Annotated in this window: 59 protein-coding genes and 2 tRNA genes (1 of these 61 running past the window's edge); 53 read left to right on the top strand and 8 right to left on the bottom strand. The window is 63.8% G+C overall.

The genetic code is table 11. The features are described from left to right. The 5 genes from nrfD (ACTOXK_RS01265) to ACTOXK_RS01245 all read left to right on the top strand — a co-directional run. On the top strand, positions 1-207 hold the 3' portion of the coding sequence (gene nrfD, locus ACTOXK_RS01265) for an NrfD/PsrC family molybdoenzyme membrane anchor subunit (RefSeq protein ID WP_482277157.1). Its footprint begins 387 nt before the window's first position; only the last 207 of its 594 coding nucleotides appear in the window; its start codon lies off the left edge, out of view; the stop codon is at positions 205-207. Beyond that, the gene (locus ACTOXK_RS01260; protein WP_482277156.1) at positions 204-335 is read left to right on the top strand and encodes a hypothetical protein; all 132 of its coding nucleotides are present in this window, start codon (positions 204-206) and stop codon (positions 333-335) included. The genes nrfD (ACTOXK_RS01265) and ACTOXK_RS01260 overlap by 4 nt, the downstream gene beginning before the upstream one ends. Before the next feature lie 74 nt (positions 336-409). Next, a complete protein-coding gene (locus ACTOXK_RS01255) occupies positions 410-811 on the top strand; it encodes a hypothetical protein (RefSeq protein WP_482277155.1) in 402 nt (133 codons plus the stop codon). After that, a complete protein-coding gene (locus ACTOXK_RS01250; RefSeq protein WP_482277154.1) occupies positions 801-1,262 on the top strand; it encodes a DUF4405 domain-containing protein in 462 nt (153 codons plus the stop codon). Before ACTOXK_RS01255 ends, ACTOXK_RS01250 begins: the two co-directional genes overlap by 11 nt. Before the next feature lie 55 nt (positions 1,263-1,317). Further along, on the top strand, positions 1,318-2,118 hold the full coding sequence (locus ACTOXK_RS01245) for a TorD/DmsD family molecular chaperone (protein WP_482277153.1): 801 nt from the start codon (positions 1,318-1,320) through the stop codon (positions 2,116-2,118). 277 nt (positions 2,119-2,395) lie between these two features. Here ACTOXK_RS01245 and ACTOXK_RS01240 read toward each other — a convergent pair whose 3' ends face one another. Then, complete coding sequence (locus ACTOXK_RS01240) at positions 2,396-3,223, bottom strand: DUF5685 family protein (protein WP_482277152.1); 828 nt, start codon at positions 3,221-3,223, stop codon at positions 2,396-2,398. 249 nt (positions 3,224-3,472) lie between these two features. Between ACTOXK_RS01240 and ACTOXK_RS01235 the strand changes: the two genes are divergently transcribed. Together ACTOXK_RS01235 and ACTOXK_RS01230 are read left to right on the top strand one after the other, a co-directional pair. After that, entirely contained in the window at positions 3,473-4,099 is a 627-nt protein-coding gene (locus ACTOXK_RS01235; protein ID WP_482277151.1) for a hypothetical protein, read from the top strand. A gap of 42 nt (positions 4,100-4,141) precedes the next feature. Further along, positions 4,142-4,594, top strand: coding sequence for a nucleotidyl transferase AbiEii/AbiGii toxin family protein (locus ACTOXK_RS01230; protein WP_482277150.1), 453 nt, complete (start codon positions 4,142-4,144; stop codon positions 4,592-4,594). An 83-nt stretch (positions 4,595-4,677) separates the two neighbouring features. On the opposite strand, the gene ACTOXK_RS01225 is transcribed toward ACTOXK_RS01230, so the two are convergent. Then, positions 4,678-5,421: a class I SAM-dependent methyltransferase gene (locus ACTOXK_RS01225; RefSeq protein WP_482277149.1), complete on the bottom strand. Its 744-nt coding sequence runs from the start codon at positions 5,419-5,421 to the stop codon at positions 4,678-4,680. Positions 5,422-5,570: 149 nt separating this feature from the next. On the opposite strand from ACTOXK_RS01225, the gene ACTOXK_RS01220 reads away from it, so the two are divergent. From ACTOXK_RS01220 to ACTOXK_RS01155, 14 genes are all read left to right on the top strand, one after another. Beyond that, positions 5,571-6,932, top strand: coding sequence for an amidohydrolase family protein (locus ACTOXK_RS01220; protein ID WP_482277148.1), 1,362 nt, complete (start codon positions 5,571-5,573; stop codon positions 6,930-6,932). Positions 6,933-7,060: 128 nt separating this feature from the next. Beyond that, on the top strand, positions 7,061-7,273 hold the full coding sequence (locus ACTOXK_RS01215; RefSeq protein ID WP_482277147.1) for a CASC3 protein CASC3: 213 nt from the start codon (positions 7,061-7,063) through the stop codon (positions 7,271-7,273). A gap of 21 nt (positions 7,274-7,294) precedes the next feature. Further along, positions 7,295-7,948: a twin-arginine translocase TatA/TatE family subunit gene (locus ACTOXK_RS01210; RefSeq protein WP_482277146.1), complete on the top strand. Its 654-nt coding sequence runs from the start codon at positions 7,295-7,297 to the stop codon at positions 7,946-7,948. Between the two features lie 3 nt (positions 7,949-7,951). Beyond that, a complete protein-coding gene (gene tatC, locus ACTOXK_RS01205) occupies positions 7,952-8,737 on the top strand; it encodes a twin-arginine translocase subunit TatC (RefSeq protein ID WP_482277145.1) in 786 nt (261 codons plus the stop codon). 82 nt (positions 8,738-8,819) lie between these two features. Beyond that, the gene (locus tag ACTOXK_RS01200; protein WP_482277144.1) at positions 8,820-9,176 is read left to right on the top strand and encodes a hydrogenase maturation nickel metallochaperone HypA/HybF; all 357 of its coding nucleotides are present in this window, start codon (positions 8,820-8,822) and stop codon (positions 9,174-9,176) included. A 128-nt stretch (positions 9,177-9,304) separates the two neighbouring features. Beyond that, complete coding sequence (gene nadE / locus ACTOXK_RS01195) at positions 9,305-10,147, top strand: NAD(+) synthase (RefSeq protein ID WP_482277143.1); 843 nt, start codon at positions 9,305-9,307, stop codon at positions 10,145-10,147. Positions 10,148-10,211: 64 nt separating this feature from the next. After that, positions 10,212-11,444 carry a sensor histidine kinase gene (locus ACTOXK_RS01190; protein WP_482279213.1) on the top strand — a complete coding sequence of 411 codons (1,233 nt, stop codon included), beginning with the start codon at positions 10,212-10,214 and terminating at the stop codon, positions 11,442-11,444. Next, positions 11,437-12,141 (top strand): response regulator transcription factor, encoded by a 705-nt coding sequence (locus ACTOXK_RS01185; protein WP_482277141.1) that lies wholly within the window; start codon positions 11,437-11,439, stop codon positions 12,139-12,141. Before ACTOXK_RS01190 ends, ACTOXK_RS01185 begins: the two co-directional genes overlap by 8 nt. A 208-nt stretch (positions 12,142-12,349) precedes the next feature. Further along, complete coding sequence (locus tag ACTOXK_RS01180; protein ID WP_016309324.1) at positions 12,350-12,637, top strand: co-chaperone GroES; 288 nt, start codon at positions 12,350-12,352, stop codon at positions 12,635-12,637. Between the two features lie 196 nt (positions 12,638-12,833). Continuing rightward, complete coding sequence (gene groL / locus ACTOXK_RS01175; protein WP_482277140.1) at positions 12,834-14,468, top strand: chaperonin GroEL; 1,635 nt, start codon at positions 12,834-12,836, stop codon at positions 14,466-14,468. Positions 14,469-14,563: 95 nt separating this feature from the next. Continuing rightward, positions 14,564-15,526 (top strand): putative manganese transporter, encoded by a 963-nt coding sequence (locus ACTOXK_RS01170; RefSeq protein WP_482277139.1) that lies wholly within the window; start codon positions 14,564-14,566, stop codon positions 15,524-15,526. A 148-nt stretch (positions 15,527-15,674) separates the two neighbouring features. Beyond that, positions 15,675-16,307: a DUF8052 family protein gene (locus ACTOXK_RS01165; protein ID WP_482279828.1), complete on the top strand. Its 633-nt coding sequence runs from the start codon at positions 15,675-15,677 to the stop codon at positions 16,305-16,307. A gap of 24 nt (positions 16,308-16,331) precedes the next feature. Beyond that, positions 16,332-18,083 carry a carbon starvation CstA family protein gene (locus ACTOXK_RS01160; protein ID WP_482277137.1) on the top strand — a complete coding sequence of 584 codons (1,752 nt, stop codon included), beginning with the start codon at positions 16,332-16,334 and terminating at the stop codon, positions 18,081-18,083. Positions 18,084-18,325: 242 nt separating this feature from the next. Continuing rightward, positions 18,326-18,928: an HD family phosphohydrolase gene (locus ACTOXK_RS01155; protein ID WP_482277136.1), complete on the top strand. Its 603-nt coding sequence runs from the start codon at positions 18,326-18,328 to the stop codon at positions 18,926-18,928. Between the two features lie 112 nt (positions 18,929-19,040). Here the strand turns inward: ACTOXK_RS01155 and ACTOXK_RS01150 are convergent, their stop codons facing one another. Beyond that, positions 19,041-20,780 (bottom strand): FAD-binding protein, encoded by a 1,740-nt coding sequence (locus ACTOXK_RS01150; RefSeq protein ID WP_482277135.1) that lies wholly within the window; start codon positions 20,778-20,780, stop codon positions 19,041-19,043. 261 nt (positions 20,781-21,041) lie between these two features. Between ACTOXK_RS01150 and ACTOXK_RS01145 the strand changes: the two genes are divergently transcribed. From ACTOXK_RS01145 to ACTOXK_RS01135, 3 genes are all read left to right on the top strand, one after another. Beyond that, positions 21,042-22,556: a helix-turn-helix transcriptional regulator gene (locus ACTOXK_RS01145; RefSeq protein ID WP_482277134.1), complete on the top strand. Its 1,515-nt coding sequence runs from the start codon at positions 21,042-21,044 to the stop codon at positions 22,554-22,556. A gap of 186 nt (positions 22,557-22,742) precedes the next feature. Next, on the top strand, positions 22,743-23,174 hold the full coding sequence (locus tag ACTOXK_RS01140) for a universal stress protein (RefSeq protein WP_482277133.1): 432 nt from the start codon (positions 22,743-22,745) through the stop codon (positions 23,172-23,174). Continuing rightward, positions 23,174-24,748, top strand: coding sequence for an MFS transporter (locus tag ACTOXK_RS01135; RefSeq protein ID WP_482277132.1), 1,575 nt, complete (start codon positions 23,174-23,176; stop codon positions 24,746-24,748). Before ACTOXK_RS01140 ends, ACTOXK_RS01135 begins: the two co-directional genes overlap by 1 nt. Before the next feature lie 61 nt (positions 24,749-24,809). On the opposite strand, the gene ACTOXK_RS01130 is transcribed toward ACTOXK_RS01135, so the two are convergent. Next, positions 24,810-24,883 (bottom strand) — tRNA-Gln (locus tag ACTOXK_RS01130). Positions 24,884-24,945: 62 nt separating this feature from the next. Continuing rightward, positions 24,946-25,021: transfer RNA gene (locus ACTOXK_RS01125), tRNA-Lys, on the bottom strand. A gap of 249 nt (positions 25,022-25,270) precedes the next feature. Here ACTOXK_RS01125 and ACTOXK_RS01120 point away from each other — a divergent pair. From ACTOXK_RS01120 to ACTOXK_RS01075, 10 genes are all read left to right on the top strand, one after another. Continuing rightward, a complete protein-coding gene (locus tag ACTOXK_RS01120; RefSeq protein WP_482277131.1) occupies positions 25,271-26,548 on the top strand; it encodes a hypothetical protein in 1,278 nt (425 codons plus the stop codon). Between the two features lie 122 nt (positions 26,549-26,670). Next, entirely contained in the window at positions 26,671-26,970 is a 300-nt protein-coding gene (locus ACTOXK_RS01115) for a nucleotidyltransferase family protein (protein WP_482277130.1), read from the top strand. Beyond that, the gene (locus ACTOXK_RS01110) at positions 26,957-27,349 is read left to right on the top strand and encodes a HepT-like ribonuclease domain-containing protein (protein ID WP_482277129.1); all 393 of its coding nucleotides are present in this window, start codon (positions 26,957-26,959) and stop codon (positions 27,347-27,349) included. The genes ACTOXK_RS01115 and ACTOXK_RS01110 overlap by 14 nt, the downstream gene beginning before the upstream one ends. A 155-nt stretch (positions 27,350-27,504) precedes the next feature. Further along, positions 27,505-30,141, top strand: coding sequence for a LuxR C-terminal-related transcriptional regulator (locus tag ACTOXK_RS01105; protein WP_482277128.1), 2,637 nt, complete (start codon positions 27,505-27,507; stop codon positions 30,139-30,141). A 102-nt stretch (positions 30,142-30,243) separates the two neighbouring features. Further along, a complete protein-coding gene (locus ACTOXK_RS01100; protein ID WP_482277127.1) occupies positions 30,244-30,741 on the top strand; it encodes a DUF2712 domain-containing protein in 498 nt (165 codons plus the stop codon). 1 nt (position 30,742) lies between these two features. Further along, positions 30,743-31,450: a hypothetical protein gene (locus ACTOXK_RS01095; RefSeq protein ID WP_482279309.1), complete on the top strand. Its 708-nt coding sequence runs from the start codon at positions 30,743-30,745 to the stop codon at positions 31,448-31,450. Further along, positions 31,447-32,313, top strand: a complete 867-nt coding sequence (locus ACTOXK_RS01090; RefSeq protein ID WP_482277125.1) for a hypothetical protein — start codon at positions 31,447-31,449, stop codon at positions 32,311-32,313. The genes ACTOXK_RS01095 and ACTOXK_RS01090 overlap by 4 nt, the downstream gene beginning before the upstream one ends. Positions 32,314-32,333: 20 nt before the next feature. Next, positions 32,334-33,170: a hypothetical protein gene (locus tag ACTOXK_RS01085; protein ID WP_482277124.1), complete on the top strand. Its 837-nt coding sequence runs from the start codon at positions 32,334-32,336 to the stop codon at positions 33,168-33,170. Beyond that, positions 33,167-33,826, top strand: coding sequence for an ABC transporter ATP-binding protein (locus ACTOXK_RS01080; protein ID WP_482277123.1), 660 nt, complete (start codon positions 33,167-33,169; stop codon positions 33,824-33,826). Before ACTOXK_RS01085 ends, ACTOXK_RS01080 begins: the two co-directional genes overlap by 4 nt. An 83-nt stretch (positions 33,827-33,909) precedes the next feature. Further along, on the top strand, positions 33,910-34,491 hold the full coding sequence (locus ACTOXK_RS01075) for a DUF5028 domain-containing protein (protein WP_482279310.1): 582 nt from the start codon (positions 33,910-33,912) through the stop codon (positions 34,489-34,491). 66 nt (positions 34,492-34,557) lie between these two features. On the opposite strand, the gene ACTOXK_RS01070 is transcribed toward ACTOXK_RS01075, so the two are convergent. Beyond that, positions 34,558-34,728: a hypothetical protein gene (locus ACTOXK_RS01070; RefSeq protein WP_482279827.1), complete on the bottom strand. Its 171-nt coding sequence runs from the start codon at positions 34,726-34,728 to the stop codon at positions 34,558-34,560. A gap of 65 nt (positions 34,729-34,793) precedes the next feature. Here ACTOXK_RS01070 and infA point away from each other — a divergent pair, with 65 nt between their 5' ends. The 9 genes from infA to ACTOXK_RS01025 all read left to right on the top strand — a co-directional run bounded on the left by infA (position 34,794) and on the right by ACTOXK_RS01025 (position 40,033). Continuing rightward, positions 34,794-35,012 carry a translation initiation factor IF-1 gene (gene infA / locus ACTOXK_RS01065; RefSeq protein WP_016309306.1) on the top strand — a complete coding sequence of 73 codons (219 nt, stop codon included), beginning with the start codon at positions 34,794-34,796 and terminating at the stop codon, positions 35,010-35,012. 135 nt (positions 35,013-35,147) lie between these two features. After that, positions 35,148-35,261, top strand: coding sequence for a 50S ribosomal protein L36 (rpmJ, locus tag ACTOXK_RS01060; RefSeq protein ID WP_016309305.1), 114 nt, complete (start codon positions 35,148-35,150; stop codon positions 35,259-35,261). A gap of 22 nt (positions 35,262-35,283) precedes the next feature. Next, a complete protein-coding gene (gene rpsM / locus ACTOXK_RS01055; RefSeq protein WP_482277121.1) occupies positions 35,284-35,652 on the top strand; it encodes a 30S ribosomal protein S13 in 369 nt (122 codons plus the stop codon). Between the two features lie 15 nt (positions 35,653-35,667). Next, complete coding sequence (gene rpsK, locus ACTOXK_RS01050; protein ID WP_028026883.1) at positions 35,668-36,063, top strand: 30S ribosomal protein S11; 396 nt, start codon at positions 35,668-35,670, stop codon at positions 36,061-36,063. 18 nt (positions 36,064-36,081) lie between these two features. Next, positions 36,082-36,678 (top strand): 30S ribosomal protein S4, encoded by a 597-nt coding sequence (rpsD, locus tag ACTOXK_RS01045; protein ID WP_028026882.1) that lies wholly within the window; start codon positions 36,082-36,084, stop codon positions 36,676-36,678. A gap of 29 nt (positions 36,679-36,707) precedes the next feature. After that, entirely contained in the window at positions 36,708-37,658 is a 951-nt protein-coding gene (locus ACTOXK_RS01040) for a DNA-directed RNA polymerase subunit alpha (RefSeq protein WP_135969802.1), read from the top strand. Between the two features lie 12 nt (positions 37,659-37,670). Beyond that, positions 37,671-38,309 (top strand): 50S ribosomal protein L17, encoded by a 639-nt coding sequence (rplQ, locus tag ACTOXK_RS01035; RefSeq protein WP_482278602.1) that lies wholly within the window; start codon positions 37,671-37,673, stop codon positions 38,307-38,309. A gap of 435 nt (positions 38,310-38,744) precedes the next feature. Next, positions 38,745-38,978, top strand: coding sequence for a hypothetical protein (locus ACTOXK_RS01030; protein WP_482278601.1), 234 nt, complete (start codon positions 38,745-38,747; stop codon positions 38,976-38,978). Between the two features lie 317 nt (positions 38,979-39,295). Then, positions 39,296-40,033, top strand: a complete 738-nt coding sequence (locus ACTOXK_RS01025) for an energy-coupling factor transporter transmembrane component T family protein (RefSeq protein WP_482278600.1) — start codon at positions 39,296-39,298, stop codon at positions 40,031-40,033. Between the two features lie 150 nt (positions 40,034-40,183). On the opposite strand, the gene ACTOXK_RS01020 is transcribed toward ACTOXK_RS01025, so the two are convergent. Next, positions 40,184-41,149: a DMT family transporter gene (locus ACTOXK_RS01020; protein ID WP_482278599.1), complete on the bottom strand. Its 966-nt coding sequence runs from the start codon at positions 41,147-41,149 to the stop codon at positions 40,184-40,186. 148 nt (positions 41,150-41,297) lie between these two features. Here ACTOXK_RS01020 and ACTOXK_RS01015 point away from each other — a divergent pair, with 148 nt between their 5' ends. The 9 genes from ACTOXK_RS01015 to ACTOXK_RS00975 all read left to right on the top strand — a co-directional run bounded on the left by ACTOXK_RS01015 (position 41,298) and on the right by ACTOXK_RS00975 (position 51,796). Next, positions 41,298-43,217, top strand: a complete 1,920-nt coding sequence (locus ACTOXK_RS01015; protein ID WP_482278598.1) for an oleate hydratase — start codon at positions 41,298-41,300, stop codon at positions 43,215-43,217. Between the two features lie 126 nt (positions 43,218-43,343). Then, positions 43,344-44,636 (top strand): phosphopyruvate hydratase, encoded by a 1,293-nt coding sequence (gene eno / locus ACTOXK_RS01010; RefSeq protein WP_482278597.1) that lies wholly within the window; start codon positions 43,344-43,346, stop codon positions 44,634-44,636. Positions 44,637-45,029: 393 nt separating this feature from the next. After that, entirely contained in the window at positions 45,030-47,474 is a 2,445-nt protein-coding gene (locus ACTOXK_RS01005) for a molybdopterin-containing oxidoreductase family protein (RefSeq protein ID WP_482278596.1), read from the top strand. Positions 47,475-47,477: 3 nt separating this feature from the next. Further along, positions 47,478-48,026, top strand: a complete 549-nt coding sequence (locus ACTOXK_RS01000; protein WP_482278595.1) for a 4Fe-4S dicluster domain-containing protein — start codon at positions 47,478-47,480, stop codon at positions 48,024-48,026. Positions 48,027-48,092: 66 nt separating this feature from the next. Next, a complete protein-coding gene (locus ACTOXK_RS00995) occupies positions 48,093-48,713 on the top strand; it encodes a 4Fe-4S dicluster domain-containing protein (protein WP_482278594.1) in 621 nt (206 codons plus the stop codon). A 41-nt stretch (positions 48,714-48,754) separates the two neighbouring features. Continuing rightward, positions 48,755-49,402 carry a TorD/DmsD family molecular chaperone gene (locus tag ACTOXK_RS00990; RefSeq protein ID WP_482278593.1) on the top strand — a complete coding sequence of 216 codons (648 nt, stop codon included), beginning with the start codon at positions 48,755-48,757 and terminating at the stop codon, positions 49,400-49,402. Between the two features lie 25 nt (positions 49,403-49,427). Next, the gene (gene nrfD, locus ACTOXK_RS00985) at positions 49,428-50,327 is read left to right on the top strand and encodes an NrfD/PsrC family molybdoenzyme membrane anchor subunit (RefSeq protein WP_482278592.1); all 900 of its coding nucleotides are present in this window, start codon (positions 49,428-49,430) and stop codon (positions 50,325-50,327) included. Next, entirely contained in the window at positions 50,324-50,806 is a 483-nt protein-coding gene (locus ACTOXK_RS00980) for a GntR family transcriptional regulator (RefSeq protein ID WP_482278591.1), read from the top strand. The genes nrfD (ACTOXK_RS00985) and ACTOXK_RS00980 overlap by 4 nt, the downstream gene beginning before the upstream one ends. A gap of 60 nt (positions 50,807-50,866) precedes the next feature. Further along, on the top strand, positions 50,867-51,796 hold the full coding sequence (locus tag ACTOXK_RS00975) for a slipin family protein (protein ID WP_482278590.1): 930 nt from the start codon (positions 50,867-50,869) through the stop codon (positions 51,794-51,796). A gap of 158 nt (positions 51,797-51,954) precedes the next feature. Here ACTOXK_RS00975 and ACTOXK_RS00970 read toward each other — a convergent pair whose 3' ends face one another. Beyond that, positions 51,955-53,076 (bottom strand): putative NPN-dependent ornithine cyclodeaminase, encoded by a 1,122-nt coding sequence (locus ACTOXK_RS00970; protein ID WP_482278589.1) that lies wholly within the window; start codon positions 53,074-53,076, stop codon positions 51,955-51,957. Between the two features lie 239 nt (positions 53,077-53,315). On the opposite strand from ACTOXK_RS00970, the gene ACTOXK_RS00965 reads away from it, so the two are divergent. Further along, positions 53,316-54,419: an IS3 family transposase gene (locus ACTOXK_RS00965; RefSeq protein WP_482279826.1), complete on the top strand. Its 1,104-nt coding sequence runs from the start codon at positions 53,316-53,318 to the stop codon at positions 54,417-54,419. Positions 54,420-54,464 lie beyond the last annotated feature (45 nt).

Genomic DNA, 54,464 nt, shown 5'->3' with positions numbered 1-54,464 from the left:
TGCGCCGTCATCTGCCTCACTCCGGCCCTTCGCCGCAACGGCCTGCTCGTGGCGGCCTCCCTGCTTGCCATCGCCGGCATCTTCTGCAAGCGCGTGCAGCTCTTGGTGGGCGGCTTCCAGATCTCTAACCTGGACTTGCCCGGCCCGCTGACCGCTATGCAGCACACCCCTGGGACTCCGGCCTGGCGGGCGTCTACGGGAGCATGATCTACTGGTCCACGCCGCTTGAGGCGGGCGTGACGCTCGGCGTGGTGGCCCTCGAGTTCCTCGTCTTCTTCCTTGGCCTGAAGTTCCTGCCGCTGAGGCCGGTGGGTGACGAGTGGTCTTCCCGATAACTGTCTTCCTTTCAGGTAGCCCGTGCCGTTTCTTCCCGGCACGGGCTCTTTCGTTCAGTCGGAGAGGAGGCACTGTGAAGAAACTGATTGCTGCGGCTGTGCTCGCTGTTGCAATAATGCTTGTTGTCGCTGTTGGTTTCGCGCTGGAGCCGCGGTCGGCCGTGCTGTCCATTGCGGCCGACTCGCCCTGCCCCGCGGCGGGCTGTGCGAGCGGGGAGTGCCATGGATTCGGCGCCGTGCCCGAGCCCGATGGCGTTCACGAGATGGTCTGCCCCGAAGCCGGTTGCGCCTATACGGTGGAGTGCCATGCATGGGATTCGCTCGCCGGTCGCTACCGTCAGGCCAGCGACGCCAGCTTGAACCTGTGGATCCTCATGCCCACAGTCCCCGTACTCGGTTTGTGGCTGATGGCGCGGCGCATGGGTCGTAACAGCCGGGCGAACACCGATAGCGGGGAGGTCTGTCATGAAGCGTAGCCACGTGCTGTTCGATGCCGTTGTGCTGGTCGCGTATCTGCTCGCCGCCAATCCGCTTTTCACGGGCATTCCGCTGCACGAGTTCGCAGGCCTCGGCGCCGTCGTTTTCGTGGCGGTTCATGTTGTGCTGAGCGCCGACGGGCTTCTGGTCCGAGGGCGCAAGGGGAGTGCGGTGCGCGCGATGCTGAACGGTGTTCTCCTGCTGGCCTTGGCGGCTTGCGCGGTGTCGGGCGTCATGGTGTCGGGTGAGGTGCTGCCAGCGCTCGGGCTGTACGCCACGGGGTACTTCTTCTGGGACCCGCTGCACGCTCTGTCGGCCAAAGTGCTGCTGGCGGCACTCATCGTGCATATGGTCGTACGCGCTCCCGCCGCATTGGCGGTGCTTCGTCGGCGCACGTTCGCATCGACTGGCTGCGAGGGCTGCGAAGAACGCGAGCCTCTCGAGGCGTGACGCGAACATACACGCTATACTAGCGCCAAGCAAAATCGACGAAGGAGGAACTTCCATGACCCTATCCGCTGATATGTGGCAGGCCCGCGCGGCGATGTGCGAGCTTTTGGCCCTGTCGTTCCGCTATCCGGAGGACGAGGTGCTCGCCGGTGCCATCGCCTCGGGCGAATGGGGCGAGGCCGCCGACGAGATTGCCGCTGCGCTCGGCATTAATTGGACGGCCGCTGCGGCCCCCGGTGCCGCCGAGGCCGCCGCGCTCGCCGATCCCGCCGACATTCAGAGGGAGCTGCGCCCCGAGGCCACGCGCCTGTTCGTGGGCGCCCCCGAGGCCGCTTGCAGCCCCTACGAGGGTGTGTGGCGCGCGAAGGCCGAGGGCGTGCAGCCGCTGCTGTTCGTGAATCCGCATTCCATGGCCGTGGAGCGTTTCTGCAAGAGCTGCGGGCTGGGTCGCCCCGAGGGCACCAACGAGCCGCTGGATGCCGTGTGGACCGAGCTGGAGCTGCTGGAGTACCTGGCCCTGCGCGCCGCGGCCGACGTCATGGACGAGGCGGCCGAGGCCGATGTGGCCGCCGGCGGCGACGGTGCTCCCACCGAAGCCCAGGCCGAGCAGTACAAGGAGATCGGCGAGGAGCTGGACGAGTTTGACGGCGCGGCGGAACTCGACGAGGGCGAGGAGCCCGGCGATGTGGTGGCCTCGGCCGACCTGCCCGGCGGCTCTCCCGAGGCGGCCTGGGACGAGTTCATGGCCGACCATGCGAAGGTGTGGATGCCCACGTTCGCCGAGGCCGTGCAGGACGACGCCCGCGCGCCCTTCTACAAGCAGGCCGCGAACCTGCTGGCGGCGTTCATCAAGTAGGCGCAGCGCCACTTCGCCACGTTGGCAAGGCCCTCGTTCCCTATGGAGCGGGGGCCTTGGTTTTGTTAAGGCTACTTTTTGTGCAACAAACTCCAGCAGAAAGACACATGGGGGCATGCCGTGCGTCCAAGGCGGTTCTTTGCAGGGAAATTTCCTGGGAAAACGTTGCCTGACGAACCAGGTAACTTTGCTTGCGGAATGCCGCATGTCTATTTACCGAAGTTTGTTGCACAAATGAGGGCACTTCCGATTCCCGGCAATCGAAAGCGAGCGCTGGCTATGCAGGAGGAGCTGCGCGGTACTTCCTATTGAACTGCGCCCAAATGCCTGAGTACAAGATGGAGTCCAGAAGGTGCTTGTCCTGCACGAGGGGCAGGCGCTCGTAGGGCCCGGCTGCCTCGGCGGCGGCCAGGGCGAGGGTGGTGCCCATGGCCTCGGGGTCCGATCCCAGGGCGACGAAGGGGTTGTAGCTGCCGGTGCGCGCGTCGTCGGAGGCGTCCACCGCGGCGTCCATGAGGTAGATGAGTCGCCCGAGGCCGTTCCCCAGCGCCTCCATGTCGTCGGCCCAGAAGCCCTGGCCCCGGCCGAACAGGCGCCCGAGCAGCTGCCCGAACGCTCGGGCCGCGCCGTCGGGGTCGGCTGCCGCCCCTTCCCTCTCGATGGCCCGGATAGCGGCCATGGCCTCTTCGATATCGGCGCAGGCATCGGGAGTGCGCTGCCGGGCCTGCTCGTAGGCGCCGGCCAGCAGCCGCCGGACGACCCGGGCGCCGGCTGAGCCGTCGTCGGCCACGTCATCGAGCACCTTGTGGTAGGCGAGTGCCACCGATAGGCCGGCGGCGTAGTCGGTCCAGGTCGAGTGCACCCACGGCCGCGGGGCGGCCGGGGCCGGGTGCATCACGCAGTGGCTCGCGCCGGTCTGTTCGGGCGGCTCGTGCAAGGAGTTGCACAGCAGCACGAAGAAGGTGAGGTCGTAGGTGAGGCACGCCCGCGACAGCTGCCCGTAGCGATCGCGCAGGGCCAGGCACAGCCCACAGTAGACGGCACGGTAGCGGTCCTTCTCCGCCTCGGAAAGCGCCCCGGCGTCGGCCACCACGAATCCGAACATAAGCCTCCTTCCGTTGAGCCCGTGTGCGCTAGGGGCATTCTAGCACCCCCGATCCTTAAGACGCGCTCGGGGGCTGATGACTCCAGGGAAGCCCCCGGTCGGTCGCTGTCTTTTGGGGTCTACGGAAGGCAGATAGTGTCTAGGATATATTTCCGTGCCCGGTCTCTCCTATCGCTTGTCGTGGTTGACAAATATCTACAATTTAGGAAAAAATATGTCAACTGGCGATTAAGGAGGTATGATCGGGCCATGGAGACATTCACTGATATATTGAAGTGTCGCTTCGGCGAAAATACGCCCATTCTCATCGAGGAGATTCTTGATGAGTTCTCTGCTATCAGTCGTCAGGCTGTGTACAAGAAAATAGATGCGGCCATGGCGGAGGGATCCTTGGCCCGCTACGATCGCGGCGTGTACTACTTGCCCACTGAAACGCGCTTCGGAAAATCCAGTCTACTGGGAACGCAGGTGGCGACTAAGCGTTGGCTGAAGTCGGGGAATGAGATTATCGGCTATGTCTCGGGATTCAACCTCGCCAATGAGGCGGGTATCTCCGATCAAGTTCCCAATACCCTGGAGGTCACAACGAACAAAGAATGCACGCGGCTACGAGAGGTGAAGCCTTTCGGCGGTTGGAAGAGAATTATGCTGCGAAAGCCCCGACGTCCTGTAAATGCGAGAAACGTCAATGCTCTGCGCTTCCTCGATTTAATAACCGAACAGCAGATTCAGTTTTATGATGAATACGAGTTTGAGGCATTGAAGAGGCTTGCTCGCAAAGCGGGGAGGACGATGATTTACGATTGCTCGGCAAGTTATCCTGGTCGAACCGCCAAAAAGTTGGCAGAATGCGAGCGCTATCGTGTATTTGCATGAGAAACAAGAAGACTTTAGAGAGTTGTTGCGTCTAACTGCAGATTGGGCGAGTTTGCCGCGGTCTTTCGTCGTCAAAGACTACTTCGCCGTTACTATGCTGAAGGAGGTAACCCGGAGAAACCCGGCCATCGTGTTCAAGGGGGAACGTGCCTCTCAAAGTGCTATGGCGTTATCAGTCGCTTTTCCGAAGATGTGGATCTCGGTATACAGGAAGAACACGCAACGGAAGGCATGCGCCGTCGTGTAAAGCGAGCTGTTGTGGAAAGCACCGCCGATCTAGGTCTCTCCATTGCCAATCTCGATCGCACGCGAAGCCGGCGCGAGTTCAACGTCGATGTGGCGGCCGTGCTGCAAGAGATATTACGTCGGGAAGCCTATCGCGACGATTACGAGTGTGTGACAGCGCCCCTTCTTTATGAGGAGATGAACTACGAACGGGCCGCTTCTGCGGTTGGGGAAATAGCGGAGGCGCTCCGTAAGGCACCAGGGCAATAAAGGGCCTTTGACTGCGGCCCGCTTACTTACGGCGCCGCGGTCTCGGCTCGCTTGCGATGGCTCGGTGCGCGCCTGGGCCGACCCTACTCCGGCTTTCTCGCTACGTGGACGGCGGCGATGCCGCCGGTGTAGTTCTTCCAGGTCACATCGGTGAACCCGGCCTCTTCCATGAGGGCGGCTAAGCCCTCCTGGTCGGGGAAGGCCTTGATGGACTTCGCCAGGTACACGAAGCCCTCCGCCTCACCGGTGATGAGGCCGCCCCAGAAAGGGATGAGGTGGCGCAGATAGAAGTGGTACAGGGCCCGCCAGGCCCCGTTCGGCGGCGTGGAGAACTCCAGGCACACGAGGGAGCCGCCGGGCTTGAGCACGCGGAACATCTCCGCGAGGGCGCGGGGCCGGTCGGGCATGTTGCGGATGCCGTAGGCCATGGTGATGACGTCGTAGGAGGCGTCTCCGTAGGGAATATCCTGGGCGTCCACCACCTCGAAGTCGATGGGCACGCCGGCGCCGTCGCCCTCGTCGATGTGCATGCGGGCCACGTCCAGCATCTCGGGCACCAGGTCGGTGCACTGGATGTGGCGCGGGTGCTTGGTACGTGCCACGGTGAAGGTGACGTCCCCGGTGCCCCCCGCGATGTCCAGCACGTCGTGGTGCTCGGCGATGGGGGCCTGGCGCATCATGCCCGCGAGCCACAGCTTGTAGGCGCCGAAGCTGGAAATGGCGTTGAACCGCTCGTACTTCCGGGCGATGGCGGAGAAGATGTCGCGCACGCGCTCGCTGGACAGCTCGGGCGGCGCCTCAAGGCCGGTGGCGGTATCGATGCTCATGGAAGGGAACTCCTTGCGGTTCGCTCAACGTTCGGCCCTCAGTATACGCCCCCCGCGCCGCAAATCCCCCCTGCGTATCCGTGCGCGGCCGTCGGCCATGCTATCATGGGTCGCTGATCGCGTACCCTCCTCGCAAGAAGGGAGGCACCATGCTCCTCTGTGCCCAGTACATCCTGCCCGTCACCTCCGAGCCCATCGTCGATGGCGCGGTGCTCGTGCGCGACGGCGTTATCCGCGACATCGGCAGCGCCGACATGCTGCGCCTGCGCTACCCCGACGAGGAAGTCGTCGACCAGGGGCTCGCGGCCATCATGCCCGGCCTGGTGGACCTGCACACCCGCCTCGAGCAGTCGGTGCTGCGCGGCGTGGTGAACGACGCCCCCTACGTGGAATGGCTCTCCGAGGTGGCCCGCAAGTCCGCTCGCCTCGAGGCAGTGGACTGGTTCGATTCGGCCATCCTCGGCGGTCTGGACGCCCTGTCCAGCGGCATCACCACCGTGGCCGACATCACCGCCACCGGCGCCTCCTGCACCGCCGTGAACAAGCTCGGCTTGCGCTCGGTCATCTACCGCAGCGTGGCCGCCATGGACCGCGACCGCATCAACGCCGCTATGCAGCTGGCCCAGAAGGACATCCTGCACTGGCGCGAGGAGGTAGATTCCGATCGCGTCACCATCGGTATCGCCCCGGCGCCCCTGTTCACCAACCATCCGGCCATGCTCACGGCCGTCTCCCAGTTCGCCACCAAGGAGAATCTGCCCGTGGCCATGTGGCTCGCCGGCAGCCGCGAGGAATGCGACTTCGTCAAGTACGGTTCCTCGCCCTTCCAGGTGCACGGCGGCGACGTGAAGCGCGGCTATGTGGAGATCCCGCCCTGGCTGCCCACGGGTGTGAGCCCCGTGCGCTACGCTCTGAACTGGAGCGCCTTCGACGCCCCCAACGTCATGATCGTGGGCGCCGTATGCGTCGACGACGCCGACCTGAAGAAACTGCGCAACTACAACGTGGCCGTCTGCGTGTGTCCGCGGGCCTGCGCCCAGCTGGGTATGGGCATCGCGCCCCTCGATGAGTTCATCCGCGCCGACTTGCGCGTGGGCATCGGCACCGATTCGCCGGCCGCCACCGAGTCCACCGACATGCTCTCCGAGATGCGCCTCGGCATGCTGCTCCAGCGCGCTGTGAACCCGGGCCGCTTCCTCGATGCGCGAACCATGCTGGAGGTGGCCACCATCGGCGGCGCCCGGGCCCTCGGCCTGGCCGACAAGGTGGGCTCGCTGGAGATCGGCAAGTGCGCCGACATGATCGCGGTGGATCTGTCCAGCTCGCACCAGTCCTTCACCACCGACCCCGTGGCCGCTGTCGTGAACACCTGCACCACGGCCGACGTGCTCATGACCATGGTGGACGGCGCCGTGCTCTACGAGAAGAACCGCTGGCACGTGAAAGTGGAGGTGGCGAAGAACATCGCCCGGGTCATCGAGATTCGCAGCAAGCTGCGCCCCGAGGCCTAAGTTCTTCCCGACGGACCATGGAAATCATGCAGCGCCGCCCGGTGCCGGAGGTTTTCTCTGGCGCTCGGCGGCGCAATCTGCGATAATGGCGAATTTGCCAAGAGAGATGGAATCGAGGAGCGCAAGCGATGTCCCAGAGGAAGAACAAGACCGGGTCGAAGAACATCACCCGCAAGCAGCAGGCCGAGCGCATCCGCGCGGCCGAAGAGCGGGAGCGCCGCGCCAAGGAGGCCGCCGAGGCCAAGGCGCGCACGAAGAAGATCTTCACCATCGTGGTCTGCGTCATCCTCGTGCTCGCCCTCGGTATTCCCACTATGGCTCTGACCGTGCTCTCGCTGTAGGGCTGTAGAAAGGATCGCGACGTGTTTGGAATCGGCGGATTCGAGCTTTTTCTCATCCTGCTGTTCGGGTTCCTCATTTTCGGGCCCGATAAGCTGCCTGCCATGGCGAAGACCATCGGCAAGGCCATCGCGAAATTCAGGAACGCCCAGGAGGAGATGAGCGGCGTGCTGAAGGGCGAGATGGTGTTCGACAAGGACGCCGAGGATCCCTTCAAGAACCCGCTCGACGCCCTGGACGATGTGGCCGCCAAGGCCAGCAAGGGGGCTACGGCCGCCAAGAAGGCCGCCAGCACCGCCACGAAGAAGGTGGGGGAGGCCGCGAAGAAGAGCGGTACCACCACCGCTGCCGCCGGCGCCGCTGCCGCGGCTGCCGCCAAGGCCGAGCAGGGCGAGGGCGCCCCGGCCAAGCCCGAGAGCTTCGCCGAGCGCAAGGCCCGCTACGACAAGGAGCGCCAGGCCAAGAAGGAGGCCGAGGCGGAAGAGGCCAAGAAGAAGGCCGAGGAGGAGCGCAAGGCCGCTGCCGAGGCGCGCAAGGCCGAAGCCGCTGCCAAGCGGGCCGAGGCCGAGGCGAAGCGGAAGGCCGAACAGGCCGCAAAGACCGTCTCCGAGGCCGCCGATGCGGCGCCTGCCGCGCCAACCGCCGATACGCCCGCCGCCGAGAAGAAAGAGGACTAGATCATGCCTATCGGACCGGCACGCATGCCCCTGTTCGACCACCTCGGCGAGCTGCGCATGCGCCTCGTGCGCATCGTCGCCTGTCTGGCGGTGGCCGTCATCGTGTTCTACATGGCCACGCCCACCATGGGCCAGTTCCTGCTCATGCCCATCGCCGAGTACCTGCCGGTGAACCCGGCCACGGGCTTGGCATCGTTGCAGGCCATCGATCCCTTCGAGGCCTTCGCCGTGCGCTTCCAGATATCGGTCTGGGCCGGCATCGTGGCCACCTCGCCCGTCATTCTGTGGCAGCTGCTCGCCTTCTTCCTGCCGGCTCTGAAGCCGAGCGAGCGCAAGTGGTTCGTGCCCACCTTCGCTGCGGCGGTGTCGCTGTTCATGATCGGCACGGTGTTCTGCTACTGCATCATCCTGAACCCGGCGTTCCAGTGGCTCACCGACCAAGCCATGGGGCTGGGCTATGTGGCGCCGCGCATGAGCTCCTACATCGACATCATCATTAAGTTCGAGCTCGGCTTCGGCTTCGCCTTCGAGCTGCCGCTTATCGTGTTCTACTTGGTCATCTTCGATGTCATTCCCTACAAGAAGCTGCGTGGGAGCTGGCGGACGGTCTATGTGGTGCTCATGGTCATCTGCGCCGTGGTCACCCCCGATGCCTCGCCGGTGACCATGCTGCTCATGTTTGCCGCCATGATCGTGCTCTACGAGGGCAGCTTGCTCATCGCGCGGGTGGTGCTGGGCCGCCGCATCAAGGCCCAGAACGAAGCTCTGGCCGCCGAGGAAGACGAATAGCAAAGGGACTGTGACGCTGTCGGGCGGGGGAGACCCCGCCCTTTTTTGCATCGGGCCCGGGATGGGCCGGAAAGGGAATCTCATGCACGAGTTGGGACTGATGACCGGCGTCATGGACGCGGCGGTGGCGGCGGCCCGCGAGGCGGGGGCCGCGCGGCTGCTGTCCGTGAAGCTCTCCATCGGCGAGGCCAACGAGGCTGTGGAGGATGCCCTCTTCTTCGCCTTCGATGCCCTGGCCGCGGCCGACCCCTTCACCGAGGGCGCCGCCCTCGACCTGACTATGGTGCGCCCTCGCAGCATCTGCCTGGAGTGCGGCGAGGAGTTCGAGCACGATCTCTACAGTCGGTTCTGCCCCGCCTGCGACTCCTTCGCTACCGAACTGGTGGCCGGTCGCGAGCTCTCCATCGAGTCTATCGAGGTGGACTTGCCGGAATCCTAGGGCCTCGGCAATCCCATGGAAACAAAGCGCTGCCATAGTGCAAGACGGTGCTTTTGCTACGATGGGCGACGAAGGTCGCGGTTTGCGCCGTTTCCCTATGCAGCCGCCCGAGCCGGAAAGGAAGGTCCATGGAGCCTTTGGAGATGTACGATGCCTGCGCGGCCGCCCTCGGCGACTTCGTGCGCGGTGCCGGTTTTGCCGATGTGGTCATCGGGCTGTCGGGGGGCATGGACTCGTCCCTCGTGGCGGCCATGGCCGTCGATGCCCTGGGTGTCGGCTCCGTGCACGGGATCATGCTACCGGGGCCCTATTCCAGCGAATCTTCCCTCACCGACGCCCGCGCTCTGGCCGCCAACCTCGGCATCGCCACGGATACGGTGTCCATCTGCGAGCCCTTCGAGGCCTTCGAGATGGTTCTCGCCCGAGCCTGCGGGGGCGCGCTTGCGGGCTTGGCCGCCGAGAACACTCAAGCCCGCTGTCGCATGGTATGCCTCATGGCCCTCTCCAACGCCCATGGATGGCTGCTGCTGAACACGGGGAACAAGTCCGAGGCGGCCATGGGCTACTCCACCCTCTACGGCGACACGGCCGGGGCCTTCGCCCCCTTGGGCGGCGTCTATAAGACCGATGTGTTTGCCATGGCCCGGGCCCGCAATCGCCGAGCCGTGGAAGCCGGCGGAGTCGGCCCCATTCCCGTGAACGTGTTCGTGAAGCCGCCCTCGGCGGAGTTGTCGCCCGACCAGGAGGACGAGAAGTCCCTCGGCATCGACTACGCCACCCTGGACCGCATCCTCGTGGCCGCTGTGGAGCATGGGGAAGCTCCCGAGGCTATTGCGGCGGCCCTCGCAGCCGAGGGGCGCGAGGCCGAAGCGACCCGGCGCCTTGTGGACGACGTGCTCGCCCGCACGGCGGCCAATGCCTTCAAGCGGGCTTTGGAGCCCCCGTACCCCGCTGCTCCCTTCTACGAATAACGCCCTCGTAACTACCCCAACGGGAGTATGGCGCGTGGGGCCGCTCTCGTTTACCATGGTACTCATGGATGCGCTGCTGGGAAAGACCGAGAAACTCACCGCCACCGACTGGCTCATCGACGTGGTGGTGGCCCTCGGCGCCTTCGGCTTCGGTTGCCTTCAGTTCACTCTGGCGGTGAACTTGCTCATTCCCGACGAGTTCATGCGCCGGCTCATGGGCATCCAAGTCATGGTGCCCACGGCCTTCTCCCTGGGGGCCATCGCACTCACCACCGTGCCCCTTGTGGTTCGGCGCCGCTTGCCCTGGGTGGCGTTCGTCGGGTGCATCGTGGCCTGGGCGCTGCTCCAGTCCCAGCTCAACGGCATTGCCCTGTCGGTGGTGGGGCCGCTCGTGGCCCTGTTCACCCTGGCTGCCAGCCGCCCTCGGGGCGAGGCAATCGTGGCCTTCGCTCTGCTGGCCGTCCTGCTGTTCGTGGCACCGCCTCCGCCCGATCAGTCTCGCATCCTGACCCAGCTCACCCTCTTCCAGAACGGGGCTTTGGGGCTCGCCGCGGCCTTCGCGGGCTACGCCCTGCGCGAGCATCAGGAGCGTGCCCGGGCCATTGAGGAGCGGGCCGCCGCGGCCGAGCGCACCCGCGAGACCGAGGCGCGCCGCCGCCTCGAGGCCGAGCGGGTGTCCATCGCCCGGGAGGTCCACGACATCACGGCCCATTCCCTGTCGGCGGTGAGCATCCAGGCCGCCGCGGCCGAGCGGCTCGTGGAGCGCGATCCGGCGGCAGCTAAAGCGGCCATCGCCGAAGTGCGGTCCACGGCGAAGGAGGCCCTGGAGGAGATTCGCGCCATGATCGGCGTGCTGCGCAGCGGGGAGGGCCCGGCCGAGACCGCCCCCACCGAGGGCACCGACCGCATGGCCGATCTCGTGGGCTATCTGGAAGGGGCCGGCATCGAGACCTCTCTGGCCATGGAGGGCTACGATCGCGCTCGCGTGCCGGCCTATATTGACGTGGCCCTCTTCGGCATCGCCCGGGAGGCGGTCACCAACATCGTGCGCCACGCCGGCGCCACCCGGGCCGCCATCACCCTTGTGGCCGAGGAGAGCGCTGTGGCCCGGCTCGTGGTAGACGACGACGGCCGCGGACCCGGCCCGACGCCGGAGGGCGGCCATCATGGCCTGGTGGGCATGGCCGAGCGCGTTCGCCTGCTCCATGGCACCTTCGCCGCCGCCGAGAGCCCCTGGGGCGGCTTCCGCATCGCCGTGGCCGTTCCCCTCGCCCCGAAGGAGGAGACCCATGGCTGAGACCGATCCCATCCGCGTGCTTGTCGTGGACGACCAGGACCTCGTGCGCTCGGGGTTCAAGATGATCCTCTCCACCTACGAGGGCATCGAGATCGTCGGCGAGGCCAGAAACGGCGCCCAGGCCGTGGAAGAGGCCCAGCGTCTGCGGCCCGATGTGGTGCTCATGGATATTCGCATGCCGGAGATGAGCGGCATCGAGGCCTGCCGCGCTATCACGGCCAACCCGCTGCTGGCCAAAACCCGGGTGCTCGTGCTGACCACCTTCGATATCGACGAGTACGTCTACGACGCCCTGGGGGCCGGAGCGAGCGGCTTTCTGCTCAAGGATGCAGATCCCGACGACATTGCCGCTGCCATCCGCGTCGTGGCCGCCGGCGATGCCCTTATCCAGCCCTCGGTCATGCGCCGGCTTGTGGAGACTTTCGTGGCCGCCCGGCCTCGGGGCGGCTGGGGGAGCGCCGAGGCCGCCGACGGCCGCCGAGCGGCCCTGGGCAGCCTTACCGACCGCGAGCGCGAGATCCTCATGCTGGTGGCCCGCGGCCTGTCCAACGACGAGATCGCCGAGGAGCTGTTCATCTCGCCGGCCACGGTGAAGACCCACCTGGCCCGCATCATGGCGAAGACCGATGCCCACGATCGGGCCCAGCTCGTGGTGTTTGCCTACGAGACGGGGCTTGTTTCCCCAGCGGCACGGTAATCCCTGATAAAAACCGTAATTGTAGGAAAGTTGAGTGGAAAAAACTCAAGTTTTCCTTCCGTCACCCCTTGTTTTCTCCGGCGTTGCTGTTATGATGTCTTCCTGTTTAGCACTCGTAGTTGCGGAGTGCTAGCACTTAACCCGAGAGAGTGGTTAAATGAGAGGTTGTGCACCCGCACTACGCAAACCATTGAAAGGACGGCAAGCTATGAATTTGAAGCCTCTGGGCGACCGCGTCATCCTGAAGCAGGACGAGGCCGAGGTCACCACCGCGTCCGGTCTCTTCCTGGCCTCCGACGCCAAGGAGAAGCCGCAGACCGGTACCATCATCGCCGTGGGCGAGGGCAAGATGGACAAGGACGGCAAGCTGATCCCCATGCCCGTCAAGGTGGGCGACAAGGTCATCTACGGCAAGTTCGGCGGCACCGAGATCGCCCTGGACGGCGAGAATGTGCTCATTCTCCGCGCTGACGACATTTACGCTGTGGTTGAATAAATTTTTCAGCCACAGCCGACGGCTTTCCGTGGCGGCCGCCTCGCGCTTCAGAACCTGCGGTCTTTCGCACACAGCGCAAAGGCTGTCTGAGCTCAAGACCGCAGAACCTTCAGCACGATGCGACTCACCACGAAAAGCCTGCTGTTTCCCCTGTTGATTTTTGAGAAGATAAAAAACTCGAAAGGAACGCGAACCAATGGCTAAGGAAATCAAGTTCGATACCGACGCTCGCTCCGCTCTGGCCGCGGGCGTGTCCAAGCTGGCCGACGCCGTGAAGGTGACCCTCGGCCCCAAGGGCCGCTACGTCGCCCTGGAGAAGTCCTACGGCGCCCCGCTCATCACCAACGACGGCGTGACCGTGGCCAAGGAAGTGGAGCTGGAGAACCCCGTGGAGAACATGGGCGCCCAGCTGGTGCGCGAGGTGGCCGTGAAGACCAACGACGTGGCCGGCGACGGCACCACCACCGCCACCCTGCTCGCCGACGTCATCGTCTCCGAGGGTCTGAAGAACGTGACCGCTGGCGCCGACGCCCTCGGCATCCGCCGCGGCATCGAGAAGGCCACCGATGCCATCGTGGCCTCCATCAAGGGCTCTGCCACCCCGGTGTCCACCAAGGAGCAGATCGCCAACGTGGGCCGCATCTCCGCCGGCGACACCGCCATCGGCGACAAGATCGCCGAGGCCATGGACGCCGTGGGCAAGGACGGCGCCATCTCCGTCGAGGAGTCCCAGACCATCTTCGGCATCGACATGGAGATCGTCGAGGGCATGCAGTACGAGCGCGGCTACATCTCCCCCTACATGGCCACCGACATGGAGAAGATGGAGGCGGTGCTGAAGGATCCCTTCGTGCTGCTCACCGATATGAAGATCAACTCCATCCAGGACATGGTCCCGCTGCTGGAGGAGGTCATGCGCGCCGGCCGTCCGCTGTTCATCGTGGCCGAGGACGTGGAGGGCGAGGCTCTCTCCACCATCCTGCTGAACCGTCTGCGCGGCACCCTGTCCGTGGTGGCCATCAAGGCCCCCGGCTTCGGTGATCGCCGCAAGCGCATCCTGGAGGACATCGCCGTGGTTACCGGCGCCCAGGTCATCGACAAGGACTTTGGCATGACCATGGCCGATGCCACCATGGAGATGCTCGGCACCGCCAAGACCGTGAAGGTCACCAAGGACACCGCCCTTATCGTGGACGGCGCCGGCAAGAAGGAAGACATCCAGAACCGCATCCAGATCATCCGCGCCGAGCTGGAGCGCGTCGATTCCGACTTCGACCGCGAGAAGGCCCAGGAGCGCCTGGCGAAGCTGTCCGGCGGCGTGGCCGTGCTGAAGGTGGGCGCTGCCACCGAGTCCGAGCTGAAGGAGAAGAAGTCCCGCATCGAGGACGCCCTGCAGGCGACCCGCGCGGCTGTGGAGGAGGGCATCGTCGCCGGCGGCGGCGTGGCCCTGGTGGACGCCATCGACGCCCTGGATTCCGTGGTTGCCGGCGACAAGGACGAGGAAGTCGGCATCAACATCATCCGCAAGGCCATCGAGGCCCCTATGCGCGCCATCGCCCAGAACGCGGGCTTCGAGGGCTCCGTCGTGGTGGAGAAGGTCAAGAGCCTGCCGAAGGGCGAGGGCCTGAACTGCGCCAACGGCGAGTACGGCAACATGATCGAGATGGGCGTGAACGACCCGGTGAAGGTGACCCGCACCGCACTGCAGTCCGCGGCCTCCGTGGCGGCTCTCATCCTCATCACCGAGGCCACCATCAACGAGATCCCCAAGGAGGGCCCCGATCTGAGCGCTCTGGCCGGTGCCATGCAGGGCGGCGGCGGGATGTACTAAGCCGGAGGCCCCAAGCTCTCCGGTTGGGTAACCGCTCAACAAACTAACGCGCGGAAAGGCGGCCCGAAGGCCGCCTTTCTTCTACAATGGGCCCCATGGAAGAATTTGCGCACATAGCCGAACACGTGCTGGAGCATTCGGTCTCCGACACGCTGTACCTCATCCCGTTTCTGTTCGTGACCTACCTGGCCATGGAATGGCTCGAGCACAAGACGGGCGGCAAGACCCAGCGGGCCATCCAGCACGCCGGCGCCGCCGGCCCCATCGTGGGCGCGGTGCTGGGCGTAGTGCCCCAGTGCGGATTCTCGGCGGTGGGGGCCACGCTGTGGGCGGGGCGCGTTATCACCCTGGGCACCCTGTTCGCCATCTTCCTGTCCACCTCCGATGAGATGCTGCCCATCTTTCTCGCCGAGGCGGTGCCGGCCAACACCATCCTCTCCATCATGGGGGCGAAGGTGGTCATCGCCATGGTCATGGGCTTTATCGTGGACACGGTGCTGCGCCTCGCCCGGCGCGATAGGGAGCGCCTGCGCATTCACGAGCTGTGCGAGCGGGATCAGTGCGGGTGCAACGATGACTGCCATGCCTGCGAGCAGGCGCCCGAGCGCGCCTACGAGCACCACGATGATGTGGAGCATACCCACAGCCACGGCCACGGGTGGAAGGGCATCCTGCGATCCGCCACGAGGCACACCATTCAGGTGACGCTGTTCATCTTCATCATTACTGTGGTGCTTAACGCCGTACTGGAAGTGGTGGGGGAGGACGCTCTCGCCCAGTTCCTCGGCGACAACCCCGCCTTCTCGGTATTTGCCACGGCGCTCGTGGGCCTCATTCCCAACTGCGCCGCCAGCGTGATCATCGCGCAGCTGTACGTGGAAGGGGTGCTCGGCGCGGGCGCCATGCTCGCCGGCCTGCTCGTCAGCGCCGGCGTGGGCCTGCTCGTGCTCGTGCGCGCCAACCGCCACTGGAGGCAGAATCTCGCCATCATCGTCGCCCTCTACGTCATCGGCGTCTTCTGGGGCCTCATCTGCAACGCCCTGGGCGTGGTGTTCTAGCTCTCCGCGCTTGGGCGCTGCTTCCCTTTTTCGGAAACGGCTTTTCCGAACTGACAATTTGCCAAAAAAACTCCTTGCGCTGGCGGAGAGATCGTACTAATCTCGTAACGTTCATCCGCAAGGTCTTTTTTGGAAGAAGGCGATGGTCATGGCTGGCCGCATGGAAGTCATCGAGCGACTTCTCGCCGCCCATGAGGCGTGGTTCGATGTCGAGCGCGATCATCGCTTCGCAGGCCGCGCCTTTCCGGGCTATGCCGAGTTTCACTCATCAGCTTCTCAGTACGTGCTCGTGAAGCGAGCGAAGCTGTGGGAGGCTTCCAGTCACGAGTATCTGTTCTTCTGGCCGACGGCTCGCCTGACCGAGGCGGAATTGAACGACTTGCTGCACTTCATGGCCCGTGAGGCCCTAGCCAAAGTGCAGCTTGCCCCCGACCATATGTGTTCGTATCTTTCGCTGGTCGTGGTGGCTGATGGGGTGGACGAGGCCGTGCCGCGCCTCGTGCGCAGAGCCCGGTTTCGCAAGAGCTTCTCCTTCGGGCTGAAGGGCTGGGCCGACATGCGCGTGGCCGTCGTCGATCTGTCGGCGCGCCGCGTTTGGGCCAATACTCAGGGAAAGCCACTCGTGGAAACCTTGGCGGCGAACGCGTTTGCCGAAGGGGCTCCGTCGGCGGAGGACGGAAGAGGCACGGCCATGGCGGAGGCCGTGATCGATTCCGCATCGGTTGCGGAAGTGCCAGTGACAGAGGCGTCGGCCGTGAGGGTTTCGCCCGTGGTGAGATAAAGGGAAAGGAAAGGAAGGACAGGAATGAACGCACTGGTCATTCTCATCGTAGCCATCGTCGTGCTCGTCGCGGGCTACATCTTCTACGGCGGTTGGCTCGCCCGTCAGTGGGGTGTGAGGCCCGACCGCCCCACGCCGGCCCATGAGTTGGAGGACGGCAAGGACTATGTGCCTGCTCCGCCCTACGTGGTGCTCGGCCACCACTTCTCGTCCATCGCCGGCGCGGGCCCCATCAACGGCCCTATCCAGGCTGCCGTCTTCGGCTGGGTGCCCGTGCTTCTGTGGGTTCTCATCGGCGGCATCTTCTTCGGCGCCCTGCACGACTTCGGCGCGCTGTTCGCCTCTATCCGCCACAAGGGGCAAACGCTTGCCACGGTCATCGCCCACAACATCGATGACACGGCCAAGAAGTTGTTCTGCACCTTCGCCTATCTGACGCTCATTCTGGTGGTGGCCGCTTTCGCCTCCATCGTTGCGAGCACCTTCGCCGTCACGCCCGTGCCGCTCGATGATGCCGCCAAGGCCGCTGCCGCCGAGGCGGCCAATATGGCGAATATGCGCACGGCCATGATCTCGGTGCTGTTCATCGTGGTGGCCGTCATCTACGGTCTTGTCACTCGCGGTCGCAAGATTCCCGCGGCGGCTAACATCGCCTCGGCCATCGCCATTATCGTAGTCGTGGTGGAGCTTGGCTACAATCTGCCGGTCATCGCTCTGGACAACACCACGTGGATGCTCATTGTGGGCCTTTATATTCTGGTGGCCTCGGTGGCTCCGGTGTGGATTCTGCTGCAGCCGCGCGACTACCTGTCGAGTTATCTGCTCTACGGCATGATTGCCCTGGCCCTTGTCGGCATTATCGGCGCGGGCCTGACCGGCGACGCGGCATCGCTTGAGATCCCGGCGTTTACGGGCTTTGCGGCTGTTGCGGGCGAGAGCAAGGTGGCCGCCTCGGGCTTTTTGTTCCCGGCCCTGTTCATCACCATCGCCTGCGGCGCCATCTCCGGTTTCCATAGCCTGGTAGCCTCGGGCACCACCTCCAAGCAGCTCGATCGCGAGGCCGAGGCCCAGCCCATCGCCTACGGCGGCATGCTGCTGGAGTGCCTGGTGGCCGTTATCTCGCTGTGCGCGGTGGCCTTCGTGTTCGCCGGTTACATGGACGGCACCTATGCCTCGCCGACCCAGGTGTTCGCTGCGGGCCTCTCCCAGATGCTCGCCTGCGTGCCCGGGCTGGCCGGGGTGGAATCCATCGCCTATGCGCTTCTGGTGCTGGCTGTATCGGTGTTCTGTCTCACCTCGCTCGATACCGCCACGCGCCTGGGCCGCTATATGTTCCAAGAGTTGTTCACCCCGCACGGTATGGAGATGGGCGAGCTCGCCGGCTGGCGCAAGGTGCTCACGAACCCGTGGGTGGCCACCATTATCACGGTCGTCTTCGGCGTGGGGTTGGGACTGACCGGCTATCAGCTCGTCTGGCCGCTGTTCGGTGCCGCCAACCAGCTTCTGGCCGCCCTCGGTCTTCTGGCCGTGTGCGCGTGGCTCGGCAACGCGGGCCGCAACAACAAGATGTTCTACCTGCCCATGGCCTTCATGATGGTGGTGACGCTGTGCTCGTTGGCCCTGACCGTGTGGGGCAAGATCGGCCTCATCGCCGCGGGCACGGTGGATGCGGCCACGGTGCTGCAGCTCGTCATCGGGCTTCTGCTCATGGTGTTCGCCGTCATCTTGGCGGTAAAGGGGGCGCGCACCATCTTCGGGAAGAAGCAGGCCGCTTAAGAAGCGGTTCGAGTGCGGGCCGCTCATCGGGTGCGATCTGCCCCTTAAGTGCAGGGGGCTCCCCGCGGGTGCGGGTCGCTCCGGCATGGTGCCGGGTGGCTGCCTCGCGCAACGTTTTCGGGGCGTCGTTGGAGGCATCTCCAGCGGCGCCCTGCTCTTTGTGGGGTGAATTCCAACGGCCGTGCGCCATGGGAGGCGCTATAGTGTTCCCAGGCGAAAACACGAGACGAGAGGAGGCGCCTGTGAGCGCACTGTCCGCCGGCATGACCCGCGACGAGGCCGCCGCACTTCTGGCCGCCCACAACAAGGATCCCTTCCATATCGAGCACGGCGAGACCGTGGAGCAGACCATGCGCTACTTTGCCCGCGAGTACGATCCGGAGAACGAGGATTTCTGGGGCATCGTGGGGCTGTTGCACGATCTGGACTGGGAGGAGCACGACGACGAGCCCGAGAAGCACACCCTGTACGCCGCGCCGCTCATCGAGGCCGCCGGCGGCACGCCGGAGCTTATCCGCGCCATTCAGTCCCACACCTCCGACTTCAACCCCGAGCTGCCCAAGCCCGAGCTGCAAATGGAGAAGATCCTTTTCGCCACCGAGGAGCTTACGGGCCTCATCGGCGCGGCCGTTGTCATGCGGCCGAGTAAGTCGGTCATGGACTTCAACGTGAAGTCACTCAAGAAGAAGTACAAGGACAAGCGCTTCGCCGCCGGCGTGAGCCGCGAGGTCATCGCGAGCGGCGCGGAAATGCTCGGCTGGGAGTTGGACGAGCTGTTCGCCCGCACCATCGAGGCCATGCAGTCCTTCGCCCCCGACCGCGATACCTTCGTGGCAGCCGGGTAGGGAGCAGCCTAAAAGCGACGGAGCCCCGGTGCGATGACGCGCCAGGGCTCCGATCTATAAGAAAGCGGCGGTCGGCGAGGGAGGGAGGCACCGGCCGCCTGCATTTCCCCGCTTAGGAGAGGTCGCCGGCCATGTGGCGCACGGCGTGGCGGCTGAAAGTGATGGTGCGGCCGCAGGCGCAGCCCACAATGTACTCGGGGTAGTTGTTGGCGAACACCGAGCCGGAGCAGTCGCCGGCGGCGTAGAGGCCCTCGATCACATGGCCCTGCTCGTTGAGCACCTGCATGTCGGGGTTGATGCGCAGGCCGTCCACCGTGGTCAGGATGGAGCCGCCGTACCAGATGCCGTAGAAGGGCGCTTGGCGCAGCTCGGACAGGCGGTAGGCCTCCTTGCCGAAATCGGTGTCCTTCTGGGCGTCGAAGAAGCCGTTGTACTTGTCCACCTCGGTGAGAAAGGCCTCCTTGGCCTCATCGGCAAAGCCGAGCTTGTCGGCCAGCTCGTCAAGGGTATCGGCCTTCACCATGGTGCCCTTCTCCAGCTGGTCGGCATAAATCTCGTCGAGCGAGGTGTTAGCCTCAGCTGCGAGAAGCTGCTGGGTCTGGCGCGAGCAGCCGATGGTGTTGAAGCGCTTCACGTCCTCCTTCAAGTTGGAATCGAACACCTGGCAGAACACGCCGCCCTCGTTGGCCGCAGCGGCGAAGCAGCAGAAGTCGTAGGGAGTGGATTCGTTCACGAAGCGCTTGCCGTCGCGCGCCACCTTCATGAGCGGCTGGCTGCCCAGGTTGAACTGCTTGTCGGTGCCGATGAAGGTGGCGGGCTCGCCCGGGTCGCTCACGATGCCGGCGTTCTCGCCGGGGAGCACGGCGCCGCGGTCGAAGATCATGGGCGCGCCGATGGCATCCTTCTGGGCGCCGATGTGCATGGCGGCCTTGATGCCGTCGCCGGTGTTGTTCGGCGAGCCGTACTGCAGGGTGACGCAGCGTTCCACCATGGGGTTGCAGGCGCGCAGCATATCGGCGTTGGAAACGTAGCCGCCCGTGGTCAGCAGCACGCCCTTCGCGGCATTGATCTGCACGTAGCCGTCGGGGGTCTCGAAGATGGCGCCCGCCACCTTGCCGGTGTCGTCTTGCACGAGCTTGGCCAGGCTGTGGTTGTAGGTGACGTCGTAACCGCGCTCGTTGATGTAGGCGAGCAGCACCTTGTTGCGCTCCAGCTTCTCACCGGCCGCGTCGGTGCCCGAATAATAGTGCTCCATGGGGAAGATGTTGTAGTCGGTGCCGCCGGTGGCGTGGTCGACGTTGTTATCGAAGGCGCAGGTCATGCCCGCAGCCGTGAGAATGGGATCGAGCCAGTCGGTCACCTCGGCGGATTCATCGATCCACACGCGCACGACGCGCTGGTCGGCCTGGTTGGAAGCGTAGCGGGTGAACTCGTTGAGCAGCTTGGCCTTGTCGACCTCGGCACCGGCGGCCTTGGTATAGGCGGTGTTGATGGCGCCGAACCAGTGGCGGGTGCGCTGGATGGAGCCGGTCTTCTCGCACAGGGTGAAGTCGAGTCCCAGATCGGCCGCCGTGGCCGCGGCGGCCATGCCGCCGTTGCCGGCGCCGACGATGAGCAGCTCGGTGTCGCGGATTTCGACGATGTCGCCCTCGGCGATCTCGGGGGCGGCGCCGAGCCAGTCGGTGCCAGTGGCAGCCAGGGCCTCGCCCTCTGCAGCTGCGTCGGCAGCCGTCGGAGAGCCGGCGGTTGTCTGGGGCGCGCAGCCGGCCAGGCCCAGGGCCGCGAGTGCGCCGGCGGCGGTGGCGCCGGTGAGGAAGCTGCGACGGGAAACGTTCGTGCTCAGAGATTTCATGGGTCCCTCCTTGGGTTCAGGATGCCCGCGGGGCTTGAGTCCCGGCGTCGGCCCTCTCCCGTGGGGCCGGTGCATCGATTGGTTGCATCATGCTCCGCGAGCCGCCGCTTGTCTTCGCCACGGGAGGACCATTTTGCCGCTGGATTTCGCGGGAAAGCCTCTCACCCCGCTGGTACCAGATCGGGCATTTCTCCTTGTCAAGAAGGGGTGAAATGGGATACGCTTGCCCCCGGTGCCAGACAACGGGGAGGAAGGGGCGCCTTGCATTCCACGACAACGGTTCGCGGCGCCTGGTTGCGCTGCCTGGTGGCCCTGACGGCCGAGGTGTTCGGCACCTGGCTTACCAACGTGTACCTGTACCCCCACTTCATCGGCTTGGCCCCCGAGGCGCGCGATATATCCTCGGCGGTGGGCGTGGCCACGCTGACCGTGCTCGCCGTATGGGCGCTGAATCGCCCGTCCTCCATCAAAGAGGGGCCGATGACCCTGACATCTCTGGCTCTCTACTCCTTGGGCTACATGCTCATCCTGATCGGCCTGTGGCAGTGCAATCCGCTCATGCTCATAGCGGGCTCGTGCCTGCGGTCGGTCGGGTCCCGCTGGATCGTGGTGCTCGCGGGTATTTCCCTGTGCACGCTGGGGCGGCGCTCGTGTATGCTGTGCATCGCCTCGGCGTTCGGCCTCAGCTATCTTCTGCGCATCCCGTTCTCCTTCATGGGGGCCGATGTGGCCGTGGCGGTGCTGGTGTCCATCATGTTCGTGATGTACGCCGTCTGCCGTCCCCTCGCGCTTGAAATGCTCGCCGTCATGGGCGGCGCGGCGCCCGCCCGGGAGACGTCTATCACCCAGCCCGCCTCTTATCTGCCCTTCGCCCACGGGCTGTTCGTGGCCATCTTCGTTTTCCGGATCGCCTACGGCTTTGCGCTCACCTTCGAGACGGTGGACGGGGCGCCCCAGACCACGATGCTCGGCGTTATCCCCCTAGGTCTTCTGCTCGTCTTGGCCCTGCTGCCGCGCCAGCCCAAGGCCGACATCCTCTACGAGGCGGCCGCCCTGCTCGTAACAGCGGGATTCCTCTCCATCATCGTGCTCAACGGGCGTGTGGACGTGGCCCATGCGGCGCTGGTGAACGGTCTTTTGTTCGCGGGTAGCGAGTGCTTTGAGGTGCTCATGTGGTTCGCGCTCGCCTCCATCGGCGCGCGCAACAAGGTGAATGCCTTGGCCGTGTTCGCGTGGGGGCGCGCCGCCTCGTCTTTCGGGCTTCTGTGCGGCGCGACCTTCGGGCATTGGACGGGGGCCTTGGAGGGGAGTCTCGCCATCTCCACCCTCGTGGCGGTGGTGTTGTTTGGCTTTCTGGCGGCGAATTTCACGGCGCTTAAGGGGTTCAGCTTCCAAGACACCATCGACGGGGTGGAGGCTGTAGCGCCGCTGCGCGTGGGTACGGGGTCGCCCAGTGGCACAGGCAAGGTCGATGGCGGCCTTGTGGGAATGGCCACCGCAGGCTTCGAAGCGCCGTCGCGCTCGTCGGTCGCCTTGGAACCTGTGGTCGATGCGCTGGAAGGCCGGTGCGCCGAGACGTCGACGTCCTTCGGCCTCACGCCGCGCGAGAGTGAGATTCTTTCGCTTCTGGCCCACGGGCGCAACGCCGCCTACATCCAGGAGAAGTTGGTGCTGTCGCGCAACACGGTGAAGACCCACGTGCAGAACATCTACGCGAAGCTGGGGGTGCACTCCCAGCAGGAGCTCATCGATGTGGTGGAAGCGGCGGGAGAGTAGGGGGCTTTTCGGCGCCTCCTGCCGTTGCGGGCTCGCTGTCTACAGGGGGGCAGGTGTGAGGGAAGCGGCTGGCGCCGGTCTTTTCAACAACTTTGCAAAGAATCCGTGGGGGCCCGGGGGCGGGGCTACAATGCTTGGTGAGCTTGATAGCCGTTCTGGCAGATTTGCCGACAGAAAGGATGCCCCATGTGGTGCAAGAAGATACTGGTGGCCTATGACGGAAGCGCGCCGTCGCACCGCGCCTTGGAGGTGATGGGCGAGATAGCCGCCCAGAACCCTGCGGTGGAAGTGGTGCTGGTGCATGTCATGCGGCTGTTCTCGTCAGGTTCGGCGGCGGCCGGCATGGACACGGTGATGGCGGACGACGCCATGGCTGTGCGCGCCGAGCTTCAGGCCATCGCCGAGGCCATGGCGAACCCCGCGGAGGTGAAGATTCTCAAGGGCACCTCGCCGGCCGATCTCATTGTGAACTGCGCTCGGGACGAGGGCTGCGACCTCATCATCATGGGCAGCCGCGGCCAGGGCGGTGTGAAGGGCTTCCTCGGCTCGGTCAGCTACGCGGTCACCAAGGAATCGCCCATGACCGTGCTCATCGCGAAAGAAGGCGATTGCCGCTAATGGCTTCTCCCGCCTCCGCGACCCCCGCGGCCGCAACCTCCGCCGCTCCGTCGGATCTTCGCTCCGCCCGCTCCGCCGCCCGCGCCAAGGCGGCGCCCCCGTCTGCTGCGCCCTGCGCCAAGCCTGAGCCCCAACCCCTGTGGACCCGCAACTTCATCGCGGGCACCTGCTTGAACTTCTTCATCGCGGGCAACTACTTCATGCTCATGGTGGTCATGACCGCCTACGCGCTCGCGGTGTACCAGGCTCCGGCCGCCGTGGCCGCCTTCTGCGCCAGCGCCTTCATCGTGGGCACGCTGTTCTCGCGCTTTGCCGCCGCGCCGATGATGGAGCATTTCGGGCGCATGCCTCTGCTTGTGGTCGGCTGCATCGCGGAGGTGGCCCTCACAGCGCTCTACCTGCTGAACGAGCCGGTGGGCGCTCTTATCGGGGTGCGCTTGGCCCACGGGTTCGCCTACGGCGTGTGCTCCACCACCGTCGCCACGGTCATTACGAGCGTGGTGCCCCCCGAGCGCAAGGGCGAGGGCATCGGCTACTTCATGCTGTCCATCACCCTGGGCAGCGCCATCGGTCCCTTCGCCGGTATTTTCCTGGCGAACAACTTCGGCTACCCGGTGGTGTTCGCGGTGGCGAGCGTGCTCGTGGCCCTCTCCATTCCCGCGGCGCTGCTCCTGCGCCCGGCGTCTTCCACGAAGGTGCGGGGGAATGCTGCATCGGCGGTGGCCGAGATGGACGCGGCCGACGACGCGGCGGCTGGTGCCCTGGCAGCCGCCCCTCTGGAAGAGGCACGCGAGAGGGCCGCTTCCGCCGCCGACGAGGTCCGGGTTGCCGACGCTCGAGTTGCCGATACGTCTGCGGCGGAAGCTCTCGCGGCGCCCGCCCAGGACGCGGTAGCGGGCGCCGTCTGCCCGGTTTGTGCCGGCACCGACGACGATTGCCCGGCCTGCTGCCGCGTGCCTTCCACCCATCTGGAAGAGGTGGTCACTGCGAAGGTGGAGCATTCGCCGCTCGCGCGCTTCGTGGAGGCCGGCGTGCTGCCCATTGCCGTGGTGTGCGGCCTTCTGTTCTTCGGCTATTCCAGCTTGCTCACGTTCCTCACGCCCTACGCCACCGAGATCGGCCTGGACCGGGCGGCTAGCGTGTTCTTCGTGGTGTACGCCCTGGCCATGTTCGCCACGCGCCCCTTCACCGGCCGCGCCTTCGACCGCGTGGGGCCCCACCCCGTCATGGTGCCGGCCTTTGTATCCTTTGTCCTGGGCATGGTCGTGCTCGCCTTCGCCGCCAACGACGGGATGATGCTCGGCGCGGCGGCTCTGCTCGGCTTCGGCGTAGGCACCGTGCAGTCGTGCGGGCTGGCCATGGCCGTGCGCGTGACGAGCGACGCGCGTCTGTCGGTGGCCAACGCCACCTTCTACATGCTGCTCGACGTGGGGGTGGGCGTGGGTCCCATTCTGCTGGGCGTGGTGGCCCCGCTCATCGGCTACGGAAACCTGTACCTGGCCATGGCCGTAGTGGGGGCTGCGGCCATGGCGTTGTTCCTCGTCGTCGCGAAAACCGAGAAGGGAGCCCGGTAGGGCTTGAATTCCCATCTCGCACGACCTGGGAATGCTTTCATTGTTGAAAGGGGGAAGAAAGTGGCTGGGGTACTAGGATTCGAACCTAGGTAGCTGGTACCAAAAACCAGAGTCCTGCCGTTGGACGATACCCCAGTGCCAAAACGATGCGCGAGCGCCGGATGACTGCCGGTGCGAAACGCGGTGCGGCGAAAAGGTGGTGGGCCCTGCGGGGATCGAACCCGCGACCTTGGGATTAAAAGTCCCCTGCTCTACCGACTGAGCTAAAGGCCCGTCGCTTCACGCAAGCGTATAGTCTACCCTTCAGGCCCTTTGCGGTCAATGGTGTTCCCCGGCGTTCGGGCCAGATGGCACTTAATCGATTTCCTCCCGCATATTGCGAAATCGTGGCGAAGGGGCGGATGAGGAGCCTTGAGATGGGGCGCACCTGCTAAACTTAATGGCGAACATCAAGAAAAGCGGGGCCGGTGGCCGCCGCTTGGGGCGCTCGGCGGCGCCCGTCACACATCCGGGGAGGCAACTATGCTGCATGCCCATCACGAATCGGTTCGTCCGCATCTTCTGGAGGGTGGCTTCGGCCTGGAGAAGGAATCCCTGCGCATCGATGGCGGCGGCTTTCTGGCCCACACACCGGCCGACTTCGCCGACGATGTGCACATCGTGCGCGACTTCTCCGAGAACCAGGTGGAGGTGAACACCCCGGTGTGTCCCACGCCGGCGGCGGCCATCGCCTCGCTGGAGCACTACAACGCCGTCGTGCAGCGGGCCGTCGCGAACCTGCCGGAACGGGAGCTTTTGTGGCCGTTCTCGAACCCGCCCTATATCCTGGGGGAGAAGGACATCCCCATCGCCCAGTACTACGGCGACGACGCCGACAAGACCGCCTACCGCGAGTACCTCTCCGATCGTTACGGCCGCTACAAGATGGCGTTTTCCGGCATTCACCTGAACTATTCCTTCGCCGAGAGCCTCCTGCGGGCCGATTTCGCCCTCACCGGTGGCGAGGACTTCGATGCCTACCGCGACGATTTGTACATGCGCCTGGCCGAGAACTGCGTCACCTGGGGCTGGATCCTCACGGCCGTCATGGCCGCGAGCCCCGTCATGGATTCCTCTTACGTGGAGAAGGGCAAGATCGGCGGCGATCTGTTCCAGGGCCTGGCCACGGTGCGCTGCTCGGAGCTGGGCTATTGGAACTTCTTCGCGCCCGTGCTGGACTATGCCAGCGCGTCGGCCTATGCCGATTCCATCCAGGCCTACATCGACGAGGGCATGATCCGCTATCCCTCCGAGCTGTACTATCCCATCCGCTTGAAGGGCTTTGGCCCCTACAGCCTCGCGGGCCTGAAGGAGGGCATCAGCCATATCGAGCTGCGCATGGTGGATCTGAACCCCCTGGTGCGCGCCGGCATCGACGAGCGGGATGTGCTGTTCAGCCAGTTGTTCTTGGTGTGGGCCGCCTCAGTGGAGGGCCCGCGCCTCACCCCCAAAGACCAGGTGCAGGCCGTGCAGAACTTCAAGAACGCCGCCCACTACGACTTGAAGACCGTGAAGATCGTCATGCCCGACGGCAGCGCGTACTCGGTGGTGAAGGCCGCCAAGCGGCTGATCGATGCCATGGAGGAGTTCTACGCCGGTTTCGGGGACGAGGTGGCTGCCTGCCTGGCCTTTCAGCGCCGCAAGTTCGATGAGCCCGAGACCCGCTACGCCTGGAAGATCCGCGAGGTGTTCGGCCAGGGTTTCGTCGCCCGCGGCCTCCAACTCGCCCGCCAGCGCCAGAAGGAGTACCTGGGGGAGTAGGGAAGGGCCGCCCGCGCCAGCCTTTGGTGTTCCTGCTCGGTGGGTTGACATTGCGGTTTTCGGGTCAGAGTCGCATTGCCGAGAGGGTGCGCCTCGCAGCGTTCCCATGATATACTCTTTGCATGCTGACGGTCGAACACATAACAGAGGCCTTGAGGGATGCAGTTGCACCCTATGATGTTCGTGCGGTATACCTGTTCGGCTCTTTTGCCCGGGGCGAGGAGGGGCCTCAAAGCGATGTCGATGTGAGGCTCGAGTGCGGTCCGGAAATCAACTACGGTGACCTGCTCGATATCCAGGAATCTTTGGAGGCTCGCTTGGGCCGCGCCGTCGAGATTGTGACCAATCCGCTTGAATTTATGCGTCCGGCTTTCCGGAAGCGCATGCAGCGAGACGAGGTGCTGCTCTATGAGGCAGCTTGAGCGCGACCTCGATCTCATCAGCGTTATCCTGGAAGATACGAGAACGCTCGCAAGCCGTATCGAGCGCTTTTCCCTTGACCAAGAGAAGTTCGTGAACGATCGCTCGGAAGATGGCGAGCTGGCCTACGACGCCGCGATGAGTCCCGTCTACCGCATCGCAGAGGACGTCGTCCATCTGTCAGAAGAGGTGGTAGGCGCCTTCCCTGACTACCCGTGGCGGCAGATCAAGGGCTTTCGGAACTTTGTGGCCCACGGTTATCGCGAAGTTGACCGGGCTATCGCATGGCATGTCGCGAGCACCGATATTCCCCACCTCGCCCAGCTTCTTCGGCGATACTGGGATGATAATGCCCCGCTGCTTCTTCAGGAAAGAGTGTAAGGTCGGAATTTCGTCGATGGATGGTGCTCCTATGTTATTCTGAGTCGAGAGAGGTCAATGGTGATCGAGGCGCTCTGGTGCGATGCGGCCCAATAATATACTTGTCATATTGACGAAGAGGTGTAGAGAGCAAACTGGTGGAGGGTCAGTGACATATGACGCGCATGGGTACTGCGGGGAAGGCGGCCATCGGCACGGCATGGGTTTTCTGGTTTGCGGCGCTCACCGCGACACCCTTCTTTCTTGCAGAACCCTATAGGGGCCCTGTTCTCACAGGGTTTTACGGTTGGGTCGCTCTCGGCTTGTTGATCGGTTGTTTGCTTGGCGCAGCCTGGAGTTCTGCTGCAACCACTGTTTTGCATGATAGGGTCAAAAAATTCTTGGCGACTCGCTTCTGGGTAAAAGCAGCCATAGCTGCTCTTTTCGCGGTCGGATGGCTGCTGGCCATTGCAATCAGTGCGGCCGAACTGGCTAGTCTTCCCGTTGCGCTCGAATGCGATCCCGAAATCATATACGACGCGATGCCTCTTCACCCCCATGCAGGGGAGGCATGCTTTCTCCCTTTTCCGGTAAACCTCGTTTTCGATACGCCTTGGCGTCTCCTCGTGGAGGAGTACGGCAAAATCTGCCTGCTTGTCTCAGCGCTTCTTTGCGCGTTGGTTCCTTGCGTGATCGGGCTCCAGAAGCCTGGTGCGAATCAACAGTTGAAGAAGAACGACTTTGCGGGAGCCTCAATTCTGTCTCCGATGGTGTTTGCGCTAGCCTGCACGGCGGGGTTCTCGAAGGCGCCTCTGGAATTTTCCGCGTTCCATCGAGAAGCACGTGTCCCTTCTCTTGCTCAGGTATTTGATGGTGAGATGCTCTGGTCTCAATTTGGTCTTTCCCCGGCTGTCATGCTTCCGGGAATTGCCGCACTTCTGTTAGCTGCGATGTGGTGCTTTGGATTGACGAAACGCCTGCGCGGGGACCACGGCGGCGCGGCTTGCGATGGGGCCAAGAGGGAAATATCTCTTTTTCCTCGATGGGATAAGACCTGCCGCGTGCTCGCCGTGTATGCGTTCGGAGCCATAGCATGGAATTTTCTCAGTAGGTCAATACTTGTGTACGACAAGATGCCTCACTGGGGCTGGTTCCTTCTTTCCGGCCTGTATGTCATTGCTGTTTTGGGCCTGGTTGCCGAGGGTTTTGATGCTCGGTGTGAGTCACAGCGCCTTTGTGATGAGGGGGAAAAGATCTCGGTTGGCGACGCTTCAGCGAAGGGTGGGAACGGGCCATCATTGTTGGAAGCCGTTTCGGGAATCGAGTTGCACGATGTTTTCGGCGGGGATAAGGCCAAGACTCTCACCGAACGCGAGCAACAGGCTCTGGGTCTTATGCTTGCAGGTTCTACGTCGGCCCAATCGGCAGTTGCAATGGGCGTTGGGGCGTCAACAGTGCGAGCTTATTTGCAACGTGCGTATCGCAAGCTCGAATTGGGCAATGGTGATGAGGCTTCAAGTGTTTACCAGAGCTATCGCGAAATGCGGTTGCGTTCGAAGGCGCAGACGCAGGGAGACGACGAGGCGGTTACAGTGAAGATGTCGAACCGCCCATGTGCAGCACTAAATATAGCGGGCATCTTGGTCCTGATAGCGGCAGCATGGGTACTTGTTCCTGCTGGTGCATTCGACGACACGGTTGTGGCTGCGGGGGCCCCTCTCGTGTTTGGCTTGGGAACGGGGTTTATGCTTTTCGGGATCGCGGAGTGGTGTGGTGTGAAGCCTGCGGTTCAAGAGGGTGCCACACGGGCCCTGATTGTCCTTGCGATAGCGTTGTGGGTTGTCCTCGTGTTTTTGAGGTTATCGCTGGTTGTAGAGGTATCGCACACGCTAGTGGAGGGAGCGACGTTTGTTGCTTCTCTCTGCATCGCTTTCGCGGTCGCGGAGGCGGTAAAAGGAAGTGCTGAAAGCAAAGACGACAGGAATGATGGTGATTATCGGCTGGCCGCATCGCTGGAAGTGTCAGTTTGGCTTATGGTGACGGTGCTGTTTATCGGTCTCTTCGTCCAAATGGCATGGGCCGACCTCGATCGACCGATGGCTGCGACGTTACTCACCGCATCGTGGACGATTTTCTTGGCCTTGATGCTTACGGGGCGCCTTGTGGGCATGCCGCGAGTGTTTGCCGTGGCGTTGTTGGCAATGGGGATTCTCGTAACTGCGGCGGGGCAGGGGTCTTTGATAATGCCGGTTCTGACGTTTCTTACGCTGGGATTGCTCGTTGTCGTGGCGCCTCTTCTACCGTCTCGTCTCGGGCCGGTGTCGGTTGCACTGGGCGTCGGCTTGACCTTTGGCCGCATCGCGACAAATTTCTGCAATGATCTTATGGATTACTACACGTGGGTTTTCGATAATCTTGACCCGAGCGACGTGCTGTTTCCCATGATTGGGTTTGCGGCGGCTATGGTGCTGCTTGTGGTGGTTGCTTACGGGCAGGTGAAGCTTTACCGCGAGACGAAAAGCGAATACGATTTGCGGCAAACCGCAAGGCTCTTTGGGCGTCCCGAATTGATCCGCGCGGAAGCCTATCTGGTGGCCAAAGGGTTTTCTCCTACCGAAGTATCGGTAGGACTCGGAATTCTTCAAGGATATTCGGCGACGCAGATTTCCGAAGGGGCGTATCTGTCGCGGGGCACTGTTAACAATGCTTGCTTAATGCTGTATCGAAGATTGGGCGCGAACTCAAGAGCTCAATTTGCCAATGCCATCAAAGATGCCCTCGATCTGGGCGGCGGAGCACGGGTTTTGCATTGACGGCATCTGTCATCAGGTATTTCATAAGCTCTGATGACATACAGTTCCGCTTCTCCCCAGTACCATTCTAGCCGCCGGACTCTTGGGAGAAAGGAAAGAAGAATGAAACCATCCGTCAAACTTGCCTCCTGTTTTATCGCTCTCGCTATTATGACTCCATCTGGTGTTGCCTTTGCCGACGTAGGCGGAGAGAGGGTGGATGGAGGCTCAACTTCAGATGATTCCACCATCCAGCCCCACGCTAACACTACCAACAGGAAATTCTACTTTACGTTCAGCAAAAGTGGAGCAACGAGCAATGGTGGCGAGTCTCGCCGAAAAGACAATACCGCGCCAGTTTATATACGTGCTGCTGTGAAGAAATGTGATCGCTGTCGAGTTTATGTCGATAGATGGACGGGGAGCAAATGGGAGAACGTGGTTGAAAAATCGAGGGCGACTCTCAAGTACGCAAATAAGGATTGCAGCATTAGGGTTCTCAGCAAGGCTCAAGGATACAAAGTGCGTCTGACTGGTTGGGCGGATTCAACCAAGGGAGACGTCTCAGGAGTGTGGAGTCCCGACAGCACGCGCACCTATGCGGTTATCAATGGCGACTGATATGGTGCATGTGCGTTTATGCGGATCTGAGCTAGTTGTGCTGGTGGTGGTAGCGATTCTCGTTGCCGTCATCGGAGTGATTGGATTCTCGTTTGGAGTAAATGGCGCCGATGGGCCATCTACTCTTTCCTCCGAATATGCTATGGGCGAATGGGTTGATCTTGACAATCAAGGAATCGCAGAAGAAGCGGGAAAAGGGAGCGCAGACAGGAGAAGCTACGGATTGGATTACCGCCCTCTTGGCGAATGGGATGGCACGCTGCGCTTTCGTGTAGATGAGGTGACGTTGTTTGATTCTCCGGAAGCAGCGGGAATTCCCGTTGATGACATTCAACTCCCCAGTTATCTCCCGACATGGAAGCAGGACGGGCATTCTCTTTGTCTGCTGACCTATACCGTTGAAAACGTTGATGCTTCTTCGGTTCCAGGCTCCACAAAATCCGGAAGACAGGGTTTTCGCACCTCCTTTCTTGAATCGTTGGAAGGCATTGAGGCTTTTGACCAAATTTATTTTGACGGCATGATAGAAGATGGCTCTCTGGAGGATGGCGACGGGAATGTCTTTCGGCTCAAACCAGGGGAAACAAGGACTTTTCATTCAGGTATTGTCGTGGCCGGTGATGGCGTTCCCTTTGCCTTGCGGATCGGCGACCCAAATTGCGGAATCAGGGTAGCGCTTGAGTGCGAAGATAAAAGGAGTCATTCGTGAAACGATTGCTGAAGACGGAATTGCGCAAGGCTATTGCGAATCCTTACTTCATCGTTGCCTTGGGAATAGGCTTGCTCCTCTGTTGCGCCGAGGCCGGAGAGGTGATGGGGCGAGATTCGTTTTTCCAGTATCTTGACGAGATGGCGGCTGGCGAAAACGATGTTTTCATCTCACCTGCGTCCTACAGCTGCTTTATTTTTTGGATGTCGGTAGGAGGTGACACCGTTTGGTGCTTCATGTTCTATCGGATTGCTCCTTTATTGGCCATCGTGCCTTTTGGGTGGTCCCTTGCATCGGAGCGCCGTATTGGATATGTAGACCAGGTGTACACGCGTACGAAGCGAGTGCGCTACCTCGCGGCGAAGGCCCTTGCGGCCTTCGCCGTCGGGGGTACAGTGGTCGTCGTGCCGCAACTGGTGAACCTCGCTCTCGTGGCGACGACCGCTCCAGCCGTTGTGCCAGAGGTTTTCGATGTTATTACGACGGGAATCTATCACGACAATCTGTGGGCATCTTGGTTTTACGAGGCTCCCGGAATCTATGTAGCGGCCTATTGCGTGCTTGACTTTGTTCTCTGCGGCACGTGGGCTTCCTTTGTGGTGCTTTTGGGCTGCCTCACCGTCAATCGAGTGGCTGTGTTGACGATCCCCTACGTGGCTATCTATGGACTGCAGTTCCTCAACGAGCGCATTTTCCTTGCGCTCGGCGGCATCAGGGGCTTCCAGCTAAGTCTGTTCGAGAACCTTCGCGCTTACACCACCCAGTACGTGCAGAACGGCTGGATCATCGCCGGCGAAGTTCTGCTGCTGGCAGGTGCGTGCCTGTTGTTGATGCGGGTAGGATGTCGGAGGGATGAGCAGTGAGGTGCTTGCGATGCCTTGCCATGGACGTTCTTGCGACGCTGCGCTCTACGGGAATGTGGCTCACGGCATGCGCCTTTTGCTGCGTCCTCATGCTCATTGCCCTGCGTCTCGAGGTCGGAATGGCGCTTGCCGGTGTAGATGACGGAATGACCTTCGACGTTGCCTTTACGCTCGGCGACTATCTGCTCGGCTACTTCGCGGGCTGTGTGCCTTTCACGGACGGTGATGATCGCGCCTTCGCACCTCCCGTCGGGTGGTTCGTGTTCTTCCTGCTGCTGGTGGTCGGGCTTGCGCGTTACCCACGGGAAAGCCTGTGCGGTTTTGGGCAGCAGGTCCTCATTGCCTGCGGGAACCGCTGGGCTTGGTGGTGGGCGAAATGCGTTTGGGTGGCAGGATCAGTGCTGCTGTTTTGCACAACGGCGCTGCTGGTCGCCCTGCTGTTTTCGTTGATTGCTGGCTCGGGACTATCGTGGTCGGTCTCGCCCGATATGCTCTACCTTATTGATTTTCCCTGGCAGGAGCTGAAGGGAGCGCCCTATGATGCCCTCCCCTTCATGGGTACGGTTGCGGTAGTCGCCATATCCCTCGGGTTGTTTCAGCTGTGTCTGTCCTTTCTTTTCGATGCGGTAGCGGGGGTCGGCGCCTCTGCCGGTTTGCTGGTCGCGTCTGCTTTCGGCGTGGGGCCGATCGGATTTTGCTCCTTCTCTATGGCGGCGCGCTGTGGCGCATTTGTCGCGGATGGCTGGCTGCTTGCCGAGGCTCTAGCGGTGTGCGGAATCATAGCGCTTGCATCGATGCTTGTTGGCGGTATTGAATTCAATCGAAGGCGTTGTTTTGGAAGCGAGGATTCCCTATGAGTATAGAAGTAACGCATGTGACGAAACGCATTCGAGGGGTGACGATTCTCGACGATGTGTCACTCAGCGTCTCGAATGGTGCTATCGTCGCAATCGCCGGGCCTAACGGGTCGGGTAAGACCATGCTTATGCGTCTCATCGCGGGTCTCATCACCCCCGATGAGGGGTCGATTGTCGTGGATGGTGCGACTGTCGGCATCGATCGAGCGTTTCCCGAGAGCATGGGGATTCTTATCGAATCCCCGCAGTTCCTGAGCGCCTATACGGGTCGCACGAACTTGCACTTCCTCGCTTCTATTCGCGATAAGGTGGGTGGGGAGGCTATTGATAAGGTTCTGGAAGAGGTTGGATTGCGGAAAGACGATAAGCGTCCTTTTCGAAAATACTCTCTGGGAATGAAGCAGCGGCTCGGCCTTGCTGCGGCTGTTATGGAGTCGCCGTCCGTATTGCTTTTGGACGAGCCGAGTAATGCTCTGGATAGGGATGGAGTGCGCATGCTGCGACGGCTCATATTGAAAGAGCGTGAGCGAGGGGCTGCTGTATTGTGGGCATGTCATGACCGAGAGCTGATGGAATCGCTATCTGATGAGGTGTACTATCTGGCTGAAGGGCGCATCGACGGTCATGAGGTATTTGCGGGGAGAGGTCTCTCATGAATGTTCGGAGCCGTGTTGTGCTAGGTGTATGCGGAATAGTTCTGACTGCATCGCTTACGCTGTGGGCTGTCGCGGTGTATCATGTGAACGCCCTTGTTCCTGAAGTGCCGTCGAAAGTGCTTGAAACGGGAGAACAGGCGGACTTGGGAGTCAATTACTTCGATTCAGCTTACGACCTCGCACCTGGATACAAGCTTGCCGTTGAAAAGGCTCGGATTATGACGGCGAGGGACTATTTGATTGGAGCTGGGGTATCGTCTTCCGATATCGAGGGGGCGGAGATGGCGGAATCGCCGAGGGCCGACGTGCTTGTCGTGACGCTTGTCGTCGCCAACGAGGGCGCCGCGCCAGCAGAAGACGGAACGTCGGAAGTGGGCGTATCTCTTTCTCGCTATACGATTGTGGGCGCGGATAAGAGCAAAGACTATCAACTTGATGAGGAGCTCCTGGGTCTCGCCTATCCCGAACTGGCTGGTGATACCGCGTTTGCGCTCAAGCCGGGGTCAATGTACGAAATGGATGTTCCTTTCTTTCTGTCCGGATCTCCGGCCTATCTTGAAGCCTATGATCGCCGGCATCGCGATCCTATCGAGGGGGATGAGTTTGCCATGCTTGTTGCGAACAGTCCAGAGCGCACCCTTTTTAAGTTTGCGGCTGAGCGATAATGGATAATGTCGTGAGAGGGAGGCTGCAGGTTCCGCCTCCCTTGCATCGCTTCTGCGGCTGTGCTATTATTCCCTCTTGCCGACAAGGCGGCCGTGCAAGGCAGCACGAATAATACCTGGCGGCTCCGGTTGATCTCCGAGAGCTGCGCGGCTCGACCGCAGGCCTGACAAGCAGGTCATTTCAAAGCCAAACCCGCTTTTTGGTTTTTTACGCCCTTGTGCAAAATTCTTCTTCAAATTTGCTTGCTTCTTTGGTACCATCTTGCGTTGCTGCTTTATCAGTCCGCTTGGAGGAGCAACTTTTGGCTAAAGAAGATGTAATCGAACTCGAGGGCACGGTGCTCGAAGCCCTGCCCAACGCGATGTTCAAGGTGGAACTTGAGAACGGTCACACCATTCTCGCCCACATTTCCGGCAAGATGCGCATGCACTACATCAAGATCCTGCCCGGAGACCGTGTCACGGTGGAGCTGTCGGTCTACGACCTCAACCGCGGCCGCATCACCTATCGCTTCAAGTAGTTCCCCGAACGGCCCGATCGGGCGCACGCTCCCGCGAAGACCCGGATCCTTCGCGCGGGGTCACAGCTGAGAAAACAATCGCCAGCGGCTGGGCGTGCACGTATAGAACGATCCGCATACCGAAAGGAAAGTGATATGAAGGTACGTCCTTCGGTCAAGAAGATGTGCGACAAGTGCAAGATCATCCGACGCCATGGCAAGATCCTCGTCATCTGCGAGAATCCGCGCCATAAGCAGCGTCAGGGCTAGGAAGAAAGGACTCTTAAGAAACATGGCACGTCTCGTTGGTGTCGATCTTCCCCGCAATAAGCGCATTGAGATCGCCTTGACCTACATTTACGGTATTGGCCAGACCACGGCCAAGAAGATCATCGCTGATACCGGCGTTGATCCTGACATTCGCGTGAAGGACCTCTCTGAAGAGGATCTCGCGAAGCTGCGCGACTACATCCAGCAGAACCTCAAGGTGGAGGGCGACCTGCACCGCGAGGTCTCGCAGAACGTGAAGCGCCTCATGGAGATCGGTTGCTATCGCGGCCTGCGTCATCGTCGCGGCCTGCCCGTTCGCGGCCAGCGCACGCACACGAACGCTCGTACCCGCAAGGGTCCGCGCAAGCAAATCGGCGGCAAGAAGAAGTAGTGAGGTAAGCAAACCGTGGCTAAGAAGCAAGTACGTACGCGCATCAAGCGCTCCGAGCGTAAGAACATTGCCGTGGGCGCCGCTCACATCAAGTCTACGTTCAACAACACCATCGTCTCCATCACCGATCCTCAGGGCAACGTGATCTCCTGGCAGTCCGCGGGCACCGTGGGCTTCAAGGGCTCCCGTAAGTCCACGCCGTTCGCCGCGCAGATGGCCGCCGAGGCCGCCGCGAAGACGGCTATGGAGCACGGCCTGAAGAAGGTCGCCGTCTTCGTGAAGGGCCCGGGTTCCGGTCGCGAGACCGCTATCCGCTCCCTCCAGGCTGCCGGCCTCGAAGTGGCCTCCATCCAGGACTGCACTCCCATCCCGCACAACGGTTGCCGTCCCCGCAAGCGTCGTCGCGTGTAACTGAAAGGATCGTACATTATGGCAATTAATAGAACTCCGGTTCTTAAGCGCTGCCGTCAGCTGGGCATCGATCCTGTGGTGCTCGGTTACTCCAGCAAGAAGGAATCCATCCGCCAGCCGAAGCGTCGTCGCAAGGAGAGCGAGTACGCTATGCAGCTGCGCGAGAAGCAGAAGGCCAAGTTCATCTACGGTGTGCTCGAGAAGCAGTTCCGTGGTTACTTCAAGCGCGCCAAGTCCATGCAGGGTCAGACCGGTGAGAACCTCATGACCATCCTGGAGACCCGTCTCGACAACGTGGTCTTCCGCTTGGGCTTCGCCCGCACCCGCAAGGAAGCCCGCCAGATGGTGACCCACGGCCACATCTGCGTGAACGGCCGCCGCGTGGACATCCCGTCCTTCCGCGTGCGTGCCGGCGAGCTCGTCTCTGTGGCTCCCAAGGCCAAGGAGCTTCTCGTCGTGAAGAGCGCTCTCGTCTCCAACGAGCGCGTGCAGGTGCCCGCCTGGCTCGAGATCGACATCGAGAAGCTGCAGGGCAGCGTGCTGTCCCTCCCGACGCGTGACCAGATCGATCTGGACATCAACGAGCAGCTCATCGTCGAACTGTACTCGAAATAATCGCGGCTCATTAAGGAGGCTACTCACACATGACAGAGTTCATGAGGCCTACAGTTACTACGGAGGAAGTCAACGACACCGTTGCCCGATACATCGTCGAGCCGCTCGAGCGCGGTTACGGCAACACCCTGGGCAACTCCATGCGTCGCGTGCTGCTCTCCTCGCTGGACGGGGCGAAGGCCACCGCTATCCAGATCGAGGGCGTGCAGCATGAGTTCACCACCGCCGAGGGCGTCATCGAGGACATCACCGACATCGTGCTGAACGTGAAGGGCCTGGTGTTCTCCCAGGTGTCCGACGAGGCCGACGAGGCGACCGCCCATGTGTTCGCCGAGGGCCCCTGCACGGTGACCGGTGCCGACCTGGAGGTGCCCGGCCAGTTCAACCTGGTGAACCCGGATCACGTCATTGCTACGGTGGCCGACGGCGGCCAGCTGGACATGACCATCCGCATCGGGGTGGGCCGCGGGTATGTGTCCGCCGAGCGCAACAAGCGCACGGAGGATCCCATCGGCATCATCCACGTTGACTCGCTGTTCTCGCCGGTGCGTCGCTGCACGATGAACGTGACCGACACCCGCGTGGGCCAGCGCACCGACTACGACAAGCTGGTTCTGGAAGTTGAGACCGACGGCTCCATCGACCCCACCGAGGCCGTGTGCCGCGCGTCCAACATCATCAACCAGTACATGGGGGCGTTTCTGGCCCTGGCCGCCACGGGCGAGGAAGAGGAGGGCGAGGCCCCGTCCATCTTCGCGCCGGAGGGTCAGGAGTCCAACGCCGAGCTGGACAAGCAGATCGAGGACCTCGACCTGTCCGTCCGCTCCTACAACTGCCTGAAGCGCGCGGGCATCCACTCCGTGCGCCAGCTCGTCGAGTTCTCCGAGAACGACCTGCTGAACATTCGGAACTTTGGTGCGAAGTCCATCGAGGAAGTGAAGGACAAGCTCATTTCCATGGACCTCAATTTGAAGCTTTAGGAGACACGAGATATGAGACACAACAAGAAGGGGCGGAAGCTCGGCACCGACTGGAGCCACACCAAGGCTATGAAGCGCAGCCTGGTTGCCGCTCTGTTCCTGAACGACCGCATCAAGACGGTGGAGGCTCGCGCTAAGGAGATCCGCCCCGACGTTGACAAGGTCATCACCTGGGCCAAGCGCGGCGACCTGCATTCCCGCCGTCTGGCCATCGCCTACCTGAACGACAAGGAACTGGTGCGCGAGATCTTCGAGAAGGTCTCCCAGGGCATGTTCCAGGATCGTCCCGGCGGCTACACCCGCATCATGAAGCTCGGCCCCCGCAAGGGCGACAATGCTCCCATGGTCATCATGGAGCTCGTGACCGAGCCCTGCGTGCCCAAGGCCGAGCGCCAGGCCGCTGCTGCCAAGAAGGCCGCTCCGAAGAAGGCTGCCCCCAAGAAGGTTGCCAAGAAGGAGGAGAAGTCCGAGGAACTTGCCGAGGACCTGGGCTTCGAGAACGACGGCACCGTCGAGCAGATCGAGGCCGTGGACGCCGCTGAGAAGGCCGAGGCCGTCGAGGAGGCCGAGAAGGCTGAGGCCGAGGCCGCCAAGGAGGCCGAGACCGTCGACGCCGAGAAGATCGAGGAGGAGCAGGCCGACGTCAAGTAGGCTGCTTCGGGAACTTCGGATGCATTCGGCGGCAACCAGCCGCAAGTGTTGCCGCCGAAAAGATCGTTCTATATAGAAAAGCGACTGCCCCTAAGGTGGTCGCTTTTCTGTTTCACGGACGATAAGCGTGATTTGCGACGAAAACGACGGTTCTCGTAGTCGGGAAGGGGTTTTCCTGGCACTTTCGGGGATGTTTCCCCAGGTCGTGTTTGCCCAACCGTGCTTGCTGGGTGATCTAAACTACGAGAACCGTCGTTTTCGTCGCAAAATGCTTGGTGTCAGTCGGGCAACGCGCATACAACCTCTCAATTACTATCGGCACGCTCAGATTTTCTTCTCAGTTTCCGGCCCATAGAATAGGTGATGCAAGGGCACAAAGGAGCGCTCTTACGGAACTTGTTCACGAAGATCTCTGTGATTGAAAGGAGCCGGATCATGGCTGACAAGGATACCTTGATGAAGGAATTTGTCGATTCCGAGGCCGCGAAGACCCAAGATGCCGTGAAGGATCTCGAGCGCATCGAGGAGGAAGTGATGGCCGAGGCTACCTCTTCCGCCGAGTTCGAAGATGCCCTGGGCGACGAGCAGGCTGCGGCCGAGGCTGCCGAGACGGCCTTCGAGTTCGACCAGGCCAAGATCGGCACAGCCGGCATCGGCGAGGCCCTGTAGCATACTCGGGCGCGGCACCGACGAGCCGCGTGGCACAATCGGGGATTTCGCTAACTCAACCCTCGATCGTGCATGAACGACCAGATGCGCGACGACCCGCTCCTTAACAACGAGCCGCTCACGCCATCTGGAGTACGAGAAACCCCTTCCGGGCGGGAAGGGGTTTCCTGTGTTTGGGGGCCAGGCGGTGGCTTGGGTCGGAGTAGTACGAACCGTTTTTTGCGCATTCGCACAAAACAGTGCTATCGGCAGGGCCGTGGCCGATAGCCCCGGTACCGGCGACCCCTGGGAATCGTCGCCTCTGCCATACTGGGGCCATGGCACCGCTGCTCACAGCTCCCTCGCGCATTCCGCGCTTTGTGCGCGCCCTGGATGGGCGCGTGAAGATTGCGCTGCTCATGGCCTTTTCGGTCGCACTCTTCTGGGCTCGCAGCCTGAGCGCCCTCGCCGCGGCCGCGGCTCTGCTTGCGGCTGTCATGGCTTTCGGGCGGGTGCGATGGGCCGCAGTGCTCAAGGGCGGTGCCCCGGCCTATGTCATCGCCGCATTCCTGCTGGCGTACAACGGCATGAGCCTCGGCTGGACGGCCGGGACGGTGGTGGCGGCCCGGGTGCTGCTGCTCGTATGGGGGAGCCTCGTGCTGGTATCGTTGGCCACGGCCACGGAACTCTCCGAGGCCCTGCGGCGCCTGCTCGCCCCCCTGGGCCGTGTGGGCCTGCCGGTACGGGATGTAACTACGGCCTTCTCCATCGCCCTGCGCTTCATTCCCCTGACGGCCGAGGAGCTGGCCGGCGTGCGGGCCGCCCAGGCCTCGCGGGGCGCTCCCTTCCAGGGCGGAGGGCTGAGGGGGCGGCTTGCGGCTTACGGAGGGCTCATGGTACCGCTGTTCGTCGGCCTGTTCCGTCGCGCCGACCGCCTGGCTGCGGCCATGGATGCCCGCTGCTTCGGGGCCACTGCGGCGCCCACGACCCTCGACGGGCGTCGTTTCCGGGGAAGCGACGGCGCGGTGCTCCTTGTCGGCATCGCCCTGTGCGTCGCTGTGGCGCTCGTTCCCTGAGAGTTCGCGGGCTGTAGGAAGGCCTCAGGTGGGGCTCCTTTGGGGCTGAACGGAAAGGGCATTGGCCCTTTCCCTACGGGGCGAGCTGCGGGTCACAGGGTGTTCTTGGGTGGGGCTCTTTCGGTGCTGGGCGGAGAGGCGGGCTCTTCCCTACAGAACTGCGCTCGAGTTTTCCTCAAGCTCGGGCGCAGGGGCTGTCTCGGTGGGCTCTTCGCGCTTCACGGACTGGGGCGCAAGCTCGCTAATGAGGATAGCGACGAAGATGAGGGCGAAGCCGATCATCATGCGGCCCGTGACCACCTCCCTGTAGAACAGCACGCTGGCGATGACGCCGAAGACCGATTCCAGGGACAGCAGCAGAGAGCCCTGGGCCTCGGGCACATGGGCGAGGCCCACGTTCTGCAAGACGTAGCATACCCCCGAGGCGAGCACCACGAGGTAGGCCAGGTTCAGCAGGAAGTCGCCGTTGGCCACGGCGGCGAGGCCGGGGAAGGGCTCGGTGGCCGCACCGAGGGCGAGACCGAGGGCCCCGCCGAAGAGGAACTGGTACACCGTGAGCCCCAGCACGTCGTAGGTTTGGGAGAACCGGGCGATGGCGATGATCTGGGCGGCGAAGAACACGGCGCACAGCAGGGTCATGAGGTCGCCGAAGCCGATGGTGAGGGTGCCCGCGGCCACGGACACGAGCCCGATGCCCGCCACGCACAGCACGGCCGCACCTACGTTGGCCACGGTGGGGCGCTTGCGGGCCACGGCCCACAGCATGAAGGGCACGATGACGCAGTAGGTGGCCGTGAGGAAGGCGTTCTTGCCCGGAGTGGTGTCGGCGAGCCCCACGGTCTGCACCCAGAAGGCGAGGAAGGTGACCACGCCGAGCACGAGTCCCGCGCCGAGGAAGCCGCGGTTCAGGCTGCCGCGCAGCCGCCGGTGGAAGAGCGCGGCCATGAGCAGGCCCGTGAGCAGGAAGCGCACGCCGATGAGCTGGGCCGGAGGCAGCACGTCCACGGCGTCTTTCATCACCACGAAGGCGAAGCCCCAGATGACGGTGGCTCCCAGCAGCATGAGCTTGTAGGCGAAGCCCGGTAGGGCTCCTTGGTTTCGTTGCGTAGTGTCCATGGCTCGCCATTATAGGGAGCAAATCGGGGGCTGCCTAGGGTTACTGCTTCCCAACGGGCCATCAACGAACGTGGTTTGCCGGCCATGATCCGTCCGCGGCGGCGCACCATGGGGATAAGCCATGTTACCGATGCGAGAGGACGGAGCCATGTACTATTCCAGTGGCAACTACGAAGCGTTCGCCCATCCCCTGAAACCCGAGGGCGTGGACGACAAGTCGGCCTACATCGTGGGCGCCGGCCTGGCCGGGCTGGCTGCGGCCTGCTTCCTCGTGCGCGACGGGCAGATGGCCGGTGAGCGCATCCACATCCTGGAGCGCGGGCCCCGGGCCGGCGGCGGCTGCGACGGCTGGGACTACCCGAGCCTCGGCTACACCATGCGCGGCGGCCGCGAGATGGACAACCACTTCGAGGTGATGTGGGACCTGTTCCGCGACATTCCCTCCATCGAGGATCCGTCCGTGAGCGTGCTCGACTACTACTATTGGCTGAACAAGCGCGACCCCAACTACTCCCTGTGCCGCGCCACGGTGAACCGCGGCCAGGACGCCCATACCGACAACCGCTTCGACCTGTCGGATAAGGCCTGCATGGAGATCATGAACCTGTTCTTCACCCCGGAAGAAGACCTTCAGGACAAGGTCATCACCGAGTACTTCTCCAACGAGGTGCTGAAATCGAACTTCTGGCTGTACTGGCGCACCATGTTCGCCTTCGAGAACTGGCACTCGGCCCTGGAGATGAAGCGCTACATCACTCGCTTCGTGCACCACGTGGGCGGCCTGCCCGATTTCTCGGCACTGCGCTTCACACGCTACAACCAGTACGAGTCCATGATTCTGCCCATGGTGAACTACCTGAAGGACCACGGGGTGGACTTCCGCTACGACACTCACGTGACCGATGTGCGCTTCTCCTGCGACGGGGCGAAGGACGAGAACCGCAAAGTGGCCACCGAGATCCGCTTTTTGGTAGAGGACGAGCCTGAGGCCATCGGCGCTGTGGAGGGGCTGCCGGGGGATACGGCCCCCGCTCCGGCGGGCATCCGCGAGCAGGTCATTCCCCTGACCGAAAACGATCTGGTGTTCATCACGCCGGGCAGCCTGGTGGCCCATTCCTCCTTCGGCAGCCAGAACACCCCGGCCCGCTACGCCCCCGAGCTCACGCCCGGCGATGGCTGGGATCTGTGGAAGCGCATCGCCGCGCAGTCGCCGGCCTTCGGGCGCCCCGAGAAGTTCTGCGGCGACCCGGCCAAGAGCAACTGGGAGAGCGCCACAGTGACCACCCTGGACGAGAAGATCCTGCCCTACATCACGGCCATCTGCAAGCGCGATCCGCTCTCCGGCGGCGTGGTAACCGGCGGCATCGTGTCGGTGCGGGATTCCAACTGGCTGCTGTCCTGGACCATCAACCGGCAGCCTCAGTTCCGCGACCAGGAACCGGGCACCGTGTGCGTGTGGCTCTACGGCCTGTTCACCGATGTGGACGGCAACTACGTGAAGAAGCCCATGCGCGACTGCACCGGGCGTGAGATCTGCCAAGAATGGCTGTACCACCTGGGCGTGCCCGAGGAGCAGATCGAGGAGCTGGCCGAGAAGAGCGCCAACACGGTGCCCTGCATGATGCCCTACATCACGGCCTTCTTCATGCCCCGCGCCGATGGGGACCGTCCGCTCGTGGTGCCGGAAGGCTCCGTGAACTTCGCCTTCATCGGCCAGTTCGCCGAGACGCCCCGCGACACCATCTTCACCACCGAGTACTCCATGCGCACCGGCATGGAGGCGGTGTACACGCTGCTGGACATCGACCGCGGTGTGCCCGAGGTGTGGGGGAGCGTCTATGATCTGCGCTGCCTGCTGAACGCCACGGTGCTGCTGCGCGACGGCAAGCCGGCTACGGATATGAACATGAACGTGCTGGAGAAGCTGCTGCTGTCCCGCGGCCTGAAGGAGATCGAGCACACCGATATCTACGGACTGCTGAAGGAGTACGGCGTCATTCCCATCACCGACGAGAACGAGGCCGTGGAAGGCCCCAACCCGGGCGCGGTGTGGCCCGGCATCCACTAGGCTCGCCCAAGGTCGCATCGCTTTTGCGCGCCCCGCACGGAACTCAAGCCGTGCGGGGCGCGTTTGCATGGTATGATGGGGAATGCTGAGCAACAGCACAATCATTTACCTGCAAGGAGGCATTTCATGAGCGTCATTATCGATGTGTACGGGCGCGAGATCCTTGATTCTCGCGGCAATCCCACCGTCGAGGTCGAGGTCGTGCTGGAGGACGGTTCCTTCGGCCGTGCGGCGGTTCCCTCCGGGGCGTCCACTGGCGCCTTCGAGGCCGTGGAGCTGCGCGACTGCGACAAGAAGCGCTACCTGGGCAAGGGCACCCTGGATGCCGTGGCCCACGTGAACGGCGAGATCGCCGAGGCCCTCATCGGCGTCGAGGCCGACGATCAGCGCGCCATCGATGCCGCCATGATCGCCCTGGACGGCACCGAGAACAAGGGCGCTCTGGGCGCCAACGCTATCCTGGGCGTGTCCCTGGCTGTGGCCAAGGCCGCTGCCGAGGCTGCCGAGTTGCCGCTGTACAAGTACGTGGGCGGCGCCAATGCCCATGTGCTCCCCACGCCCATGATGAACATCTTGAACGGCGGTGTGCACGCCGACAACAACGTGGACTTCCAGGAGTTCATGATCATGCCCGTGGGCGCGGCCACCTTCGCCGAGGCCCTGCGCTGGTGCGCCGAGATCTACCACACCCTGAAGAAGGTGCTCCACGATGCCGGCCTTGGGGGCGGCGTGGGCGACGAGGGCGGCTTTGCTCCCAACCTGAAGACCAACGAGGAGCCGCTTGCCTACATCGTGCAGGCCTGCGAGGCTGCCGGCTACAAGCCCGGCACCGACATCCTGTTCGCCATGGATCCGGCGTCCACCGAGTTCTACAACGCCGAGACCGGCACGTACGTGCTGGCCGGCGAGGGCCGCGAGCTCACGAGCGACGAGATGGTGGACTACTGGGAGGCTCTGGTGAACAAGTATCCCATCGTCTCCATCGAGGACGGCATGGCCGAGGAGGACTGGGATGGCTGGAAGAAGCTGACCGAGCGCATCGGCGACCGTGTGCAGCTGGTGGGCGACGACCTGTTCGTGACCAACTCCAAGCGCCTGGCCAAGGGCATCGAGCTGGGCTGCGCCAACGCCATCCTCATCAAGGTGAACCAGATCGGCTCCCTCACCGAGACCCTGGAGGCCATCGAGATGGCCAAGCAGGCCGGCTACGCCTGTGTCATGAGCCACCGCTCCGGCGAGACCGAGGACGTGACCATCGCCGATCTGTCCGTGGCCTGCAACACCGGCCAGATCAAGACCGGCGCCCCGGCCCGTTCCGACCGCGTGGCCAAGTACAACCAGCTCATCCGTATCGAGGAGCAGCTGGAGACCCAGGCCGTGTACGCCGGCATGGGCGCGTTCTACAACATCAAGCGCTAAGCGGCTCAGCGAAAGCACGCAACGTAGAGCCTGCAAGCGAGGATGCGGCGCCCGTCGAAGGAATTCGGCGGGCACCGCTGCCTTTTAGGGCCTTTTGTCCAGGGGATGGGCACCGAGCTCCCATGGGATGATATTGCCCGTGCACAGGGAAAAGACTAGTTTTATATAGCAAAAATTGACTGCTGGTCCGCAGCTATTCTCGAAATAGATAAAGAAAGTGGTTGAGTGTCATAGTTGGCTATGTTACTATGCGACTCAGATGGTACGGCCGCATCGGTATCGGCCGAGGGGAGAGGATCAATCCGGGGCACGTCGGTTGCCGTGCACAGCAACCAGAGGCGGCTTTTCGGATCCCCCTCATCCTCGGCGGCTCACGTCATTTAAGGAGGAGAGATGAGGCATAGTCTGACAAGACGCCGGTTCTTCGAGGGGGCTGCCACGCTGGGCGCCCTGGCCGCTCTGAGCGGATGCTCGCCCAAGGTGGCGGAGGATGAGAATCTCGCGAACACGGGCGCGTCCCCGGAGATCGAGACCGTCAACTTCGACGAGTACGAGGTCAAGCACTCCTGGTGTTACATGTGCGGTCCCGCCAAGGCCCTGTGCTCGACCCTGTGCTACATCAACCCCGAGGGCCGCTGGGTACACGTCGAGGGCAACCCCGTGGCCGGCAACAACTGGGGCTACGGCTGCAAGAGCCTGTGCGCCAAGGGCAATTCCGCCATGCAGACCCTGTACAACCCCGCCCGCATCGAGTACCCCATGCGCCGCGTGGGCGAGAAGGGCGAGGGCAAGTTCGAGCGCTGCACCTGGGACGAGGCCATCGAGGGCATCGCGACGAAGCTTCAGGAGATCAAGGACCAGTACGGCCCCGAGACCTTCGCCCTGTGGTCGCCCCAGGAGTGCAAGTTCGTCATGCAGATGGGCCGCCGCTTCCTGAATGTGTTCGGCACGCCGAACTACATGCACAGCGCCATCTGCCAGACCCAGATCACCTCGAGCCGCGAGCTGTCCATCGGCACGAAGGCCGACACCTACCCCTACCAGCTCAACAAGACGAAGCTGCTGGTGAACTGGGGCGTGAACGGCGAGAACGCCGACATGAACAACAATATCGACAAGGCGAACCCCGTGCGCCGCTTCGACGCCATGGACAACGGCCTGCAGTTCATCGACATCCGCCCCATGCTCGATCCGCTGGCCACCCACGCGAGCGTGTGGGTTCCCGTGCGCCCCGGCACCGACGGCGCCCTGGCCTTGGCCATCCTGAACGTGCTTGTGGAGGAGGATCTCTACGACCACGACTTCTGCGAGAACTGGTGCAACGGCTTCGACAAGCTGGCCGAGCACGTCAAGCAGTTCCCGCCCTCCTGGGCCGCCCCCATCACGGGCATCTCCGAGGAGAAGATCACCGAGGTCGCCCGCATGATGGGCACCATCAAGCCCATGGGCATCATGTACGGCAACAGCGCCGGCGACCAGTCCAATGACGGCAACTGGACCTGCATCAGCATCAACCTCATCGCGGCCATCACGGGCAACCTGGATGTACCGGGCGGTGGCGGTGCGGGCATGAAGATGCCGCCGGAGCTGTTCGACTGCAGCAAGATCAACAAGGTTCCCACACTGTCCGACAAACTTCCCTCCTATCCCGAAGATGAGGAGAACGGCCTGGCCCCGAGCCGCTCGAGGCTCGTGGCCCCCGAGTTCCCCCGCTGGTGGCAGAACCCCGACACCTGGGCCTACACCAAGTTCTTCGTGGATCCCACCTCGGCGGCCAACCGCGGCATCCAGAGCGTGCTCACCGGCAAGCCCTTCCCGCTGCGCGCCGTGTTCTCCCACAGCACCAACCCGCTGTCCCAGACCCGCCAGCCCAAGCTGGTGGCCGAGGCCCTGAAGAAGCTCGACCTGTACTTCGTCATGGACACCGGCTGGAATCCCTCCTGCGACTACGCCGACTACGTGCTGCCCGCCTGCACCCGCTACGAGGACAGCTGCCAGATCGGCTCCCGCAACATGCCCGAGGGCACGTTCATCGGCATCGAGCAGCAGATCGCCGAGCCCCTCGGCGAGTCCCGCTCCGACTGGAAAGTCTACCTCGACCTGGCCGTGAAGATGGGCTTCGGCGAGGACTTCTGGAACGGCGACTTGGACGGCCTGCTGCGCGCCCAGCTGGAGCCGACCGGTTTCACCCTGGAGGAACTGCGCGAGAAGGGCTACATCTTCGTGGAGCGCACCGACGGCGCCAAGCCGGAGGAGCCGACCTATCAGAACTACGAGGAGCTGTTCGCGAAGCTGCCCAACGGCAAGGTGCAGTGCTACAACGAGATCATCGGCGGCATGCCTAACAACCGCGAGGACGGCACGCTCGGCTACCTGCCTGAGTACGTGGGACCGCCCGAGGGCATTGCCGAGACCCCCGAGATCGCCGCTGAGTTCCCGCTCATCTTCACCGACGTGCACGCCCATCGCCTGAGCGTCCACAGCTACTTCGGCAACCTGCCCTACATGCGCGAGCGCAACCGCCTGCCCTGGGTGAAGATCAACCCGGCCACGGCCCAGCAGTACGGCATCGAGGACGGCGATTGGATGAAGATTGAGTCGCCCCATGGCTGGGTCAAGATGGTGGCCGAGTACTTCGAGGGCATCTCGCCTGAGGTCATCATGGGCAAGCGCGGCTGGTGGCAGGATTGCGAGGAGCTCGGCGAGCCCGGCTACGGGTGCTTCGACGGCGGCTCCGAGGTGAACAACCTCTACGACGCCACCATCGAGAACTTCGATGGCTTCCATTCCGCGATGGCCAAGCAGACCCTCGTGAAGATCAGCAAGTGGGAGGGGTAAATCATGGCAGAACAGTACGGATTCTTCGTTGATTCGAGCCGCTGCGTGAAGTGCTGGGCCTGTGAGGTGGCCTGTCAGCAGTGGCATGAGATCAAGGCCGGCACCGTGCACCGCCGCGAGGTGCGCGAAGAGGTCGAGGGGACGTTCCCCGAGGTGAAGCGCACCTTCACGTCCCTGTCCTGCATGCACTGCGAGAACCCCCTATGCGTGGCGAACTGCCCCACTGGTGCGGTGAGCAAGCGCGAGGAGGACGGCCTCGTGGTGGTGGACAGCTCGGTGTGCATCGGCTGCAAGACCTGCGAGCAGGCCTGCCCCTTCGGGGTGCCGCAGTACGCGGAGATCGAGGGCGAGGGCCTTCGCATGGACAAGTGCGACGGCTGCCTGAGCCTGGGCCGCGCCGCCGACGAAACGCCCCGCTGCGTGAACACGTGCCCCACCAAGGCCCTGCACTTCGGTAAGCTGGCCGACATGGAGGCCTTGGCGAGCGAGAAGGGCGGCGCCCGCCTGGAAGGCGAGACGGTGCCGTCGGTGTTCGTCGCCCGCCGAGCCTAGGCAATACATTCCGCGCCGGGCGTGCCCACCGGCCCCGGCGCGGATCGGCAGGAAGGGGAGAGGGCCGTGCAGTACGGGTTCTTCGTGGACGGAAGGCGCTGCGTGAAGTGCTATGCCTGCGAGGTCGCGTGCCAGCAGTGGCACGGCCTGGCAGCGGCCACCTGGATGCGGCGCACCGTATTCGAGACCGTCGAGGGCCGCTTTCCCGCGGTGAGCCGGCGGTTCGCCTCCCTTTCCTGCATGCACTGCGAGCACCCCGCCTGCGCGGCCGTCTGCCCCGTGGGGGCCATTGCCAAGCGCAGGGAAGACGGCCTGGTGGTGGGCGATGCCACCCGTTGCATCGGCTGCCGCAGCTGCGCCCTGGCCTGCCCCTTCGACGTGCCCCGCTATCGGGACGACAAGACGATGGACAAGTGCGACGGCTGCCTGAGCCTGGGCCGCGGCCCGGACGAGGAGCCGCGCTGCGTGCTCAGCTGCCCCACCCGGGCCCTTCACTTCGGACCCCTGCCCGAGATGGAGGCCGAGGCGGCGTCCTGCGGGGGCGCGCGCCTGGAAGGGGCCACCGCCCCGGCGGTGCTCGTGGCCCATCGGCCGCGGCCCGACTGGGCATCGCAGGCCGCTCCCTCCCCGGCGGCCACCGATGACGAGGTGCCCTTCGACGGCGCGGCCCCGGCCGCCGAGAACTAGTTATCCCAGGCCCTGCAGGCCGGTATTCGCGAGGAGTGACCATGGACGAGAATCTGACCATCGACGAGACGCGCGCCCTCATGGAGGAGCGGGCGGCCGTGTATGAGTTCCTCAGCATCGCCTTCGGCGAAGAGGTGCCCCTGGCCTTCCTGCAGGCCCTGCGGGAGGGCGGGCCGGCCCTCGATGGCGCGCTCGGCGCTTTCGTCACCTCGCTCGCCGATGCCGACGACGAGGCCCTGGAGGCGGTGCGCACCGACCTGGCCGCCGAGTACGCCCGGGTGTTCCTCGGCATGAGCCGCAGCCCCGTGGCCCCTTACGAGTCGGTGTACACGAGCGAGACCGGCCTGCTCATGCAGGAGGCCCGCGACGCCGTGGTGCGGCTCTATCGCCGCGAGGGCTTCGCTGTGGAAGCCGACGGCAACATTCCCGAGGACCACATCGCCTTCGAGTTCGGCTTCATGGCCGGACTCGCCCGCAAGGCCGCCGCGGCCCTGAGGGCCGGCGACGGCGAGGAGGCCGCCCGCCTGACGGCCGTGCAGGAGGCCTTTGTGGCCGATCACCTGGCACCGTGGGTGCCGGCCCTGGCCGACGATGTGGCCGCCCGGGCCAAGACCGACTTCTACCGGGGCCTGGCCGGCCTGGCCCGCGACTTCACGGCCGCCGAGGCCGAGCTGTTCGCGGCTGCCTAGCGGACGCAACGGGGCGGGCACGGCCGTGGTCAACTCGTTCATAGCGTGGTACCTGTTTCTGGCGGGCATGGGCGCCGGCGCCTTTCTCATCAGCGCCGTGGTGGACCTGTCGCTGCGACGGTGGAATCCTCCCTGGCTGGAATCGGCCGCCACCGTCACGGACGGCGGGATGTACCTGGGGCCGGCCACGGTCGGCCTCGGGCTCGTCTTCCTCTTGGCCGATCTGGGCTATCCCGAGCGGGCCTTCCACGTGTTCTTCACCCCCTCCACGAGTTTGCTCACGCTGGGCTCCTGGGCCATCGTGGCCTTCATCGCCTGCTCGGTGCTCGCCCTGCTCGTCAGCGGCCTTCTGGCAACGCCGGTCACGGAGCGCATCGAGGCCGTGCTCCAGGCGCTCGCCACGGTGTTCTCCGTCGTGGTCATCCTGTACTCCGGCGTGTACCTGTCGGCGTTCCCGTCGGTGCCCTTTCTGAACCACGGTCTCGTGGCCGTGGTCTTCGTGCTGTCGGCCTTGTCCACGGGTATGGCCATGCTGCTCGTCTTCGGCTTCGTCACCCGCGACGGCGAGGACGTGCCGGCGGGCATTCCCGTGTGTCTGCGGGTCGACGGCGTGCTGCTCGCGGCGAAGGCCGTGGCCCTGGCCGCTCTGCTGCTGTGGGCCCATTGGAGCGATCCGGCGAGTCTGTCGGCCGATGCTCTCCTGACCGGGCGCTGGGCCGGCCTGTTCTGGTTCGGGGTGGTGGGGGCCGGCATCGCGGTTCCCATGGCGGCCGAGGCCTGGTGCGCCGCCCACCCGCGCTCGCTCGCCTACGTCATCGGTGCCGGGGCGGCCATCGGGGGCGGCCTGTGTTTGCGCTACGCCTTCCTGCTGGCGGCGGTGCGCTTCTCCGCCGTGACCGGAGGGGCGGTGACTTTCTGGGGATGATCAGCGCAGCCCTCAAGGTCGAGGATATCCGTGATACCATACAGGTCATCATGATCCAAGACGCCTATGAAAGAGAAGTGCCCAGCGACGCCCTCGGCTCGTTCCAAGTGGACGAGCGGTCCGGCGTTCCCATTTGGATGCAGATTCGCAAGCGCCTGGTCTACCTCATCACGTCGGGGAAGTACGCCCGCGATGAGCGGCTGCCCTCGGTGCGCGAGCTGTCGGTGCGGCTGGGCGTGAACTACAACACCATCAACAAAGTGTACCAGGATCTGGAACGGGACGGCTTCATCTTCACCAAGCGCGGCCGTGGCTCCTTCGTGGCCGATGTGAGCCGGGTGGACTATTCCGCCGACGACGGCGAGATGGAGGCCTTGGCCATGGACTTCGTGCAGAACGCGCTGTCGCGGGGCCTGGAGCCCGACGACATCGTCAACCTGGTGCGCGAGCAGATCATCAGACTGGGGGAGGCCCGCTAGTCTGCGGCGAATCGGCCCGGATGCGGGCCCGAGGGCCGTCCAGGGGAAGGGGTAGGCATCATGCGTCAGAAGAATCGAAAGAACGAGGAGCGGGCCGGCGAAGGGGTGCGCAAGCCCATTGCCACCGCGCCGCCGTCGCGGGGCACCAAGACCTCCCGCAACGGGGTGTACCTGTTCTCCCTCGCCGTGTTCCTCCTCGGCTTCGCCGTGGTGATGGCAGCGTTCTGGTCGTCGCTGTCGGTGCCGCTCATCGTGGCGGCCATGGCCGTGGGCTTTCTGCTCTCGTGCAGCATCCGCATCGCGCCCCAGTGGGAACGCGTGGTGGTGCTGCGCCTCGGCAAGTTCCACCGCATCGCGGGCCCGGGCCTGTATTTTCTCATTCCCATCGTGGAGCACGCCGCGGCCCATGTGGACCAGCGCATCATCACCACGCCGTTCACGGCCGAGGAGGCGCTCACAGCCGACCTCGTGCCCCTCGATATCGACGCCGTGCTGTTCTGGCTCGTGTGGAACCCGAAGGACGCCTGCGTGGAGGTGGAGGACTACGCCTCGGCCATCTGGTGGGCCGCCCAGACGGCCCTGCGCGACGCCATCGGCCGCATCAACCTGGCCGAGGTGGCCACCCGCCGCGAGCAACTGGACTGCGAGATCAAGGAGATCCTCGACGAGAAGACGCGCAGCTGGGGCATTACCGTGGTGTCCGTGGAGATTCGCGACATCGCCATCCCCAAGGAGCTGCAGGACGCCATGTCCCGCGAGGCCCAGGCCGAGCGCGAGCGCAACGCGCGGCTGCTTCTGGCCGAGATCGAGAAGGACATCTCGGAGATGTTCGTGGACGCGGCGGCCGTGTACGACCAGAACGACAAGGCCCTGCAGCTGCGCACCATGAACCTCATCTACGAGTCGGTGAAGGAGAAGGGCGGCCTGGTCATCGCCCCGTCCGCCTTCGGCGAGGCCTTCAACAACATCGACGGCTTCCTGAAACCCTAGGCTCGGCCCTCCCCAACGCCCCGCAGAAGCGCCAGCGCCCCCGCCGAACCGGTTTCGGCGGGGGCGCTGCTGTAGGCGAGGGGGGCGGAAGGGGCGCCGGAGTAGCGTGCGAGGGCGCGGCGTGCGTGGGCGCTTGTGCGGCCCCGGCGTTTCCCGCCCTAGCCCAAAAGCCCCAGGCCCTTGGCGATGTTGGCGATGAAATCCTGCACGTTGGTGACGATGCCGCGGGAGGCGAGGCTGCCCCGGTCCACGAGCTTGTTCACGGCGAACTCCGCGATGTCCACGCAGTAGAAGTACACGGGGCGGATAGTGCCGTCGGGCAGCACCCGGTAGCTCGGCGTCATGTTGCCCGTGGCGATGGTGTGCAGCATGGTGGCCATGCAGATGACCGTGGTGGCCGACCGGATGTGGTCGCGCATGGCGTCCTGGGCGTCGTAGGCGTTGCCGAACACGCCGGGCAGCGGCCCGTCGTCGCGGATGGAGCCGGCGAGCACGTAGGGCACGCCGTTGCGCACGAGAGCCTCCATGATGCCGTCGCGCACGCCTTCCTTCTCGATGAACCGCTCGATGCTTCCCCAGTAGCGCACGCGGTTGATGGTGTCCAGGTGGTGGTAGTGACCGTTGGGGCGGTTCTCCTGGGTCTCGATGTCCTGGCCGAGCGACGTGTGGAAGTAGGCCCCTTCCAGATCGTGGGTGGCCAGGGCGTTGCCGGCGAACACCGCATCGGCGTAGCCGGCATCGACGATCTTGGCGAAGGCAGCGCGCGAAAACCCGTTGAAAGTGAAGGCCGGCCCCATGACCCACACGATGGAGCCGTGGTCGCGCTCGTGGCGCAAAAGCTCGTAGAGCTCGTCGTAGTCGCGGGAGAAGGCGGTCTCGCGGGAGCGGCCGAGGCGGAAGGCGAAGTTGTCGTGGCCGCCGGGGTGGGGCGCCCCGTCGTCGGCCGTGGCCAGGCCGCGGAAGCCCTCGGTGTAGACGAGGATGCCCTCCTCGCCGTTCTCGGTGCGCCCGCAGGCGATGAGGTCGCCGGCGCGAATGTGGCGGAACTCGCGCACGAATACCGCCCCGTCTTCCACCACGGCCACGCAGTCCATGCGGGAGTCGCGGGCGAGCACCCATTCCCCGTTGATCTTCAGGTACTCGGGATAGATGGACATGGCGTGGTAGTTCTTCGGGGCCACGAAATCCTTCGGCGCGGGCACGAGGGCGACATCGGGGGCGCTGGCCAGATGCGGCAGCGAGAAGTCGGGGGCGGTGTAGGGGGTGGGCGCGAAATCCATGGGCGGCCTTCTCTCAGAAGCGGTTTCGGTATCCGCATTGTAGCGCGGTCGAAACGCCTCCGAGGGCCACGCCGCTGTTTTCCACAACGGCGCCGCGCCTGCCCGGGCTTCTGGCATTTCGGGCTTCGGCGAGAGCGCTTGTGCCGCGGATAATTACTCTGCAACGGGCTGTCGGCTGGCTAAGGGTAGGGGGGTGCGGACAAAAACTTGGACCAGACCCGGTCCGGGAAGGAGCCCGCATGTACGACAGGGACACGGTGGAGCTGGCGCTGCTCGCGCTGGAGGAGGGCATGACCCAGGCGGAGGCCGCCGAGCTCTGCGGCGTCAGCCGCAGGGCCGTGGCGAACTGGGCCGGTGGGCGCCTGCCGCACCCCCGGCGCGGCAGGCGCCAGCGCTCCGCCGCGAGGCCTCCACTCCGACATGGTAGGATGGCGCCTCCCGATGCGGAGGAGGAGCCGTTGGACGAGGCGGAGAGGGCGGCCTACGAGGCGGCCATGAACGAGAACATGCTGCTCAGGGCGGTGTTGGACGACCTAAAAGGGGCAGGCTCGCACCCGGGTTCGATATCGAACAGGAGAAAGTGCGAGCTGGGCGAGAGATTGCGCGCGGCGACAGGCCTGCCCCTCCGAGAGATCACCGCTTTCTTGAGGATCTCGAGGAGCTCCTATGAGTACCACCGGGCGCGCCTGCCCCGCCCCGACAAGTGCGCGCCCCTGCGGCGCCGCGTGCGCGAGCTGTTCGAGGAAGGGTCCCGCGCCTGGGGCTACCGCACCATATGGGCCCGCCTGCGCCGCGAGGGCGCGCGGGTGTCGGAGAAGGTGGTGCGCCGCCTGATGCGCGAGGAGGGGCTCGAGGTCCTCTACAACCGCCGCCGCAGGCGCTGGAGCTCCTATGCCGGGGAGGTGTCGGCGGCCCCGCCCAACATCGTGGCCAGGGACTTCTCGGCGCCCGCCCCCGACGAGCTGTGGGTCACCGACATCACGGAGTTCAGGATACCCGCCGGCAAGTGCTACCTGAGCGCCGTGGTGGACTGCTTCGACGGCCGCCCGGCCGGCTGGGCGACCGGCGCGAGCCCCGACGCCGCGCTCGCGAACCGCTCGCTGGCCGAGGCCCTGGCCGGCAGGCGCGGGGGCGCCCGCACCGTGGTGCACAGCGACCGCGGCGCGCACTACCGCTGGCCCGGCTGGATCGCGCTCTGCGAGGAGAACGGCCTGGCCAGGTCCATGTCGGCCAAGGGGTGCAGCCCCGACAACGCGGCCTGCGAGGGGTTCTTCGGCAGGCTCAAGAACACTGATAATGGGAATCGCGCTGTCGGCGAGGACCATCGGCGAAAATGCGCATGAGCCGACGCGATGGCCCATTAAAGGATTGCCGTCGATTCCAGCGAC

The organism is Adlercreutzia sp. (genome assembly GCF_056795635.1).
This window is presented reverse-complemented; position numbering and strand designations above follow the sequence as displayed.

What these genes read in the sequence shown, in the direction of transcription:
- ACTOXK_RS01260 (WP_482277156.1), top strand. Translation starts at nt 204, where the DNA reads ATGATCTACTGGTCCACGCCGCTTGAGGCGGGCGTGACGCTCGGCGTG.
- ACTOXK_RS01250 (WP_482277154.1), top strand. Translation starts at nt 801, where the DNA reads ATGAAGCGTAGCCACGTGCTGTTCGATGCCGTTGTGCTGGTCGCGTAT.
- ACTOXK_RS01245 (WP_482277153.1), top strand. Translation starts at nt 1,318, where the DNA reads ATGACCCTATCCGCTGATATGTGGCAGGCCCGCGCGGCGATGTGCGAG.
- ACTOXK_RS01240 (WP_482277152.1), bottom strand. Translation starts at nt 3,223, where the DNA reads ATGTTCGGATTCGTGGTGGCCGACGCCGGGGCGCTTTCCGAGGCGGAG.
- ACTOXK_RS01235 (WP_482277151.1), top strand. Translation starts at nt 3,473, where the DNA reads ATGGAGACATTCACTGATATATTGAAGTGTCGCTTCGGCGAAAATACG.
- ACTOXK_RS01225 (WP_482277149.1), bottom strand. Translation starts at nt 5,421, where the DNA reads ATGAGCATCGATACCGCCACCGGCCTTGAGGCGCCGCCCGAGCTGTCC.
- ACTOXK_RS01220 (WP_482277148.1), top strand. Translation starts at nt 5,571, where the DNA reads ATGCTCCTCTGTGCCCAGTACATCCTGCCCGTCACCTCCGAGCCCATC.
- ACTOXK_RS01215 (WP_482277147.1), top strand. Translation starts at nt 7,061, where the DNA reads ATGTCCCAGAGGAAGAACAAGACCGGGTCGAAGAACATCACCCGCAAG.
- tatC (WP_482277145.1), top strand. Translation starts at nt 7,952, where the DNA reads ATGCCTATCGGACCGGCACGCATGCCCCTGTTCGACCACCTCGGCGAG.
- ACTOXK_RS01200 (WP_482277144.1), top strand. Translation starts at nt 8,820, where the DNA reads ATGCACGAGTTGGGACTGATGACCGGCGTCATGGACGCGGCGGTGGCG.
- nadE (WP_482277143.1), top strand. Translation starts at nt 9,305, where the DNA reads ATGGAGCCTTTGGAGATGTACGATGCCTGCGCGGCCGCCCTCGGCGAC.
- ACTOXK_RS01190 (WP_482279213.1), top strand. Translation starts at nt 10,212, where the DNA reads ATGGATGCGCTGCTGGGAAAGACCGAGAAACTCACCGCCACCGACTGG.
- ACTOXK_RS01185 (WP_482277141.1), top strand. Translation starts at nt 11,437, where the DNA reads ATGGCTGAGACCGATCCCATCCGCGTGCTTGTCGTGGACGACCAGGAC.
- ACTOXK_RS01180 (WP_016309324.1), top strand. Translation starts at nt 12,350, where the DNA reads ATGAATTTGAAGCCTCTGGGCGACCGCGTCATCCTGAAGCAGGACGAG.
- groL (WP_482277140.1), top strand. Translation starts at nt 12,834, where the DNA reads ATGGCTAAGGAAATCAAGTTCGATACCGACGCTCGCTCCGCTCTGGCC.
- ACTOXK_RS01170 (WP_482277139.1), top strand. Translation starts at nt 14,564, where the DNA reads ATGGAAGAATTTGCGCACATAGCCGAACACGTGCTGGAGCATTCGGTC.
- ACTOXK_RS01165 (WP_482279828.1), top strand. Translation starts at nt 15,675, where the DNA reads ATGGCTGGCCGCATGGAAGTCATCGAGCGACTTCTCGCCGCCCATGAG.
- ACTOXK_RS01160 (WP_482277137.1), top strand. Translation starts at nt 16,332, where the DNA reads ATGAACGCACTGGTCATTCTCATCGTAGCCATCGTCGTGCTCGTCGCG.
- ACTOXK_RS01150 (WP_482277135.1), bottom strand. Translation starts at nt 20,780, where the DNA reads ATGAAATCTCTGAGCACGAACGTTTCCCGTCGCAGCTTCCTCACCGGC.
- ACTOXK_RS01140 (WP_482277133.1), top strand. Translation starts at nt 22,743, where the DNA reads ATGTGGTGCAAGAAGATACTGGTGGCCTATGACGGAAGCGCGCCGTCG.
- ACTOXK_RS01135 (WP_482277132.1), top strand. Translation starts at nt 23,174, where the DNA reads ATGGCTTCTCCCGCCTCCGCGACCCCCGCGGCCGCAACCTCCGCCGCT.
- ACTOXK_RS01120 (WP_482277131.1), top strand. Translation starts at nt 25,271, where the DNA reads ATGCTGCATGCCCATCACGAATCGGTTCGTCCGCATCTTCTGGAGGGT.
- ACTOXK_RS01115 (WP_482277130.1), top strand. Translation starts at nt 26,671, where the DNA reads ATGCTGACGGTCGAACACATAACAGAGGCCTTGAGGGATGCAGTTGCA.
- ACTOXK_RS01110 (WP_482277129.1), top strand. Translation starts at nt 26,957, where the DNA reads ATGAGGCAGCTTGAGCGCGACCTCGATCTCATCAGCGTTATCCTGGAA.
- ACTOXK_RS01105 (WP_482277128.1), top strand. Translation starts at nt 27,505, where the DNA reads ATGACGCGCATGGGTACTGCGGGGAAGGCGGCCATCGGCACGGCATGG.
- ACTOXK_RS01100 (WP_482277127.1), top strand. Translation starts at nt 30,244, where the DNA reads ATGAAACCATCCGTCAAACTTGCCTCCTGTTTTATCGCTCTCGCTATT.
- ACTOXK_RS01095 (WP_482279309.1), top strand. Translation starts at nt 30,743, where the DNA reads ATGGTGCATGTGCGTTTATGCGGATCTGAGCTAGTTGTGCTGGTGGTG.
- ACTOXK_RS01085 (WP_482277124.1), top strand. Translation starts at nt 32,334, where the DNA reads ATGGACGTTCTTGCGACGCTGCGCTCTACGGGAATGTGGCTCACGGCA.
- ACTOXK_RS01080 (WP_482277123.1), top strand. Translation starts at nt 33,167, where the DNA reads ATGAGTATAGAAGTAACGCATGTGACGAAACGCATTCGAGGGGTGACG.
- rpmJ (WP_016309305.1), top strand. Translation starts at nt 35,148, where the DNA reads ATGAAGGTACGTCCTTCGGTCAAGAAGATGTGCGACAAGTGCAAGATC.
- rpsM (WP_482277121.1), top strand. Translation starts at nt 35,284, where the DNA reads ATGGCACGTCTCGTTGGTGTCGATCTTCCCCGCAATAAGCGCATTGAG.
- rpsD (WP_028026882.1), top strand. Translation starts at nt 36,082, where the DNA reads ATGGCAATTAATAGAACTCCGGTTCTTAAGCGCTGCCGTCAGCTGGGC.
- ACTOXK_RS01040 (WP_135969802.1), top strand. Translation starts at nt 36,708, where the DNA reads ATGACAGAGTTCATGAGGCCTACAGTTACTACGGAGGAAGTCAACGAC.
- rplQ (WP_482278602.1), top strand. Translation starts at nt 37,671, where the DNA reads ATGAGACACAACAAGAAGGGGCGGAAGCTCGGCACCGACTGGAGCCAC.
- ACTOXK_RS01030 (WP_482278601.1), top strand. Translation starts at nt 38,745, where the DNA reads ATGGCTGACAAGGATACCTTGATGAAGGAATTTGTCGATTCCGAGGCC.
- ACTOXK_RS01025 (WP_482278600.1), top strand. Translation starts at nt 39,296, where the DNA reads ATGGCACCGCTGCTCACAGCTCCCTCGCGCATTCCGCGCTTTGTGCGC.
- ACTOXK_RS01020 (WP_482278599.1), bottom strand. Translation starts at nt 41,149, where the DNA reads ATGGACACTACGCAACGAAACCAAGGAGCCCTACCGGGCTTCGCCTAC.
- ACTOXK_RS01015 (WP_482278598.1), top strand. Translation starts at nt 41,298, where the DNA reads ATGTACTATTCCAGTGGCAACTACGAAGCGTTCGCCCATCCCCTGAAA.
- eno (WP_482278597.1), top strand. Translation starts at nt 43,344, where the DNA reads ATGAGCGTCATTATCGATGTGTACGGGCGCGAGATCCTTGATTCTCGC.
- ACTOXK_RS01005 (WP_482278596.1), top strand. Translation starts at nt 45,030, where the DNA reads ATGAGGCATAGTCTGACAAGACGCCGGTTCTTCGAGGGGGCTGCCACG.
- ACTOXK_RS01000 (WP_482278595.1), top strand. Translation starts at nt 47,478, where the DNA reads ATGGCAGAACAGTACGGATTCTTCGTTGATTCGAGCCGCTGCGTGAAG.
- ACTOXK_RS00990 (WP_482278593.1), top strand. Translation starts at nt 48,755, where the DNA reads ATGGACGAGAATCTGACCATCGACGAGACGCGCGCCCTCATGGAGGAG.
- ACTOXK_RS00980 (WP_482278591.1), top strand. Translation starts at nt 50,324, where the DNA reads ATGATCAGCGCAGCCCTCAAGGTCGAGGATATCCGTGATACCATACAG.
- ACTOXK_RS00975 (WP_482278590.1), top strand. Translation starts at nt 50,867, where the DNA reads ATGCGTCAGAAGAATCGAAAGAACGAGGAGCGGGCCGGCGAAGGGGTG.
- ACTOXK_RS00970 (WP_482278589.1), bottom strand. Translation starts at nt 53,076, where the DNA reads ATGGATTTCGCGCCCACCCCCTACACCGCCCCCGACTTCTCGCTGCCG.
- ACTOXK_RS00965 (WP_482279826.1), top strand. Translation starts at nt 53,316, where the DNA reads ATGTACGACAGGGACACGGTGGAGCTGGCGCTGCTCGCGCTGGAGGAG.